Below are 57,671 nucleotides of genomic sequence, written 5' to 3' on the forward strand. Positions count from 1 at the left end.
CCGATCAGGTCATCCAGGGCTTCGTCCGTCCGCCCCGCCAGACCGCTGCCCAGCGGTACGTCCGTTCCCGCGCCCAGACGGGTCAGCAACGCCGCCATCGCCGCCTGCAGCACCATGAACACCGTTGCACCATTACGGCCCGCCAGCGCCGCGAGATTCTGGTGGAGCTCACTCTCCAGTTCAAAGGCGAGGCTGCAGCCCGCGTGCGAGGCCGTCGCCGGTCGCGGGCGGTCGGTGGGCAGATTCAGTTGCTCCGGCAGGTCCGCCAACTGCCGGGACCAATAATCGACTTGCTGGGAGAGCAGGCTCTCCGGATCGGATTCGGCGCCCAGCAGCTCTCGCTGCCACAGGGCATAGTCCGCATATTGCACGGGCAGCGCCGTCCATTCGGGGTCCTGTCCCACGGTGCGGGCCGAATACGCCGTGACGATATCGCGCGCCAACGGACCCATCGACCAGCCGTCGCAGGCGATGTGATGGATGAGAAGCAGCAAGACGTGGTCATCGCCACAAGCAAACAACGAAACCCGGACCGGTATCTCGGCGGACAGGTCGAACCCGTAACGGGCTGCCGTCTCCAGCACCTCCGGCAGTTCGTCCTCCGTGACCGAGCGGGTTTCCCACCAGAGCTCCACCTGGTCCGGTCGGAGAATTCGCTGTCGGGGCTCGCCGTCCTGCTCGGGGAATATGGTGCGCAGCGACTCATGCCGGGTGACCACATCCAGCAGGGCCGCCCGTAGTGCCGCTTGGTCCACCTGGCCCGACAGCCGCAACGCCAAGGGCATGTTGTATGTCGCGGAGGGGCCTTCCAGCTTGTGCAGGAACCACAGTCGGCGCTGGGCGAAGGACAACGGAATGCTCTCCGGGCGCGGCATCGGCACCAAAGCGGGCCGCTCTGCGTCACCGGCGTCCAGCCGCTTCGTCAATTCCGCGGCCGTGGGGGCCTCGAAGACGGTGGCGATGGCCACCTCGACGCCCAGCACGCTGCGGATCCGGCTGACGAGCCTGGTCACGAGCAGCGAATGCCCACCCAGGTCGAAGAACCCGTCATCGACACCCACCCGCGGCACACCCAGCACCTCGGCGAACAGCCCGCACAACACCTCTTCCCGAGGCGTACGAGGGGCCCGCCCACCACTGACGGCGACGTCCGGCACCGGCAGGGCCTTGCGGTCCAGCTTGCCGTTACGGGTCACCGGAAGTGCGCCGATCGCCACCAACTGCGGCGGAACGAGGTGCGCCGGCAGTCGTTCGGTGAGCTGCTCTTTCACCGACGCCAGGACGTTGCCGATGTCCCTGGCTGCGGCCGGATTGTTGACCAACGGACCCGGCAGGGTGGAGGCGCGGCAGAGACCACGCAGCACCTGGCCGTCAAGTGCGCTTGGCGAGACAACGGCGTCGAACAGTTCCGGGCGTTCGGCGTTCCAGGTGGTCACGACGGCCAGGCCGTGCCGTTCTCCCCACCGGACGATGTCCTCCGGATCGACGGCGGCCGCGGCCTCGGCGTCGCCCTGCCGGCGGCGGTCCAGCGCATCCGCCGCGGCTATTTCCGCGGCGAGCCGGGCGTTGACCAGTCCCGAGATACGTACCGGCCCGTCAGCCTCGGTCGGCAGGTCACCGAGCCCGGACACCTCCCGGCCCCACCGCAACTCGGGAATTCCGGCGAGCGATACCGGGCCGGTGTCACCGTGGCCGTGCGCATCGGCAGCGTGCAGCACCACTTCATAGCGGTGGCGGGTCAGTTCATTGTGGTAGCCGCCGCGCTTCAACCGCACATCGACCGCACCGATGCGGCCGTCGGTCTCGGCGAGCGTGGTGAAGAACTCCGGGACGACCAGCAATTCCTTCTCAAGCAACACCGCGCGTTCCACCGCGGTATGCAACCGGACGGCGTCCTTGGCGAGTCCGTACCGTCCGCCGTGCACCGCGGTATGCAGTGCACGTACCGAACGGAGATTGCGGATATCGCCCAGTACGATCCGGCCCCCCGGTGCCAGCATTTCCATCGCCCGCCCGAGAACCTTGGCAAGGTAGTCGCCGGACGGGAAATACTGCACCACGGAATTCAGCACGATGGTGTCGAAGAACTTGGCCGGCAGCCCGTCGGTGTCGTCGGCGGACCGGCGGTGCAGCCGCACCCGGTCGGCCAGGCCCGCTGCGTCCACCAGCCCCGAGAGCCGGTCGATGACGACGGGAGAAAGGTCCGTTCCCCAGTAGGCTTCGCACTGCGGGGCCAGATGGGCGAGGAGCAGTCCGGAGCCCACACCGATCTCCAGCACGCGCCTGGGTGCGAATTCCCGGATCCGTGCCACGGCGGCATCCCGCCATTCCTGCATTTCTGCCGGCGGAATCGGGTTTCCGGTGTATGAGCTGGTCCACCCGGTGAAGTCCGCTCCGAATTCATGGGTCCGGGAGCCGGCGGACACCGCGTCATGGACTTCACGCCACTCTGCGACCTGGTCCTCGGTCACCAGCTCCCCGGCGTTCGCTGCGGGCACGACATAGCCAACCAGCCGCTGATCGTCGGGGGCATCCTCCCGGACGACCACCGCGGCCTGCTCCACAGCCGGGTGGGCGAGCAGTGCGGCCTCGATCTCTCCCGGCTCGATACGGAAGCCCCGCACCTTGAGCTGGTCGTCCGCACGTCCGAGGAATACCAGTTCCCCTCCGGGGGTCCACCGGACCACATCGCCGGTGCGGTACATCCGCGATCCGGGCGGCCCGAGGGGGTCGGCCACGAACCGGTCGGCGGTGAGTGCGGGCCGGTTCAGGTAGCCGCGGGCCACCTGCGCGCCCGCCACGAACAACTCGCCCGGCACACCCGGCGGCACCGGTCGCAGCCGGTCGTCAAGTACGGCCAGCCTCGTGTTGGCCACGGGCCTGCCGATAGGAACGGTGTGCCCGGTACGGCAGGAGCGGTCCGCAACCGCCGAGGCCACCTGAACCGTGGTTTCGGTCGGCCCGTAAAGGTTGATCACCTGGCAGCCCCAGGCGGACTCGATCTCCTCGGCCAGCGCGGCGCCGAGCGCCTCACCTCCGGAGAACATACGGGTCATCGCGTGGGCCGGTGGCGGTGCCGGGAGCGCGGCCAGCAGCGAGGGGACGAATTGGGCTGTGGTGACGCGGTCGCGGACGAGGAGATCGACCAGCCGCTGCGGATCACGCAGCACATCGTCCGACGCCACGGACACCGTCGCCCCGGTGATCAGGGGCAGCCATATCTCCCACCCGGCGGCATCGAATCCGACAGCTGTGCGGAAGAGGACCACATCACGGCCGTCGACCGGGTAGGCCGCCCGCATCCACTGAAGCTGCCCGGCCAGGCCACGGTGCTCGACCACGACTGCTTTGGGCAGCCCGGTGGATCCGGAGGTGTAGATCACATAGGCGGGGTGAGCGCCGTTCAGGGTGGCGGTGCGCTCCCGGTCCGTCACCGGGTCGCCGGGCAGTTCCGCAAGCCGGGCGCGGACCTCCGGATCGCTCAGGTCCACCTGGACGGGCTGTTCGACACCGTCCGGCAGTGGTACGTCCTGATGGGTGACGAGAAGCACCGGACCGGCGTCGGCGATCAGGGACCTGAGCCGTTCGGCCGGGTCTCCGGGTTGGAGGGGCAGGTAGGCCGCACCGGACTTGAGCACTGCCAGGAGCGCGACGAGGAGCTCCGGCGTCCGCGGCAGAGCGACCGCGACCAGCCGTTCGGGGCCGGCGCCCAGGGAGATGAGCAGCCGGGCCAGCCGGTTGGCCCGCTCGTCGAGCTCGGCGTACGTCAGGATCGACCCGTCGCAGACCACCGCGACGGCCTCCGGGGTTCGGATGGCCTGTGCGGCGAGCAGGTCCGGGAGCAGTCCGGCCTGCTCGGCGACCGGGCCACGCCCGTGAGTCAGTACGGCCTCGCGCTCGGCCGCGTCGACGAGCTCGACCTGCCCGATCCGGACGCGGGGATCGGCGGTCACGACACGCAGCAGGCACTCCCAGCGCTCCATGAGCCGCCGCACGGTCTCCTCGTCGAACAGGTCGGTGGCGAACTCCACCGAACCCTCCAGCCCCCGCGGGACACCGTCGCCGTCCCGGACCTCGTTGAGCGAGACCAGTACGTCATAGCGGGCGGCACCGGTCCCGACCGCCTTCTGCCGCACTTCGAGGCCGGGCAGCTCGAACCGGCCCTCGGGCGCGTTCTGCAGGGTGAGGGCGACTTGGAACAGCGGGTGGTGGGCAGTGGACCGCTTCGGGTTGAGCACCTCGACAAGGTGCTCGAACGGCACGTCCTGGTGGGCGTACGCCGCCAGGCTCGACTCCCGGACCTGCTCCAGCAGATCCGCGAACTCGGGATCTCCCGAGGTGTCGGTGCGCAGCACCAGCGTATTGACGAAGAACCCGACGAGGTCGTCCAGGGCTGCGTCGGTCCGGCCCGCGATGCCGCTGCCGAGCGGAATGTCGGTGCCCGCGCCCAGCCGGGTCAGCAGCGCCGCCATCCCCGCCTGCAGCACCATGAACACGGTGGCGCCGCGGTCGGCCGCCAGCGCCGCGATGTCCCGGTGCAGCTCGCCGTCCAGCGCGAAGGTGAGGCAGGAACCGTGGTACGAGGCCACGGCCGGCCGTGGGCGGTCCGTCGGGAGGCTCAACTGATCCGGTAGGTCAGCCAGTTGCCTCGTCCAGTAGGTGACTTGCCGGGACAGCACGCTGTCCGGATCGGACTCCTCGCCGAGCAGTTCCCGCTGCCAGAGGCTGTAGTCCGCGTACTGCACGGGCAATTCCGACCACGCCGGAGCCCGTCCCACGCTGCGAGCCGCATACGCAGTGACGATGTCGCGTGCCAGAGGCTCCACCGACCAGCCGTCACCGGCGATGTGGTGGATCAGAATCATCAGGACGTGGCGATCACCGCAGGCGAACAGCGAAGCCCGGATCGGAATCTCCGAGGAGAGTGCGAAAGGATGGCGTGCGGCGAGCTCCAAGGCCGCCGGCAGCTCCCGCTCGGTGACGTAACGAGTTTCCAGGCTCCATTCCACCTGGTCTGCGGCGATGATCCGCTGCCAGGGCCGGCCCTGGTGTTCGGGGAACACCGTGCGCAGCGATTCATGCCGCTCGATCACGTCCAACAGCGCGGCGCGCAGTACTTGCTGATCCACCTCACCGATCAGCTCAAGCCCGAACGGCATGTTGTAGGTGGCCGAGGGTCCTTCGAGCTTGTGCAGGAACCACAGCCGGCGCTGGGCGAAAGAGAGCGGGATGCGGTCCGTGCGCGGAGTCCGGACGAGCGCCGGACGCACCTGCTCGTCACCGTCCAGCCGCTGAGCCAGCTCCGCAACCGTGGGAGCGTCGAAGACCGTGGCGATGGCCACCTCCACACCCAGCACGCTGCGGATCCGGCTGACGAGCCTGGTGACGAGGAGCGAATGCCCGCCCATGTCGAAGAATCCGTCGTCGACACCGACTCGGGGCACACCCAGTACTTCGGCGAACAGGCCGCACAACACCTCTTCCTGCGGTGTGCGCGGGGACCGACCATGGCTGAGGACGGCGTAGTCCGGGGCCGGCAGGGCCTTGCGGTCCAGCTTGCCGTTCGGAGTCAGCGGCAGTCCGTCCAGCACCACCACCGCCGACGGCACCATGAACTCCGGCAGCCGCTCAGCCGCATGGGCCCGCGCCGACGTCGCCAACGCGCCCGCCCCATGTGTTGCCGCAGGGACGTTGACCCAGGGCCCTGTCCCGTCTGCCGATTGGTACGCACCCGACACCACCGGGCCCCCGGCGGGACACAGCAGTCCTTCGAACCACACCGGTCCGTCCGGCGACCAGGTCAGTACCACCTGGTGCCCATGCTCTTCGCCCCAGCGCGCAAACTCCTCCGGGTCCATGATGTCGGCCGGACCGAAATCAGCGATGGGCCCCTGGCTCTCACGGACCAGCCGGGCATTGGGAATGCCGGTCACCCGAAGGCCAGTAACCACTCCGCCCAGCCACAGCGACAGATCCGCAAGACCCGAAACATCCCAGCCCCACACGATTTCCTGCACCTCGGCCACCGAGGTGGTGGGGGCGTCGGCGGCATGCAGCACCACCTCGTAACGGTGCCGCGTCAGCTCATTGTGATACCCGCCCCGCTTCAGACGGATATCCACCGCGCCCAACCGGTCATCACCCTGCGCGAAGTCCACGAAGAACTCCGGCGCCACCAACAGCTCCGGCTCCGCACGCAGCCCCTGCTCCACCGCCGCGTCCCACCGCGCCGCATCCGCATCCGCACCAAGCCGCAGCGCCTGCACCGCCACCTGGAACTCCCGGGCCGTCCGAGCATTACGGATATCACCCAGGACAATCCGCCCGCCCGGAGCAAGCAGCCGAAGCACCCCATCCAGCACCCGGCTGAGGTAGTCACCGGAGGGGAAGTACTGCACCACCGAATTCAGCACAATCGTGTCAAAGAATCCGGCCGGCAGGCCCTCGGTGTCGTCGGCCCGCTGACACCGCAGCCGCACCCTGTCGGCCAGGCCTGCCTCCGCGACCTGACGCTCCAGGCGGTCGATCACATTCGCGGAGAAATCCGTCGCCCAGTACTGCTCGCACTCCGGAGCCAACCGCGCAAGCAGGAGCCCCGAACCCACACCGATCTCCAGCGTGCGCCGGGGTGTGAATTCCTGGATCCGTGCCACCGCGGCGTCCCGCCACTCCTGCATCTCCCCCAGCGGAATCGGCTCACCGGAATACGAACTGTTCCAGCCGGTGAAGTCCTCGCCGAATTCCACCTCTGTGCCGCCGGAGTACACGGACTCGTAAATCTGCTGCCACTCCCTGACCCGGCCGTCTTTCTGGCCTTGGTCGTTCGTGGCTCCGGGGACGACGTAGGCAACGAGTCGTGTGTCCCCTGGGGTGTCCTCCCGGGAGACCACCACGGCTTGCGCCACTTCCGGGTGAGTGGCGAGTGCGGCCTCGATCTCGCCCGGTTCGATACGGAAACCGCGTACCTTCACCTGCTCATCGGCACGACCGGCGAATTCCAGCTCGCCGTCGTGATTCCACCGCACCACATCGCCCGTGCGATACATGCGCGCACCGGACTCGAAGGGGCAGGCCACAAAACGCTCAGCGGTCAGTCCAGCACGGCCCAGATATCCACGTGCCAGGCCCGCACCGGTGACGTACAGCTCACCAGGCACGCCCGGCGGGACCGGACGCAGTCCCTCGTCGAGGACGTACACCCGGGTCCCGGTCACCGGCCCGCCGATCGGCACCGGCCCACCGGCCGACAACGGCCCACTCATCGACACACACACCGTCGACTCGGTCGGCCCATACGCATTGATCACCCGACGGCCGCCCACCGCCCAACGCGCCACCAGCTCCCGCGGGCACGCCTCACCCGCCAGCACCAGCGTCGCCAGCCCCGGCAGCCGTTCCTCCGCACCAGCCGGCACCGACGCCAGCACAGACGCCGGCAACGTCACATGCGAAACCCGCTTCTCACCCAACACACGGGCAAGCCCCTCACCCGACAATTGATCCGGGTCCGGAATCACCAGCGTCGCACCGCTGCCGAAGACCATCACCAGTTCCCACACCGCCGCATCAAAACTCGACGACGAGAACTGCAGGACCCGACTGTCCGCGGTCACCTTCAGTCGGTCCCGCTGGGCAGTGGCCAGGCTCGCCACACCGCTGTGCGACTCCACCACGCCCTTGGGCCGACCCGTCGAACCGGACGTATAGATCACATACGCCGGGTGCGCGGGCTCCAGGCCTGGTTGTGGTTCCGTCTCGGGATATGCACTCCAGTCCTGGCCCAGCAATTCACCGTCGACCACCAGCAACGGCCGGGCATCAGCCAGCATGAACTCCAGACGCTCAGCCGGATACGCCGGATCAAGCGGCAAGTACGCACCACCCGCCTTGAGCACCGCCAGAACGGTAACCACCAGCTCCACCGACCGCGGCAGCAGCACCCCCACGACCTGCTCCGGCCCTACACCCCGCTCAACCAGACAGTGCGCCAGCCGATTCGCCCGGGAATTCAACTCCCCGTACGACACCGACTCCCCACTGCTGGACTCAACCGCCACCGCATCCGGCGCCGACCGCACCCGCTCGGCAAACAACTCCACCAACGTCACATCCGGCAGCGCGCCCCCGTCGGCGCCGTTCCAGCCCAGCAACAACCGGTCCCGCTCCCCCGCAAGCAAAACCTCCGCCTGCCCGATCCGCATATCCGGATGCGCAGCCATCTGCTCCAGCAATCGCACCCAACGCGCCATCAGCGCCTCAACCGTGGAGCGGTCGAACAGATCCGTCGAATACTCCGACCATGCCTCGATGCCCGCCGGATCCCCGGAATCGTCAAAGCGTTCCACCAGCGAAATCAGCAGATCGAAGCGGGAGGTGCCGGTCCCGGCCTCCGTCTCGGTCACCCGCAGCCCCGGCAGCTCAAATCCGCTGGTGGGCGCGTTCTGCAGAACCAAGGCGACCTGGAACATCGGGTGGTATCCGGCGGAACGCTGCGGATTCAGCACCTCCACCAAATACTCGAACGGAACGTCCTGATGCGCATACGCCGCCAGACTCGTCTCCCGGACCCGCCCCAGCAACTCCGAAAAACTCGGATCCCCTGACGTATCGGTCCGCAGCACGAACGTGTTCACGAAGAACCCGATCAGGTCGTCCAGGGCTTCATCAGTCCGCCCCGCCTGCCCGCTGCCCAACGGAATGTCGGTACCCGCACCCAGCCGCGTCAACAACGCCGCCATCGCCGCCTGCAACACCATGAACACCGTCGCACCTTCACGCCTCGCCCCGTCCGCAAGGCTTCGGTGCAGCGCGGCAGGCAGCTCGACCATCAGGCCGGCACCTCGGTACGAGGCCACCGCGGGCCGCGGACGGTCGGCCGGCAGACTCAGCTGCTCCGGCAGATCCGCCAACTGCTCGGCCCAGTACGCCACCTGCTGCGACAAGACGCTGTCCGGGTCGGACTCGTCCCCCAGCAGCTCCCGCTGCCACAGTGTGTAATCCGCATACTGCACCGGCAATTCGGCCCACGCCGGAACCCGCCCCCCGGACCGGGCCGAGTACGCCTCGACAATGTCTCTGCCGAGTGGGCCCAGTGACCAGCCGTCGCTGGCGATGTGGTGCACCAGCACGAGAAGGACACACTCGTCACTGCCGGTGCCGCTGCCCGCATCGTCCTTGCCCGCGATGTCGAAGAGCCAGATCCGGATCGGTATCTCCGAGGAGAGTGCAAACCCGTACCGTGCCGCGGTTTCCAGGGCCTCCGGCAATTCGGCTTCGGTAACCGCTCGGGTCTCCCAGTTCAGATCCGCCTCATCCGGCGCGACGATCCACTGCTCGGGTTCCGCTCCCTGTTCGGGGAATATCGTGCGCAGTGACTCATGCCGCGTCACCACGTCCATCAGAGCCGCCCGCAACGCCGCCCGGTCCACCGCACCGGTCAGCCGCAACGCCAACGGCATGTTGTAGGACGCCGACGGGCCTTCCAGCTTGTACGCGAACCACAACCGCCGCTGGGCGAAGGACAGCGGAATGGCTCTCGGGCGCGGTCTCGCCGCCAGGGCCGGGCGTTGCGTGCGGCCGGCATCCAACTGCTTCGTCAGACCCGCCACAGTGGGGTGTTCAAACAAATTGGCGATGGCGATCTCGACGCCCAGCACGCTCTTGATCCGTACCAGCAATCGGATCGCGGACAGCGAGTGACCGCCGAGGTCGAAGAAGCTGTCGTCGATACCGACCTCTGGCACGCCCAGCACGTCGGCGAACAGCCGGCACAGCACCTCTTCCTGAGGGGTGCCCGGCGCACGATCGCCGCCATCGGCCCGGGTGTGGCCCGGAGCACTCCCAAGGGCCCCTGCCGTGGCCCGCTCGTCCGGACTCCTCCGTACGAGTTCCCACTCTCCCTCGCGGTTCCACCGCGCCAGGTCCCCCGTGCGGTACATCCCCGCACCGGGCTCGAAGGGGCACGCCACGAAGCGCTCCGGGGACGATTCCGGATGGCCCGAGTGGCCACCGGCGAGGTCAGCGCCGGAGAGGTACAGCTCCCCCGTCACACCTGGTGGAACCGGACGCAGCTTCGCATCGAGCACATAGGCCCGGCCATTGAAGCGATCGTTCCGTTCTTCTCCCTCACGCACCGGCCGGGGAGCCGGCGCCTCCGTGAGCGGTCGCGGTGCCGACCGGGTCCGCTCGTCGAACCCATTCGCCACCGAGGCCGCGGACGATTCCGGCGCGGTGCTCTTCCCACCCGGCAGAACGTGGTCCCACTCACCGTCGAGCAGCACGTCCACCTCATCGATCGACCGCCCTGGATCCGCCACCACCTGCTCGAGGAGACGCAGCCACCGAGCCACCAGCGAGCGTGCCGTGACCCGGTCGAACAGGTCGGTCGCGAATTCCAGCACCGCATCGATACCGGCCGGCGCACCGGCGGCATCGTGGTGTTCGAGCAGGGACGCCAGCAGGTCGAACTGCGCCGTACCGGTGTCGACGAAATCGGCGCGGGTGGTCAGCCCCGGCAGCTCGAAGTGGGATTCCGGCGCGTTCTGCAGAACCAGCATCACCTGGAAAAGGGGGTGATGTGATGCAGAGCGCTGGGGGTTCAGCGCTTCCACCAGACTCTCGAACGGTATGTCCTGATGGGCGTAGGCCGCGAGGCTCGTCTCCCGGACGCGGGCCAGCAGTTCGGCGAAACTCGGGTCGCCGGAGGTATCCGTTCGCAGTACGAGCGTGTTCAGGAACTGCCCGACGAGATCGTCCAGGGCATCGTCCGTGCGGCCTGCTATCGGCGAGCCCAGGGGAATATCGGTACCCGCACCCATTCGGGTCAGCAGTGCCGCCATGCTCGCCTGCAGCACCATGAAGACCGTCGCACCCGCATCCCGGGCGAGAGCGATCAGCCCGCGATGCAGCTCCGCGTCCAGCGTGAAGGACACACTGGACCCCTCGTACGACTGCACGGCGGGGCGCGGGCGATCGACCGGAAGATCCAAGGAGTCGGGCAGGTCTGCCAGTTGCCCGGTCCAGTAGCCGATCTGCTGGGAGAAGACGCTGTCCGGGTCGGACTCCTCGCCCAGTAGTTCCCGCTGCCACAGGGTGAAATCGGCGTACTGCACAGGCAGTCGCGCCCACGTCGGGGGCTGTCCCGTGATCCGGGCGGAGTACGCGGTGCTGAGGTCGCGCCCGAGCGGTCCCAGCGACCAGCCATCGCTCGCGATGTGATGCAACAGCAGCAGCAGGACGGAATCATTGCCGCTGCCGTGCTCGCCGTTCGCACCGGTGATGCCGGCGTTGTCTGCGATGTCGAAGAACCACGCCCTGACCGGCGGCTCCACCGACAGGTCGAAGGCGTGGCGCGCGGCGGTCGCCAAAGCGTCCGGGAGTTCCGCCTCGGTAACCGTGCGGACTGTCCACGCCAGGTCGATCTGGTCAAGGTCAAGGATGGTCTGCTCGGAGCGCCCGTCGTTTTCCGAGAACACCGTACGCAGCGATTCGTGGCGTCCGATCACATCCAGCAGGGCCGTATGCAAGGCCTGCTGGTCCACCCGGCCCGTCAGCCGCAGCGCCAACGGGACGTTGTAGGTGGCCGACGGCCCCTCCATCTCGTACAGGAACCGCGACCGCCGCTGGGCGAACGACAGCGGCAGGCGTGGGGGGCGCGGCCGTGCCACCAGTGCCGGGCGCGGCCGGTCTCCGGAGTCCAGCCGGTGTGCCAGCGCCGCCACCGTCGGCGTGTCGAACACCGTCGCGACGGACACCTCCAGCCCCAGGGCGCTGCGGATCCGGTTCACCAGCCGGGTCACCAGCAGGGAGTGTCCGCCGAGGTCGAAGAAGTCGTCGTCGACACCGACCCTGGGTACCCCCAGGACGTCGGCGAACAGCCCGCACAGCACCTCTTCCCGCGGGCTGCGCGGCGCCCTGCCGGCCCCGTCCACCGCATGCTCGGGGGCAGGCAGGGCGTTGCGGTCCAGCTTGCCGTTCGGGGTCAGGGGGAGCGCTTCGAGGGTTACCAAGGCCGAGGGAACCATGAACCGCGGCAGGCTCCGCGCGATATGGCCGCGCAGTTCACCGGGCGTGGGAGCGGTGCGGTCCTTGGGCACCACATAGGCCACGAGCCGGGTGTCGCCCGGTACGTCCTCCCGGGCCACGACGACCGCTTGTGCCACATCAGGGTGCCCGGCCAGCACGGCCTGGACCTCACCGGGCTCGATACGATGGCCGCGCACCTTGGCCTGTTCATCCGCCCGGCCCGCGAACTCCAGATCGCCCTCGCCATTCCACCGCACCAGGTCACCGGTCCGGTACATCCGCGCACCCGGCTCGAAGGGACACGCCACAAACCGCTCCGCCGTCAGACCCGCACGCCCGAGGTAGCCACGTGCCAGACCCGCGCCGGAGACATACAACTCGCCCGCGACGCCGGGCGGAACCGGCTGCAACTGGTCATCCAGCACAAACACCCGGGTCCCGACCACCGGCCGGCCGATCGGCACCGGACCGCCCGCCGACAGGGCCCCACTCATCGACACCATCACCGTCGACTCGGTCGGCCCGTACGCATTGATCACCCGACGGCCGCCCACCGCCCAACGCGCCACCAGCTCCGGCGGACACGCCTCACCCACCAGCGCCACCGCCAGAAGATCAGGCAGCTGGTTCTCCACACCGGCCGGCAACGACGCCAGGACCGACGCCGGCAACGTCACCTGCGAAACCCGCTTCTCACGCAGCACCCGGGCGAGCCCCTCGCCCGACAATTGGTCCGGGTGCGGAAGCACCAGCGTTGCGCCGCAGCCAAAAGCCATCGCCACTTCCGAAACCGCCGCGTCGAAGCTCGGCGATGAGAACTGCAGGATGCGGCTGTCCGCGCTCAGGTGCAGCCCGTCCCGCTCGGCCTCAGCCAGACTCGCCATACCGCTGTGCGACACCACCACACCCTTGGGCCGGCCCGTCGAACCGGACGTATAGATCACATACGCCGGATGCTGCAGGTGCAGCGGGCCGGTCCGTTCGGCATCGGAGAGTGCATGCCGCGGCAGGGCGGCAAGCGCGGCGACGGTCCGCTCATCGTCGAGCGTGACCCGTACGGCATCTGCGTCGGGCAGTGCGGTGAGGCTCCGGCTGTCGGTGAGCAATATGGCGGGCCGGGTGTCGGCGAGCAGGAATCCGATCCGCTCGGCCGGATAGTCGGGGTCCACGGGTAGATAGGCACCGCCTGCCTTGAGGACCGCGAGGAGTGCCACCAGCAGCTCCGGGGAGCGAGGCAGCGCCAGCGCCACCACCGACTCCGGGCCGACGCCCCGTTGGGCCAGCCATCGCGCCAACTGGTTGGCCCGCCCCTCCAGCTCCCCATACGTCAGGTTCGTGTCCTCACCCTCCACCGCGATCTGATCCGGGATGCGGGCGGCCTGGCGCGCGAACAGCTCCGGCAGCGTGACCTTCGGCGGCTGCGCTGCGGTGGCCATCCCTGCGGCCAGAAGCCGTTCCCGCTCGCCGGGCAGGAGTATTCCCGTGTCGCTCACCGCGGTGTCGGGGTCGGCGGCGGTCTGCTCGAGCACCCGTATCAGTCGCTCGGCGATCTCCGCCACGACGGCCCGGTCGAAGACGTCGGGCCGGAAGAAGAAACGGAGCGTCAGGCAGTCTCCCGGCTGTACGGCGAGGGAGAGGGGATAGTGGACGGATTCCCGGACACTGATGTCGATGTCGAGCTCGCCCTGCATCGGATCCGATGGCGTCAGGCTGTCCATGGGGAAATTCCCGAACACCACGCTGGTGTCGAAGTGACCGCCGTCCGAATCGTGGAGGCTCTGGATTTCGGCCAGCCCGAGGTGGTCGTGATCCAGAAGTCCGAAGCGCTGCTGCTGAATGCGCTGGAGAAGAGCGCGCAGGGAATCGTCGCGGCGCAGCTGTCCCCGTACCGGCACCGTGTTGATCAGCATCCCGATCGCGGTTTCCGCGCCCGGCAACTCTCCCGGCCGCCCGCTGACCGTGGCGCCGAAGACCACATCGTCGCGGCCGGTCAATCGGGCGAGCAGCAGGGTCCAGGCTGCCTGGAAGACGGTGTTGAGGGTGACATTGCTCTGCCGGGCCTGTTGCTTCAGGCTCGTGGTGAGCTCTGGTGTCAGTTCGAGGGTGACGTCCTGGGAGGCGGAGCCGGAAGACCTCGGGACGCCTGGTGCGAGATATGTGGGTCCGTCCAGGCCTTCCAGGACGGCGCGCCAGGCGTCCCGGGCGGCGGAGCGGTCCTGGGCCGCCAGCCAGGTCAGATAGGAGCGGTACGGGAGCGTCGCCGGCAGAACGGAAATGTCACCGTCGTGCGCGTGGAGCAGGAGCAGCTCGCGCAGGAGGAGGGTCATGGACCAGCCGTCCAGTACGAGGTGGTGGTGGGTCACCACAAGCCGGTGCCGTTGCGGACCTCGCCGCATCAGGGTGAAACGCATCAAGGAAGGTGCCTCGGCATCGATGCCCTGAGCCCAGTCCTCGTCGGTCAGTTCGGCGCATCGCGCCTCGGCCGCCGTCGGCGCCAGCTCTCCCAGGTCGAACTCGTTCCACTGGAGCGGTACATCGCGCCGGATCACCTGGATGGGCTCGCCGGATTTCCGGCTCCGGAAGCTGGCGCGCAGATTCGCGTGGCGCTCGAGCAAGGCGGCCGCGGCCGCGCGTAGCCCCTTCGTGTCCAGCACCCCGTGCAGCTCGATGGTGTACTGCGCGACATAGAGGTTCTTTGACGAGCTCTCGAGCCGCGCGTGGAACAGCAGTCCCTCTTGCAGAGGAGAAAGCGGCAGGATGTCTTCAATGATCGATGGGTTCGTCATGATCTTCTAACTCCCTACCGGGCGTTCAGCTCGGCTTCGAGATCGTCGATCTCGCTCTGGCTAATGGAGGACAAGGTCACGTCGGACGGCGTGAGCCCGGTGGATTCCGGCCGTTTCGCACAGGTGGTGAGTGCCGTGAGCATGCACAGCCATGAATCGGCCAGTTCGTGCGCCTCGGATGCGGCCGGGTCACCGTCCGCCCAGCTCCAGGTGGCGCGCAGCACCGCTCCGCCTGGCCCGTCGCAGACCACTGCGTGGACCTCGATGCGGTGGGTCATGGCCAGACCGTCGGCCTCGTCCGGTCCGATGTCGTATTCGGGATCGATCGGCCATGTGCCGTGCTGCCCGTCCGGGAACCGGCCGAGGTAGGTGAACTTCAGTTCCGGACGGTGGAATGCGGCCGGTTCCGCGCCGGTTTGCGTATTCAGATGGCGGAGGAGGCCGTAGCCGAAGCCGTTGTCGGGAACGTCCCGCAGCCGGTTTCGTATCTGCCGCAGTACCCTGCCCGCGGCCGGCCCGCCCCGGCGTATGTCGTTCCAGTCCAGCCGGCTCAGCGGGAAAGGCACGGGGAAGGGGGCGGCGAACCTGCCGAGGGTGTGGGACGGGTCCGCGCCGTCGCGGATTGCTGTCCGGCCACTGCCTTCGAGTTCGATGACGACGGTTGCGCCGCCCTCTTGGCCGTGTCTTTGGCGCCGCTCCGCGACCGCGAGTACCAGCCCCGTCAGTAACAGGTCACCGGGATCGGCGCCCAATGCCGCGGGCGCCGTGGTCAGCAGCGCCTCGGTGAGATCGGCGGGCACGGTGAACCGGCGTTCCCCGCCATGGGTCCGGCCCCGCCCGTGGGCCGGTGCTCCGGCCACCGTCCCGGCCGCCGCCCGCATCCAGTCCGGCATCTCGGCGATCCGCCGGTGCGCTCGTGCCTCCGTCGCCAGCAGCTGCGACCAGCGGCGGTAGGAAATGCGGCCGGCGGCGAGCCTCGGCGGCTCGTCCCCGGCGGCCAGCGCCTCCCAGACTGTCCGCAGATCGCCGATGAGGATGCGCCATGAGGCGCCGTCGATGGCCAGTTGACTCACGACGAGCGCCAGGGAGCCGGGGCACTGTACGCCACGGTCGAACCACACCGCTTGAACGACCACTCCGTCCTCGAGGGACAGCCGCTCCCTGGCGGCATCAATCTCCTCCGCGACGAGCCGCGCCATGTCCGCATCGTCAACGCCCCGCGCATCGATCCGTGTGAGGCGCGCGTCTGCATCCGCGGCGCCCACAGGCAACACGGTCGGCTTCCACGGCTCGGCACCGGTGGTCTCCACGCGCAGCCGCAGCGCGTCGTGGCTGTCCAGCAGTGCCTGCAGCACGGCCAGGAGGGCGGTCCGGGTGAGTCCGGCCGGCGCACTCAGCACCAGGGACTGGCTGAGCCGGTCGGGGGAACCGCCTCGGCCGCATACCTCCTGCATACCCGGCGTCAGGCACAGGGGCCCGCCGACGTTGTCATCGCTCTCGCCCGGTGCCTTGTCCACCGGTGTGGAGACAGCGGCCAGCCCGGCCAGGCTGCGCTGTCCGAGCACGTCACGCGTGGTGAGCGACAGACCGGCTCGGCGCGCCCGCCCCACCAGTTCGACCGCGGCGATGCTGTCGCCGCCCAGGCTCACAAAGCCGTGATCGGTGCCCACCGTCGGTACGCCGAGCAGTTCGGCTACCAGTCCGCAGAGGATCTCCTCCTGGCGGGTGCGCGGTGCCCGGCCGACGGCGGCGGCGCTCGGATCCGGCGCAGGCAGCGCGCGCCGGTCCAGCTTGCCGTTCACGGTCAAGGGAATGGCGTCCAAGGTGATGAATGCGGACGGCACCATGTAGTCCGGCAGGGTCCTGCCCAGGTGCTCGCGCCATCCGTGGGGGTCGGCGGCGCCCCCTCCCGCCAAGGCGACGACGTAGGCGGCCAGCCGTGTGCCACCCGGTCCGGTCTCCCACGGCAGTACGACCGCCTGGTCGACGCCGGGGTGACTGGTCAGCGCGGCCTCGATCTCGCCCGGTTCGACGCGAAAGCCACGTATCTGGATCTGCGCGTCGGCGCGGCCCACGAACTCGAGCTGCCCGGTGGAGGTCCAGCTGGCCAGATCGCCGGTCCGGTACATCCGCCGGCCCGGCTCGTAAGGAGAGGCCACGAAACGCCCGGCGGTCAGGCCCGGACGGCCCAGATATCCGCGGGCCAGCCCCGGGCCCGACACATACATCTCGCCGACGCTGCCGGCGGGCAGCCGCTCGAGGCCGGGGCCCAGGACGTGGATGGTGAGGTCGCACAGGGCAGTGCCGATGGGACTGCGGTCGACCGACCCGGGTGTATGGCTGTCCAGCTCGGCGTAGGTGGCGTGTACGGCGGCCTCGGTGATGCCGTACATATTCACCATCACCGGCGCATCGTCAGGATGCCGTTCATACCATTCGGCGAGACGCCGCATATCAAGGATCTCGCCGTCGAACACCACCACACGCAAGCTGAGCTCACGCGCTGTTTCCGGGTGTTCCCGTTCCGCCTGTATCAGCTGGTAGAAGGCGGACGGCGTCTGGCTCAACACCGTGACGCGTTGCGCCACGAGCAGTTCGAGGAATTCCCAGGGCGAACGGGTGACTTCATGGCTGACGACCACCAAACGTCCGCCGTGCAGAAGTGGACCCCACATTTCCCATATCGAGAAATCGAAGGAGAAGGAGTGGAACATCGTCCAGACATCGTCCGGCCCGAACGCGAACCGATCCTCGGTTGCCGAGAACAACCGCACCGCACCGTGGTGCGCCATCACCACGCCCTTGGGCTTGCCCGTGGAACCCGAGGTGTAGATCACATACGCCGCGTGGGCCGCCGAGGCCGGCCATCGCCGGTCGGCGTCCGTGGGATCGGTGTCGGGCTGGAGGCTCAGGGCCACGGCCGTCTCCGGCGCCCCCAGGTCCAGCCGCAGCAGCTTCTCCGCCCGCACGTCGCTGCCGGTATCGCCGGTCACCAGCACTGCCGTGGGCCGGGCATCGGTGATCAGGTAGTCGATTCGCTCAGCGGGGTAGTTCGGATCGACGGGTAGGTAGGCGGCCCCGGCCTTGACCACGGCGATGATCGCCACGACCATCTCCAGCGATCGCGGCAGGACGATGGAGACGATGTCTTCCGCACCGAGGCCCTGGCCGATCAGCTGGTGTGCGAGGCGGTTCGCCGCACGGTTGAGTTCGTCGTACGTCATGCGTTCGCCGTCATGGACAACCGCCACCTTGTCCGGCGAGCGCCTCACCTGGAACTCGAACAGTTGCGGAAGGGTGTGGTGCACAGTCATGCGATCCCCATAGCGACAAATGCCCCGGATATACCGGGTGGAAGGTGAGACCGAGGCCCCAGATCGGGCAAGCTCCATCACCGCAAGCCAACTAACGGCTGTTCTCAGTCGCGGCTGTACTCAGTCACGGCTGTACTCAGTCATGGCGTTTTGCAGGCTGATCGGCCGCATATCCGTCCAGTGCGCCTCGACATAGTCGAGACACTCCTGCCGGCTCGAATCTTCCAAGGCGACCGTCCATCCCTCCGGGACCTTGATCGCAGCAGGCCACAGTGAATGTTGGCCTTCGCCGTTGACCAGTACCGAGTAGCTGCCATCAGGATTTTCGAACGGATTGGATGCCATGGAGATCTCCCCCTTGCTGGGCTCCGGAATGCCGGAACACCCGCTATTTCAAAGATTGTTGGGCCAGCGCTGATACCGAAAACTGGTTCAGGCAGGCGTTGCGGGTCCACAAGAGAACAGTCCACTCGGGCGACAGGTGCGAGCATTCTCGTACCGCACAACTGGTCATGCCGTGCAGGCGTGTAAGAGCAGGGCATGCTGCGGGGATTCGTGCTCACTGCCCTGGTGAGACTTCCGAATGGGTTGTGGACCCCGGTTGTCCATGCGGCGAGGGAAATGTCCCCCGATTGTGGGGCCGCGGGCTCACCCGTGCCTCGCGGACCTCGCCGCGTGACGCCTTACCGCTCGGCGTCGCGGGAGCCCGGTCCGCGCGAGCGGGTCGACCCCGCGCCCGTGCAGTCGGAAGCCCGCCTGTCTTGGAGAGCAGGGCGACAGCAGTAGCATTCACCTGCTTCGCCGGCAATAGCGGCCCCTGCTGATGTGCGCATCTTCACGTGCTGTTCCTCGTCATGATCGAAGTCGGCGTCCCGTCGAGGGCGGCGGAGGGTGCGATGGTGCTCTCGCCGTCCATGGAAGTGACACCTCAATGCACCCCATGCGCTCCGCTGTTCCGCATCAGCGAACGCCTCTCCACCATGCCGGAATGCGGCGACGAGGTCGTGAGCACTGAGTCCACAACTTCCTTGGCAATGAGTTCACTCGCGGTTATGGAGGGCCGGTGCCGGTGATCTTGGGCGTGATGCCACAGGCGGTGGGGTGGGTGCGACTGAAGTCGGTTGCGCAGGGAATCCCCAGCGGCTGGCGAAAACGAAGGTGCTTTGAGCGTGTCCGGGTGATGCCGGGGCCTTCGGCTGAGCGTCGCAGCTGATCAGCTTACGGCCGGTGGCGCGCACACCGGCCGAAGAGCACCGGTGGCTTTCCCGCATCGAGGAGCCGCATTTCTCCATGAGTGGGAGGCATTGCAGCTGCTGGGACCGGCAGAATGCGCTGGCTACGCGTGGCCGCGCCGTCGCCGACAGAACCGGTCTCAGGACCGTCTGCCTTCCGCACGCGTCGACAACGACATCCCGGCTGCAGCCGGTCCCTGCAAAGGCCAGCCCAGATGCTTCTCAGCGTTGAGTCCGGTAACGCCACCCGCACGTGGGCTCCTGCTCAGCCGAGCAGCAGCGCGGCGTCCCACGGGCATAACGGTTTCCGCCCGGTGCCGTAGGTGTGAAGAGCGAGCGCGATGCCGGCAGCGCCTTCCAGGAAGCCGGTGCGGTGCGGCGCCATGGGCTGTCCGGACGTCAGCGCGGGACGATCGTAGGAGAACCCGAAGGGAAAGCCGGAGTCGTAGGCGTCGACGAGACTGCGGGCCAGACGGGGCAGCAGTCCGGCCAGACATGCGTCGGCGGTCTCGTCGGCCATCCGCCATGCGGTCTGCAGCAGTCCGGCCCACCCGTGACAGAGGGACCCCTCCATGACCTGGCGGGGTGTCAGGGCCGACAGCGCGTCGGTCAGCGCCCGGATCGCCGTGTGCCGCCATTCAGGTTCGCCGAGTGCGCGGCCGGCAAGGTACAGCACCCGGGCCACGCCCGGGGTGCCGTAACACCAACCGGTCACAGTGGCCCCTGGACCGCAGCCGGACGCGGGGGCGCCGGCAACAAACTCGTCGAATCCCACGACACGCGGCCAGCGCCCGCCATCGAGCCGGTAGGGGAGGACGTGCTCGACCAATTGGCGGATGGCCTCCGACTGGCCGGGTACCCGTACCCCGGACTCATGAGCGAGGGCGAGCAAAGCCAGCGGGCCGCATATACCGTGTGCCGCACCGAGGTTGAGGTGTCCGCGGGGGTACCGCGCATCCTGTCGGCCGGAGGGGCCCGTGGGCACCCACCAGCCCGGCACGTCCGCCCCGTGGGCGCGCACCGGGCGGACCAGCCGGACCAGGTACGACAGGGCCTCGGCGAGCGGCTTGCGGTGCCGGTCCCGGCTCAGTAGCAGATAGCGGCCGACACCGGTGACACCGCTGATGGTGTCGTAGGTGCGCATGGCCACTCCGGCGCGCCCGGCATCGAGGCGGGCAGCCTCCGCCCTGAGGACGGCGCGGAGGCCGGCGATGATCCGCTCATCGAGCTGCTTCAGAAGGGTGGCGTAGTCCGGCGGGTGGCGTTGCGCCATCCGGGCCGCGAAGGCCAGGGAAGTCACTCCGTCGTGCAGGCCGATGCCATGGTGGGTAGTCAGCTCGTGCAACGCCGCGGACAGATGGGCGTGGGCAGCGGTGCGGAGGGCCGGAGTCGACTGGGACAGCTCCGCGTAGAGCAGCGCGACCCCGCTGTGCCCCTCCGCCAGGGTTGGGCCGGGTCGGGGCGGACGTAGCCTCGGAGCGTCCGGCACGCTGTCGGGAACTGCCGTGGTCACCGCGATCCGGTCCGGGCGGCTGAGCCCCGCAGCCAGTGCGGCAACGATCCGTCGGGCTCGGTCCCGCGTCGAGGCGTCGTCGGGAAAGGTGCCTTCGCCCGATTCAGCCTGGGCATCCACCACACCGCTGTCCGGGACAGCGTGGTTCTGAGGATCGGCCTCCGGGGTGGTGGTGCCGGACGGGTCACCGGCCGATGTGGCGTTCGGCCAGTGCTCTCCCGTCACGCCTGCCCCCTTGTCCGCCGACCCCAGTGCGCCTGGACGGCGCCTCGCGCGACCGCCACCGACACCAGCTCCCCCTCTCGGTCGACGCCGTTCAGCCGGTTGTGGTGCATGTGGAGCAGGCTCGACAGCATCCGCCCGGACGTGGACCACGACCGGGCGTCCGGTCCGAGCAGCGCGCGCCGGTAGTCGGCCACTGCCCGCGACCGCCTGTCCCACGCGGCCAACATCGCCTCGCCGCCCGGGCGCGCACGCATCCCGGCCCAGTCACCGTAAGGGTCGATGAGTGCGACGGCCTCGGCGCGGCGTCGTTGGAACTCCTTGTGCCGGCTGTCCTTCGGATACGCCCGAACCAGCCACTCCGGCCCGCTCAGCTCACTGTCGGTGCCGTCCGCCGGCCCCAGGGGGACCGACGCCCCCTGCCAGGCCCGGAGCAGGTGAACGTAGCCGGCTGCCGCGACGACCAGAGGCTCGACCTCCAGCACGGCACGCTCACGCAGGGCGAGCGTTTCGACGACTGCCAGGCTGTCGGCATGGAAGGCACGTTCCGCGGCCGCCAACGCGTCGGGGCCGCCATAGCGCTCGTACTCCGGCGCGTAGGTGTCCAGCGAGAGCCGTTGGATCAGCCCGTGCGCCCGCAGGTCGGCGGCCCACCGGTGGACGTCCGGCAGCACCGTACCGGCAAGGGCCCCGGGTGTTCCGTGGAAGCGCAGGCGCACATGGTCGTCTTGGTCGCGGTAGCGGACGAAGAACCAGCGATCCACCGCATCGGGCAGGGCGTGGAGCAGGCGGGGAAGGTGCCGGCCGAGCAGTTCCTGGTGGCGGTCCGGGGAACAGTGAACCAGGGCGTACAGCCACTCGCCGCCGGGCAGGTGCTCGCCGCGCGACGGACCGGGCAGCAGCAGGGGGCGGTACGTCTCCTCCCGTCCAGGGGAGGCGGCCGAAGTGGTTTCCGTCGGTGTTGGGGGCGTGGATGCCGCTTCCGCCGGTGCGGACCCAGGCGGCGCTTCTCTCGTCTCCGCCGAGACCATCCTGGGCCGCTCGGGAGCCGCGGTCCGGGACAGCATGGGGAACACCAACTCATTGCGGTGGGCACCCCCCTCCCCCAGCAGCCACCCTGACGTGTCGTCAGCGTCCAGCACCTCGTGGAGTACGGCATCCGGGCGGCGCCGCAGCTCGCGACGGAGTAGCCGTAGGTGTGCCGGCTCGCTGAGGAGCAGTTCGATCCGCTGGTCGGAGTGGGTCAGGCAGATCCGCTCGGGCACCCGCCAGCGCTCCCGCCACGCGTCCACCCGCTCCACCCACCGGTCGAACGGCGCGTCCTGGTCGCACACCGTCTCCGCCGGCCGCCAGCGCGCCAGGGCAAGCACTGCACGCCCGTACCGCACTCGGGGGGTGTACGGCAGATCGTCGCCGGAGCCCCAGTCCCAGGGCCGGCACAGCCGGGCCCCGCTGCGCGGGATATCACCGAGCAGACGCGCCACGTTCGGCGCGTGATCGGGGTGAAGCCGGTGGTAGACGGCCGGCACCACTTCCCTGCCGTCGCTGAGCCGCACGACGAACAGTCGGTCGGAGTCGGCTCGCACGGCGAGGTCCTCGAGGTCCAGGTCACCGTCGCCCTCGGCGAACGCACCGACCGGGATGCCCGGCCCCAGCAGCCGAGGCGTCCGGGTCACGTTCCCGGCCCGTCTGCGCGGCCGGAACAGCACCTGGGCGCGTAGTGCATCTGCTGTCGCGCCACCGGCCCGGCTTTCGGCCGCCATGTCCGCCAGTGCCGTCCGGTCCTCGTCCGAGAACAGGTGGGCGAACCGCCCGAAACTGGCTCCCGCCTCGTCGACGGCCGAGTCCACCACCAAGCGGAACTCTCCGGCGCGCAGCGCGTCGGGCGAGGCGGCAACCAGCCTGGTGAACAACTCCAGTCCCGCGGGTGGCCTGCCGTGGTCGCGGGCGAGGCGGACCACGAGGGGATGGTCGTCGGTAAGCACCACCTCGACCACGCCGGTCACCGTCGCCTCCTGAGCGAGGTGGAGCAGGAGCCGATCGCGTTCGGCGTTCCGGGCGGCCTGGCCAGGCGACGTTCGGCAGCTCGGCGGGTGCCGGTAGCCGGCCGGCGCCCCCAGGCCGATGTCCGGGTCGAGTAGTTCCTTGACCGGGACAGCGCGGTCCACGCCGTATCGCTCCAGGAAGTCGCGGTGGTACCGGACCATCGGGGCAGTCGACGGGGTGTCATCGGACAGTCGCCACAACAGGTGTGCGGCCCGCTCCGCCTCGGCCCCGACCGCAGGTGGAATGCACACCTCCGCGTCCAGGGCCAGGTCCACCTGCACCAGGCGGTCCTGCTTACGGAGCCTGCCCATCCGATGGATGAGCGACTCCCACCCCGGCCGCCACGCCGAGTCGCCCGCGCTGGGCTTGATCCCCTCCGACTGTTCGCCCAATTCCCTTGCTATCGCGCGCAGTTCGGATATTTCTGGGATGCGCGACGGCGCGAGGGCCGCCAGTACATGGCCAATCGGGTCCGGGTGGTCGGTGGGCGGGTGCAGGTCGGTAAGCAGAACCTCGCTCTCCACCAGCCCCATCAGCATCTGGACGACGGTTTCGCGGTACGCCTGCGGGAACCGCTCGGCCAGCCGCTCCCCCAGGTCCATGAAGGGCACGGGTCCACGGGCCGACTCCACCGCGGCACGTACAGCCGCCGTGTACCGCACGCTCACCTCGCGTACCACCCGCTCGGCCGGCCGTTCGTCCATCAGGTCGTCCGGGCCGGTGGGGACCACGAGTCGGTCTCCGCGAACGACACACAGGTTGTTGGCCTGCACACGCAGACCGCGCACCACCTCGGGGCGGCGTTCCCACTCCCTGACCAGTACGGTGAGCCAACCATGTTCCGGCCGGAGCACACGCCGGTGGGTGGTGCCCAGACTCGCCCCCGCCTCCTGCGGCCGGGGCGCGATCCGTGCCACGGCCACCCCTGCCATCAGGCCGAACGGCGTGGCGCGGGTGGCCATGCGCGACCGGTAGGCGGTCAGCGCCCGGACTGCCCGCCGCAGGTCCGTCACCTGTCGTTCCGTTCCGGCCAGGGCAGCATCCCAACTGTGCGTCAGGGCTGTGCTGGAGACCGCAATCGCCTCCCGGAACTGCGCGTCGGAGGCCAGGTCGAGCAGGTGACCGGTCAGCCTGGCGGCCTCGTCATCGCCGCCTTCCGGAATGTCGACGACGGCCTCACGAGCCCGGTACGCCGGGTGCAGGGGGGCGCGCAGCAGAGCGAATCCCACACACGAGAACAGTGACTTCCCCGACACGGCCTTCCCTCTGTACTCCGGTTCAGCCCCACCGCCGACGCGTGAGTGGGCGCCACTCCGGGACCGGGAATGGCGCCCACCGGTGCTGCTTCAGCAGCCGATCGACAGGGTTTCGCATCGGACACCGATGGTGAACGCCGCTTCCTGATCGACCGGCGCAGCGGCGTCGCCCACCTCGCGGACGTCCAGGTCAAAGACGTCCTCATGCTCCTTGAGAGCCAGTTCCACGTTCATTACTACCGCCCTTCTCCGCCCATGCGGAAAACATGCGAGCACATGGTCTTTGGTCGCTGATCCCGCACTGGGCATCGGCAACGCCCTGTCAGAATGCCGGAGGTTGGCGATGCGGTCGTGAGCGCTGAGTCCACAACTAGGTTGGCAATGCGTTCACTCGCGACTGCGGAGGGTCTGGTGCCGGTGGTCGGTGGGGGTGGTGCCGTAGGCGGTGCGGTAGGCGCGGCTGAAGTCGGTGGCGCGAAGGAAGCCCCAGCGGGCGGCGATGGCATGGACGGGGGTGGCGTGAAGCGCCGGGTCGGTGAGGTCGCGGCGGGCGGCCTCCAGACGCAGGCGGCGGATCCAGGCGGCCACCGTGGCGTCCTCGTCCTCGAAGAGGCGGTGCAGATAACTGGTGGAGATGTGATGTGCGGCGGCGATCGAGGCCGGGGTGAGCTGCGGGTCGTGCAGGTGCTCCTGGACGAACCCCTTGATGCGCAGGGTGAGGGTGCGTTGGTGGGTCTCTGGAGGGAGACAGTCACCGGCTTCTAGTAGGTGGGCGAAGAGAGCGGCGACCAGATCGGTGAGTACCGCACCCAGCCGGGGTCCGTCACTGGGCTGATAGGGAGCGGTGTCTGCGGTCAGCCGGGTGACGAACTGTGCCAGCAGGGCACCCACCCCTTCTTGGGTCGACGCCGGCGTCCCGATCGCCCGGTCGGCCATGTCGCGCGGCAGCGGCAGCAGAGCCTTGGGAACCTCCATCCCCACCACCGCCGGATCCCCGGTACTGTGAACGTCGTTCGGCAGCGAGGAGGAGCTGATGAGCAGGTCGTGCGGCTTGTACTCGGTTTCCCGATGCCTCCACACGCCTCCCCCGGTCCCGCTGACGACGAGCGACAGATGGTACGTCTCGGGGTCGGACTGCCGGATCAGCTTCGGCGTACGCCGAAAGACCAGCGGCTGAAAGGTGCCGGACCAGACGGTGACGGCACCGAGGTCCAGCACCCGCTGTGAAGCCCAGAAATCATCGGCGTATTCGCTGCGCAGCTCCATGGGGGCATGGGTCCGGCCGAACAGCTCCACCCAGTAGTCGAAGCGGTCCGCCGCGGCCACATCCTCACTCCGAAACACCATCTCGCCCAACAACTGTCTTTCCCCGTCTCTGAAACCGCTGGTTCACATGACTCCTCAAAAGGTCACACGGTTCACTGGACACCCAGGTTCCAAGTTCTGCGACGCCGGGGCACAGCATGATGTCGCCGCAGACCATGGCGGCATGTGACGCATGCCCCAGACGCCGGCGAACTCGACCGTGTCTGACGGCAGATGGGGCCCGAGGACACAGACGCGGTCAGTCACACGACCACCGGATGCTGCCTCAGAGCTCCTCACGCAATTCGGACAGCCGTGTCCTCCGGCCGGCTGCAGCGGGTGTGGGACCAGGTTCCCGCATCGCCTGTCAGCGACCCTCCACGGCCTCACCGAACATGCCCTCCACCACGGCGAGTGAACGCATTGCCAACATAGTTGTGGACTCATCGCTCACGACCTCATTGCCACACTCCGGCATCCTGAAGAGGCGTTGGCCGATGCCCGTCGGAGAGTGCGGGACCAGCGACCGAAGACAAGGGCACCCGACGCCACAACGACCATCACCGCAGAGCCGCCATCCACGACCAACGGCAATGTGCTCGCATGTTTTCCGCGTGGGCGGAGAAGGGCGGTAGTAATGAAAGTGGAACTGGCTCTCAAAGAGCACGAGGGCATCTTCGACCTGGACGTCCACCAGGTGGCCGCCGCCGCGCCGGTCGCTCAGGAAGCGGCGTGCACCCTCGGTGTCCGATGCGAAACCCGTTCGATCAGCCGCTGAACCGGCACCGTTGGGTGCCCCGTGCACCGCGCCCGTGAGGCCACCGTCGATGTTCCCCAAGGCGCCTGCGACAAGGCCGCCACATTGACCGGCCACCTGCTCGACCTGGCGGATCCTCCTGGTGGAGACACTGCCGCTGTGAGCACTTCCTCGACGCCCCTCCAGTGACCCCTCAACGAGAAGGTGCCGGTCGCCATGCGCACTCTTCTGATCGACAACCACGACTCCTTCACCTACAACCTGTTCCAGATCATCGGCGAGGTGAACGGCCGGCCGCCGGTGGTGATCCGCAACGACGACGACTGGTCCCGGGTCTCGGTCGGGGACTTCGACGGTATCGTCATCTCGCCCGGCCCCGGACGCCCGGACCGCCCCCGCGACTTCGGAATCAGCCGACGGGCCATCGAGGAGAGCGGCCTGCCCATCCTCGGTGTCTGCCTGGGCCACCAGGGCATAGCCCAGTTCTTCGGTGCGACCGTCGGCCTGGCCCCCACCCCCGTGCACGGACGGGTCTCCGACATCCGGCACACCGGTACCGGACTGTTCAAGAGGTTGCCCTCGCCGCTGTCGGTCGTGCGCTACCACTCGCTGGCCGTCTCGGACCTGCCGCCGGAGCTCGAAACCGTCGCCTGGACCGACGAGGGTGAGGTGATGGGATTGCGCCACCGTGAAAGGCCTGTCTGGGGCGTGCAATTCCACCCCGAATCCGTCGGCAGCCAGGGCGGCAGGGAACTCCTGGCCAACTTCCGGGATCTGGCTCTCGCCGCCGCGCGCCGCTCCGCGCCGGCCCATTCCCCCACATCCGGTGACGCCGCCCCCTACCCCTGCCCGTACGAGGTGCATTTCCTCCGGGTCGGCGGACTGCCCGACGCCGAACTGGTCTACCGCACTTTCTTCGCGGGCTCCGACTCGGCCTTCTGGCTGGACAGCAGTGCTGTCCTCGACGGGCTCTCGCGCTTCTCGTTCCTCGGCAACGGAGACGGCCCGCTGGGCGAGTACCTCACCTATCGCGTCGCCGACGAGTCCGTGACCGTCCGCCACTCGGACGGCCGGTGCGTCGAGATCCGCCAGTCGTTCTTCTCGTACCTGGAGGAACAGATCGGCCGGCGCCACATTTCCGTACCGGAAGGGCTGCCTTTCGAGTTCAACCTCGGCTATGCCGGCTACCTGGGGTACGAGCTGAAGGCCGAGACGATCGGCGACGCCGCATACCGCTCCGACAACCCGGACGCGGCGCTGGTGTTCGCCGACCGGCTGATCGTCCTGGACCATCAGGAACGGCAGGCGTTCGCGCTCTGCCTCGGCCTGCGCGGCCAAGACCAGGAGCCCAGGGCTTGGCTGGACGACACCGCCCGGCGGCTGACCGCGCTCGCGGACCGCGACGTCCCGGCCCCGGCCGCACCGGTGCTTGCCGGCGGTGGCCTCGGATTCGGCGGTGCCGCGACCGTCCGGCACGACAAGGACACCTACCTCAAGCGCATCGACGAGTGCCTGGCGGAGATCAGGAACGGCGAGTCGTACGAGATATGCCTGACCAACATGGTCTCCGTGCCCACCGGAACCGCCCCACTGCCTCTGTACTCCTTGCTGCGTCGCATCAGCCCCGTGCCCTACGGCGCGCTTCTCGAATTCCCTGGCATGGCTGTGCTCAGCGCCTCCCCGGAGCGGTTCCTGACCGTCGACGCGTCCGGCGGCGTGGAGTCCAAGCCCATCAAGGGCACCAGGCCGCGCGGTACCACCCTCGAGGAGGACGAAGCGCTCCGGCAGGACCTCCTCACCCGGGAGAAGGACCGCGCTGAGAACCTGATGATCGTCGACCTGCTGCGCAACGACCTCAACACGGTCTGCGAGGTCGGCTCCGTTCATGTGCCCAGGCTGTTCGACGTCGAGACCTATGCCCCGGTGCACCAGCTGGTCTCGACCGTCCGCGGCACACTCCGTCCGGGCCAGTCCGCCGTCGGCTGCGTCCGGGCGGCCTTCCCCGGCGGTTCGATGACGGGTGCGCCCAAGAGGCGCACCATGGAGATCATCGATCGGCTGGAGAACGGCCCGCGAGGGGTGTACGCGGGGGCGCTGGGCTGGTTCTCCCTCAGCGGTGCGGTGGACCTCAGCATCGTGATCCGCACCCTGGTGGTGAAGTCCGGGACGGCTGAGTTCGGAGTCGGCGGCGCCATTACCGCCCTCTCCGATCACGAGGAGGAGTTCACCGAGACCCTGGTCAAGGCGCGTGCCCTGCTGGCCGCGATCGAGGCGGCCGCGGAAGCGGACGACGCGGGCGGGAGAGTCGCGCCGGTCCCGACGGCCGCCGGAGCCGCCGCGGGCGGGCTCGCATGACGGCCCCTGGATTGCGACGCTGTGTCGTGGTCGGCGGGTCGGGCGCCGTCGGCGGCATGTTCCTTGAGCTGCTGCGCCCCACGGCCGATGAGCTGTGCTCGGTCGACACCGCTGCGCCCCGGTCGGGCGAGGCGAGCAAGGCCACCACCTGGCTCACCGCGGACATCACCTCCCTGAACCCCGGCGGCGAAGCCGCCCGGCGCATCGCCGCGGCCGACCTGGTGCTGCTGGCGGTCCCCGAGCCCGTCGCCCGCGCGGCGGCCGGACCACTCACCGCCCTGATGCGGCCCGGCGCCGTCCTCGTTGACACACTCTCGGTCAAGAGCCACCTGATCGCCGAACTCGCCGGGTGCCCCGGCCGGACCGAGCAGGTGAGCATCAACCCGATGTTCGCGCCCTCACTCGGCATCGCCGGACGGACGGTCGCCGCTGTGGTGCTGCGCGAAGGGCCCGGTGTCACCGCCTTCCTGGCCCTGATCGAGGAGTGGGGAGGGCGGCTGCTGATGCTCGGACCGGACGAGCACGACCGGATCACCGCGGTCACCCAGGCACTGACCCACGCTGCTGTCCTCGGTTTCGGGTTCGCCCTCTGTGAAGCCCCGGTCGACATCGGACAGCTGACAGCGGCGGCGCCGCCACCGCACGCGACGCTGCTGTCGCTGCTCGCCCGGATGGCCGGGGGCGCCCCCGAGGTGTACTGGGACATCCAGGCAGCCAACCCGCATGCCGCACAGGCGCGTGACGGCTTGGCGAAGGCGCTGCGGCAGCTCGCCGACCTGGTGGCCGACGGGCAGGAGCGGGACATGGCGTCCGCGTTCGCCCGGATACGGGGCTTCCTGGGCCCCGAACTTACGCAGTATCAGATGCGCTGCGAGCGGGCGTTCGCGGCGCTCCAGGCCCCGCCGACGCAGTGCGACAGCCCTGCCCCCAGCGACTCTTGACGGCTCCAGAGTCCTGATGACCTGCGACGAACGAAAGTGGTGTGCTCCATGACCGACGTAACGAATGAGCAGAACGGCGAACAGCGGCTGGCGCGGCTGCGGGCCGAACTCGACGGTATCGACCAAGAACTCCTCGAAGCACTGCGGCGACGGATCGACTGCTGCGTCCGCATCGCGCGGCACAAATCGGCGTTTGACGTCCCGATGATGCAGCCGGGCCGGATAGAGCTGGTCAAAGGCCGGGCGGCACAGTATGGGGAGACGCACGGCATCGACACCGGATTCCTGGAGAACCTGTACGACCTGATCATCGGCGAGACCTGCCGGGTCGAGGACCTGGTCATGGGGAATGGCGCGACGCGATGAAGACCTCACCGACGGGTGCGTCACCCGTCACCGCCGTCAGCCGTGCTCCTCCTTCGAGGGAAGTACGGCAGAGCCTCCGTTGCTCCGGCCGGAGCAAGGGATCCGGCCGGGCTTCCTATGCCATCACCCGCGACACGCCGGCCCGGATCGTCCTGCTCACAACAGCTACCGGCTCAGGCCACCTGGCAGCGCCGATACCACTTTCTTCGCAACTTCGCAGGGCCGAAGTTCTGCATGATCGACTGTCAAGACTGGGGAATGGCTCCGCAGGGGCTGGACACAGCGACATGGGAAATGCCCCCGCCGTTCCTTCGTGGGCTGAGCGCGTCCGGCACGAGTATCGGCCGTGATCTTGAAAGCTGGTCCGGCGGGCTGATGGCGCCGGTCCTTCGGCACGGGTTCTCGCCGAGCTTCATCCCGTCTGACGGAGCCCGCCCCGGCCATTGTCTCCCGGCGTCAGTGCCGTCCCGTGGACTCGTGCTCACCGTCGGCCATCGTGGGCGCCCCCGCAGTCGACTGGGGAGTGGAGTTGCGGCGCTCTGCGGTCTCCCTTCAGACACGGGCAGACGTCGTTGCCACCCGGGCCGGACGGATGTGTTCCGCAGTACGCCTTGGGAGCTATGCGCCGTTCCACAGGGCTAGGGCCGACAGCGTCCGCAGCCGGCCTCACCCCTCTCGCAGGGGTGTCTGGCATGCCCTGTGCCCTCTCGGACGGCCCGCCCGTGACACAGCCGTTCACACATCTTCACGTTCACACGCAGTACTCGCTACTCGATGGTGCGGCCCGGCTCAAGAGGCACCGAAGGCAGCCGGCGAGTACCAAGACATCTTCGGCTAGGAGAACTTCTTCCGCCCGCGGCCCCCGCCGCGGTGACGCGCGGGTTGTGCACCTGCTGGCCGCGATGACCGGCGACGGACGCACCGTCAGTCAGCTGCCGTGCCCAAGGCGTCCGGCCCGTCAAACCGTCCCACGCTGTGGCGGTCTCGCGAAGATCCTCACACGTCCGGTGATCCGGCCGCTCTGACGTGGGCGTAGGCGGCCGGGCGTCGGTGCCGGAAGCCGCATGGAGCCGGCCCCCGGCACGGACGCTCCGGCCGCCGTCACCGTGCGCTCAGCGGAAGTCGGCGACGTGGTCACGGGCCCACTGGGCGAAGGTCCGCGGCACGGCGCCGGTGGCTTCCCGCACGGTGGGCTGCGGGCCCAGCGCGGAGGTGTCGAACGCGGCCGTCGCGTGCGGGTCGGCGGGGTTTCCCGCGTGATCCACGAAACCGAGCAGGAAGTCCGCGGCCACCGCGGCGAACCCTCCCTGGCGCACATACCGCTCCCGGGCCTCCTCCGGAGTGACCCGCTCGCAGTGGATCTCCTCCCCGAGGGCCTCGGCGATGGCCCGCACCTGGTCGCGCAGGCTGACCGGCGGCCCGTTGACCGTGTAGGCCGCGCCGTGGTGGCCGTCCCCGAGCAGCGCGAGGACGGCCACATCGGCGATGTCCCGCTCGTGCACGGGGAACCAGACCACGTCGAGGTTCGGGTGGCGCACCACCCGTTCCTCGCGGATGGACGGCCCCCAGAGGGCCACCTTGTTCGTCGCGAGCTCGCCCGCGCGCACATGGGTCCACTCCATGCCGGACGCCTCGACGGCCTGTTCCACCGGCAGGTGGTGGAGGGTGTCGAACCCGGCGGTCACGGCGCCCGAGGACAGTGTGACGACACGCTGCACCCCGGCCCGCTCGGCGGCGCCGACCACCTCGCGGACGGCCTGGGGGATGGGAAACAGATACATCCGTTCAACGCCGTCCAACGCCTTCCGGAGCGTGCCGGGTTCGGAGAGGTCGCCGGCGACGACCTCCGCCCCGGCGGGCAGGCCGGTCGTGGCCGGATTCCGGGTCAGGGCCCGGACCTCCACACCCGCGTCGAGGAGTTCTTCGGTCACGAGACGGCCGACGTTACCGGTCGCACCGGTCACCAGAATCTTCACTGACGTTCCTTCGTTCCTTGTTCACCAGGTTCCCCGGACCGGGAACCGTCCGACAGTCGTATGCCGTAAGGATTCTCCTCACGGTACGACTCTGACATCGCGGCCCGCCTGAGCGGATCCGGCGCAGTGTGACGGTGCGCAGTGTGACGGTGCGCACGGCACAGTTCTCGCCATCAACGCCGGCGTCCGACGGCGGACGTTCGGGGCGAAAACCCGTGATCGTCCTGGCGGGGCCGGACCGCGAAGCGCCTTCCCGAGCGTGCGGGCGGCGGGCGTTGGACCCGTTCCGCACACGGTCCGGCGCCCGTGGGCGCCCGCGCCACCATCGGCAATCCGCCGGTCGTGGCCGACAGTTGACGTTTGCCCTCGAGAGCCACTTGCACGTGCACGCACCTGTCGTCTTAGCGTGATCGGGAGGAGGAACGGAACGGACCCGTCCGAGGAGCACAATCCCCATCGAAGGAGCGCAACATGACCGTCCAGCCAGGCACTTCGACCTTCCAGTCCGACGACGCACGCCGCATCACGGCGCTCTTCCAGGAGCTGGAGTCGGCCTTCACCGAGCAGAACGCCGTGCGGTTCGACCGGCGCTTCACCGAGGACGTCGTGTTCACGGCGGTGGACGGCACACGGTTCGTGGGCTGGGAGGCGCTGCACGCGTATCACCGGGAGCGTTTCGGCGGGCACGCGGACGGCATCGAGACCTGGTACGAGATCGAGTCCATCACCTTTCCCAGCCCCGACGTCGCGGTGGTCTTCTTCCGACAGCCCGTCGCCATGGCGCAGCACCGGCGGGAGAACGTGGGCACCTGGGTGCTGGTCAGAAGGGACGGGAAGTGGTACGTGTCGGCCGGCCAGAACACGGGTGTCGTCGGCGCCTCCGCCTCCTGAGGCCGGTGCGCGCTCAGCGGTAGCGGGCGCGGCCCACGACGGCCGCGAGGGTCAGTGGAACGGTCAGCAGCGCGGCGATCAGGAAGAGCCGGCCGTACTGGTGGCCGGCGGCCGCGGCGGCCGTCATGCCGCTGGCGAGCGCGCTGCCGCCGTAGAGGCTGACGCCGAACATCGCGATGCTGGTGGCCCTGGCCGCCGGGACGAGCACGGTCGCCCACGACTGCAGCGTGGTGTGCATGAACGACCAACTGGCGCCCAGCAGCAGCGCGGTGACCGCCAGCGCCGGCAGCGACCGGCTCGCCGCCGCGACGGCGTAGGCCGCGGCCGCCTGCGCCCCGCCCACCAGGATCAGCGCGGCCGGACTCCACCGCCCCACAAGCCTCTTGACCACCTGCGCGAACCCCATGGCCCCGGCACCGTACAGCGCGGAGGTAGCCCCGGCCAGGGCCGTCGGCACGCCCCGGGCCTCCAGTGCGGGGGCCAGGTACGTCAGGAAGCCCAACAGTACGGCTCCTTCGACCACGGCGACGGCCATGAGGTACCACATCCAGCACGAGCCCAGCACGACACGGAAGGGTGCCAGGAGGGAACCGGCGGGCTCCCGTTCCGGCTCGGCCAGGCGCCGCAGCGCCCAGGCGAGGTAGGCGGCGATCAGGCCCGGCAGCAGGAACACCGTGCGCCAGCCGGCGTAGTTCGCCAGCACCCCGGCCACCACGGTGCCCAGCGCCGTCCCCAGGGAGATGGCGGTCATCAGGTCGCTGAGCGGGCGTTGGCGGAACTCGGCGGGCACCACGTCGCCGACATAGCTCAGCGAGGCCGGTACGCAGGCGGCGTAGCAGGCCCCGGCGAGGGCGCGGGCCGCGATCAGGACGGTGATGCCGGGGGCGAGGGTGGACAGCAGCGAGGCGAGCGCACCCGCCATGAGCGAGAGCCGCATCACGCGCACCCGGCCCAACCGGTCGCTGGCCAGCCCCCACAGCGGCTGCGTCAGGCCGTAGCACAGGAAGTAGACGCTGGCCGTGAGCACTGCAGTGGCCATGCTGACGCCGAGCCGGACGGCGATGAGCACCAGCATGGGCGTGATGCAGAAGCGGTCGAAGTTGCTGACGAACCCGGCTGAGCGCAGCAGCCAGAGGGAACGGCCGGACAGGGCGCTGGTGTCGGGGGGTGCGGCGGTCGGTACGGTGGACACGGGCGGGTCTCTCCTTTCCGGGCCCGGGCCGTCCCCGGGCTCCGTCAAGATCACCACCTCGGCTGTCCGGAGGGTCACCTCAGGCGATTACGATCGCTCACACTCTGCGGTGCGCGGTCGGGCGGACACCACGGCGCTACGAGGACGGGGAAGGGAAAGCGGAATGACCGGGGTGGAGCGGCTGTCCGGTGAGGGAAGCCCGGCGCAGGGAAGCCGGGCGCAGGCGCTGCGCAGGGAGCTCGGCGCGTTCCTCCGCTCGCGCCGGGAACGCCTCACCCCCGCCGAACTGGACCTGCCGGTGGCGCCGCGACGGCGCACCCCGGGGCTGCGCCGCGGCGAGGTGGCCGAACTGGCCGGAATCAGCGCCTCCTGGTACGCCTGGCTGGAACAGGGGCGGGTGCGCACCTCCGCGCAGGTGCTGCGGTCGGTGGCGCGGGCCCTGCGGCTCAACGAGGCCGACACCGCGCACGTCCTGTCGTTCGTCGACGATCCGGCACCGGGCGGAGGGTCGCCGGGGTGGGTCTCGCGCAACCTGCTGTCGCTGGTCGAGTCGGTCTCGCCGAACCCGGCCGCGGTCATCGACCCGCACTGGGACCTGCTCGCCTGGAACGCCGGTTACGCGGCGCTGTTGACCGACCCCGCGCGGCTGCCTCCCAAACAGCGCAACCTTCCGTGGCTGGTGTTCCGTTGGGCACCCGCCCGTGCCCTGATCGCCAACTGGGAGTCCGAGGCGCGCTCCCTGCTGGGACAGTTCCACGCGCACGCGGCCCACCACCCCGAGGACCGGCGGTACGCCGAGATCGTCGCCGAGGTCACCAAGGACCCGGACGCGGCCAACTGGTACGGCCGGCGGGAGACGGCGGCCTACCAGCCCGCGGTGCGCCACTTCAGGCACCCCGAGGTGGGGGAACTGCGGTTGCGCTACGTGAAGTTGGCCGCCGTCGACGAGCCCGGTCATCACTTCCTGTGCTATCTGCCCGATGACCGGGACGCCGAGGCGGCCGTGCGCAGGCTCACCGAGGGCGTGGACTCCCCACGCCCGCCGGTTCCCTGACCATGGGCGGGCCCGCGCGCCGCGGGGTTTCCGACGCCAGGAGACGGACCGGCCGGGCTCCGTCCGCTAGGGCCTGTCCGACCCTGACCCATCGGACAGGCCCTAGTCGGGCCAGGCCACGTAGCGGCGCCTGCCGTACAGCAGCGGCCCCGGGCCGGTCTCCTCGGAGGCGTCGGTCCACACCACCTCGCCGATGACGATGGTGTGGTCCCCGGCCGGGTGCAACCTGTCCACGCGGCAGCGGGCCAGTGTGTGGGAGTCCTCCCGCAGCAGGGGCACCCCGCTGTCGGGGGCAGCCTCCCAAGGCACCGACGAGAAGCGTTCCGCCGTGCGGCCGGCGAACGCCTCGGCGGCCCGGCGGCCCCGGCCGTGCAGGAGGTTGACCACGAACTCGCCGCGCTCGACCAGCACCGGCAGCGTGCGGCCCGTGTTCGAGACGCAGACCAGCAGCAGTGGCGGGTCCAGGGAGAGCGAGCACAGCGCGGTGCAGGTGAAGCCGTAGGGGTTCCCCCGTTCGTCGGCAGTGGTGATCACGGCCACGGCACCGGCGTGCGATCCCATCAGCGCGCGGAACGCCTCGGGGCCGATCCCCTCTTCCTCGCGCGCGGGCGACGGGGCCGGTGGCATCGTGGACGGGGTCGAGGTCACCGAGGTCACCGGCGTCACCATGAGAAGGTCCGCGCGTCGCGCAGGTTGACCCCGACCGCGGCCTTGCCGAGGTATTCCAGACAGTCGTGCGGCTTGGCGGGCATCACCGACGAGAACGACGCCTCACGGATCAGCCGCTCCAACGGGGCCCTGCCGCTGACCGCCGCCGAGCCGCACACCCGCACCGCGTCGCGTCCCAGCTCGGGTCCCACCTCGCTGACGACGTACTTCGCGGCGTGCACCATGGCGTTGGCCTCCACACTGCCGCGCTCGCTGTCGATGAGGTCGCCGGCCTCGTGCACCAGCGCGCGGGCCGCCCGCAGCCGGGCCGACATCCGCCCCAGGTCGTGCTGGATGACGGGGTCCTCGGCGCGCCGCGGCGAGGAGGTGACGTGGTCCACGGTGAAGCGGTAGATGGCCTCGGCGATGCCCAGGTAGGCGCCGGTGTACCCGGCGGTCATCCAGTGTGGTTCGCGGACGAGCTTGAACAGCGACATGCCCTCGACGCTGAGGTAGAGGCGGGAGCGGGGGACGGTCACCGCGTCCAGCGTCATCCCGGCGGTGCTGGTGCCGTTCATCGCGGCCATGCGGTGGACCTGGCCGAAGCTGACGCCCGGGTCGTCGGCGGCGACGACGAAGTGCGAGACCTCGCTGCTCTCGCCGCCCTCGGCGCGGGCCGCCACGACGTAGTAGTCGGCGGCCCCGGCGAGCGAGACGAAGGACTTCTCGCCGTTCAGGACGTAGTGCTCGCGGTCCTCGCTGAGCCGGTAGGTGGTGCTCATGCCGCGCAGCTTGGCGCCGTTGCCGGCCTCCGAGACGGCGGAGGCGAACATCCTGCGGTGGCTGACGACCTCGTCGAAGACCCAGGAGCGGAAGGCCTCCGCGGCCGGGGGCAGCGGCGTCCCCGCGGTGTCGGCGAGGGCGCCGATGACCACGTTGTGCATGTTGAAGCCCAGGGCCGCGGCACCGTTGCGGATGCCCAGCTGCTCCAGGACGCGTGTGTAGGTGCCGAAGCTGAGGCCGGCGCCGCCGGCCTCGCGGGGGATGAGCAGGCCGAGCAGGCCGGCCTCGCGCACGATGCGGTACGCCTCGTGGCCGTTCGAGCGGCCGGCGTCCACCTCGGCGGCCAGCGGCGCGAGGGTCTCGCCGGTCTCCACGGCGAGCTTGAGGAGATCGTCCACGTGTGTTGGCAGCGTCATCAGTGTCCTTCGGGGTCAGTTCTCGACCGGGAGGCCGAACTGGCGGGCCACGCCCACGCGCAGCAGGTCGTTGGTGCCCGCGTAGGTCAGCGCGGCCATCGGGCTGTGCAGGTCGGCCGGGAGGTCGGAGTCGGCGATGAAGGCCCTCACGCCGGAGAGCGCGGTGGCGTGCTCGGTGAACCGGACGTAGTCCTCGGATACCGAGATCTTGGTGAGGGCCGCCTCGGCCGCCAGCTGCCGGGCGGGTGTGCCGGCGTCCAGGCGGGCGGCCAGCGCGTACACCTGCACCCGGGAGCGGTGCAGCGCGAGCGCCATCTCGCTGACGCGGGAGGCGACCTGGTGACTGGCTCCCATACGGCGGCCAAAGTGCTCGCGCTCGCCGGCCCACGCCACGATGCGGCGCAGGGTGCGGCGCATCGGGCCGAGGGCGTAGCCGAGCAGCACGGCGCGCTCCCAGGCGGTGGTGGAGGCCATCAGGGCCAGCCCCGATCCCTCCTCGCCGATCAGCGAGCCGGCCGGCAGCCGTGCGGCCTTGAAGACCAGCTCGCCCATGGGAACTTGGGGCAGGGCGGTCTTGGCGAACGGCTCACTGCGGGTGACTCCCGGCAGGTCGAGCGGGAACAGGAAGGCGGAGAGGGCGAAGGGGTGGCGGCCCTCGGCGGTGCGGGCGAAGACGATCGCGTGGTCGGCGACCGGCGCGGCGGTGATGAAGGTCTTGGCGCCGTCCAGCACATGGCCGTCGCCCTCCCGCCGGGCGCGGGTCTCCATCGACAGTGGGTCGCTTCCGCCGCCGCGCTCGGTCAGTGCGTGGCACAGCAGCGCCCGCCCGTCCTGGATGTGCGCGATCGCCTCCCAGGCGGGCCCGGGCAGTGCGGCACGGAGCGGGAACTCCATGCCGAACACCTGGGACGCCAGGGCGTAGCACACGCCCGGGTCGATGCCGGCCAGCCCGATGCCCTCGATCATGGCCAGGGAGCGGGTCACCGGTCCGGGGCGCGCACCGCCGTCCTCGGCCAGCCGCAGCACGCCGAGGTCGGCCATCGCCTCCCACTGCGTGCGGAAGTCCTTCTCCCGTAGCTGCTCGGCGAGCGGCTCGGCCTGCTCCCGACAGGCGTCGACGAGCGCCTCGGTCTCCTGGTCGCCGCTGCGCAGCAGGCGGTCGACGGGTGAGGTCACTTCGCGGCTCCGGCGGGGAGGTTCTCGATGAGCGTCCACAGCGCCTTGGGGGTACGGAAGTTGGCGGCCACGACCTCGCCGTCGGGCAGGGCGAGGCCGTGTTCCTTGTCCAGCGCGCTGACGATCTCCATGATGGCCAGCGAGTCGAGCAGGCCCATCTCCAGCAGCGGGGTGTCGGCGGTCAGCTGCTGCGGGTCCTCGCCGCGCCCCCAGGTGATCTTGCTGCTGATCAGGGTGCAGAGGTCTTCGACGCTGTTCACGCGGATATCTCCTCGGTGTCAGTGGTCCGGTCAGTGGTCCGACCGGCGCGCTGGTCGATGGTCTGGTCGGTGTGCGGCAGGTCCGGCGCCCGGGTGCTCAGCGCGAGACGGTCAACCTTGCCGCGGGCGGTGAGCGGCAGCGCGGCCACGGGGATCACCCGGTCCGGGAGCATCCGCTGGGGCAGCGCCGCGCGCAGCTCGGTCAGCAGTGTCCTGGCCGTGAGGGCCGCTCCTCTGCTCTGGACGTACGCCCAGATCTCGCCGCGGTGGGCGCCCTCCTTGGCAACGACCGCGGCGGTCGCGACCTGGGGCAGGTCCAGGACGGCGCTTTCCACGTCGAGCAGGTCGATGCGGTGACCGCGCCGCTTGACCTGGGAGTCGCGCCGCCCCCGCAGCAGCACGCGGTTCTGGTCGTCGATGCGGCCCAGATCCCCGGTGGCGTAGGCACGGCGCACCGTGCCGTCGCGGAAGGGAACGGTGCGGGTGGGGTCACGCAGTTCGCCCTGCTGCAGATAGCCCTGGAAGACGGTGGGTCCGGCGACGTGGATCTCGCCCTCGCCGTCGGTCGGCCGGCCGTCCTCGTCCAGCACCTCGACGACGTCGCCCGCGATGGGGCGGCCGACGCTCAGCTCCTGGCCGGCCCGCCAGTCGGGGGGCACCCGCAGATACGTGCACACGTTGGTCTCAGTGGGCCCGTAGAGGTTGTAGAAGGGTATCCGCTCCCCCATCAAACCCAGGTACTTCTCCAGGAGTTGGGGGACGAACGGCTCGCCGGCGAAGGCGGCCACGCGCAGGGAGGGCGGCAGGCCCTCCTCGGCTATTCCGCCCCGCTGGAGCATCCCGTGATAGAGGGAGGGCACGGCGTAGAAGACGGTGATCCGGTGCTCCCGCAGCCAGCCGACCACATCGCGCGGGAAGGCGCGCAGCAGGTCCGGCATCAGGACCGCACAGGCACCGGCCGAGGCGGTGCTGAACAGGTCGAAGGTGGTGAGGTCGAAGGTGAGGGATGCCTGCGAGCCCACCCGGTCGGTCTCACGGAGCCCCAGCTCCGCCGCGGCCCACAATGCGAAGTGGGCGACGTTGGCGTGCGAGAGCAGGACTCCCTTGGGCCAGCCGGTGCTGCCGGAGGTGAACAGGATGTAGCCGCCCCGGTCCGTGGGCGCGGGCAGCGGAGCCGGGCGGTCCGCCCCGACCCTCAGGCGGAGCCAGTTGAGCCCGTGGTCGAGGGTGCCCTCTGTGGTCTCGGCCCCTTCGGCAGCCTCGGCGGCGGCGCTTCGGCCGGCAGGCAGGCTGCGGTCCGGGGTCAGGAGCACCGAGAGCCCGGCGGCGCGGGCCATCCGTGCCGTGCGGGCCGGGGGGTCCGCGGGATCGAGGGGGGCCACCACCGCCCCGGCCCGCAGCGCGGCGTAGATGGCCAGTACGGCAGCGGCTGACTTGGGGGCGTACACGCCGACCCGATCGCCCGGGACCACCCCCGCCGCGGTGAGCTGCCCGGCCAGCGTCTCGACGCCGCGCTCCACTTCGGCGTAGGTCCAGCTCTCGCCCGCGGCGGCCAGGGCCGGCCGTTCGGGGTGCAGCGCGGCGGCCCGGGCCAGGAGGCCGTCCAGTCTGACGTCGTCCGCGGAGCCCGGGAACCGTCCGCCGTCCGGGGCGGTGAGGGGGCCTGCGGGGTGCGGGCGCAGGGGTTCCGCCGGGCTCATACGTGTGCCTCCGGGGCGCGGTGGCCGGGCACGAACTCGGTGAGGAAGGAACTGATGGCCGCCACGACGCGCTCCGGGTCGTCGGCCATGTGCTGGTAGTGGCCGCCGCCTTCGATCACCTCGCGCCGCACCGGTCCGGACAGCGCCCGCTCGGCGGCATCGAGCTGCCCGAGCGTGCCGTACTCGTCCTGGTCGCCCTGGATCAGCAGAACGGGCGCGGTGACGTCGAGGTCGCCCTCGATGCTCCAGGTGCGGAACGCGGGTGACAGCCAGACATCGCTCCACCCCTCCACGACCGTCTTCGGGTCGGCATGCATCATCGCCACCCGCTTGGCGAACGCCCCGCCGGAGTCGAAGGATTCACGGGCTGCCCGGACACCCCGCAGGGTGGACTCCTCGCAGTACAGGTGCGGGCCGAGCGCGACCACCGCCTCGACCGGCCGGACGGAGGCGTACAGCAGGGACATCGAGCCGCCGTCGCTGTGCCCGACGAGCACGGGCCGTTCCACTCCGAGCAGGTCCAGCAGCTCGGGCAGCTTCTCCTGCCCCTCCTCGTGCATGTAGCGGGGGGCGCGCGGCAGCTTCGCCGGCCCGGAGAAACCGTTGCCGTGACGGGAGAAGAGCAGCGCGCGACGCCCGGTCCGCGCGGCGAGGAGCCGGGGAAACCGGTTCCAGGTGGCGATGGCTCCGGTGCCGCCGTGCACAAAGACCAGCGGAGCCGCCTCGGGATCACCGTCGAGGAAGGTGTACTCGATGGGGCCGTTCCGTGTCTCGACTTCGGGCACGTCAATACCTTTCTTAAACTCAACGATCAGTAAAAAATTGGTAGTTCACGCCAGGCCACAACCCCCAGGGCCGGGCCGGAATTCCGGCGGCGGATGTGGTGAGAACGAAGCCCGGCTCCTGCCGATCAGCCCCGGGCGGGCATACGGGCCGCCCTGTGCGGAATCAGCCCGTCAAGAACACGTGAAGCGAGCATGGCGAGCTCGGCACTTTCAACCCCCGTTACACGCAAGCGAATTACGACGGCCTCCGGCCGGCGCCGCGAGCCGCGGGCACACCCGGCGGGCGGCACTCCTCAAGCCTATGCAGGGTGATCTGGATCAAGGAAATAGCTTTCCCGTCTCGCCTATGCTCTGGCCGTATGAATGTCGATCTTCGTCATCTCCGCAACTTCCTTGCCGTGGCGGAGGAAAACAGTTTCACCGCCGCCAGCAAACGGCTTCACCTCGCTCAGCCGACACTCACCCGCAGCATCCGCGCCTTGGAGGAGTCCCTCGGGGTGCGCCTCTTCGACCGCACCACCCGCCGTATCGCACTCACCCCCAAGGGCAGCCGCCTGCGCGAGTCGCTCATGCCGATCATTCGGCAACTCGACTCGACCCTCGCCGACATCCGCGGGGGCCAGGCCCTGCGCATCGGATTCGCCTGGGGGCTGCCCGAGCTCCTCTCGACGCTCGCCGTCCGCTTCGGCAGGGAGAACGCCTCGGAGGTGGAGCTGGTGCGCCGGGACACCGCGATGGCCGGGCTGGACACCGGAGACGTCGATGTCGCGCTGCTGCGCGGCGAGATACAGGCCAGGGGCGTGCGCTGCGTACAGCTGTATGAGGAGGAACGCATCGCCGCGGTGCCCACGGCCTCGCCGCTGGCCCGGCGGCCGGAGGTGCGGTGGGCGGAGTTGGCGCGGTGGCCGCTGGTGGTGAACGTCGTGAGCGGCACGACCTTCCCCTGGATGTGGCCCGACGGCACGCGTCCGGAAGTCGGCGCCGAGTGCCGGAACTTCGACGAGTGGCTGGAGAAGGTCGCGGCCGGGGCCGGGTTCGGAACCGCCCCCGCCTCGGCCGCGCGTCGCTACACCCACCCGGGTGTCCGCCTCGTCCCGCTGCGGGATGCCCCACTGGTCCGCACCCACCTGGCCTTCCCCGTGCACGGCACCCACCCACTGGCCTCCCACCTCGCGGACGCGGCCTGGCACGCCTTCCGCAAGGTGAACACCCCGGCGGGGAAGCCCGGGTGACCAGGGGGTGACCGGCTCCCTGACGCGGTCCTGGCGCCCGGGTCAGGAGGCGACGGGCACGGATCGGAACCGCACGGCCGAGACGACGTAGACGACCGGGTGCCCGGGCTCGTCGTCGCTCACCACGATCCGCTGGGCGGGCTGCGGCGCCGGGCGGTCCACCGTGACGCCCCGCCAGGGCCAGTCGGCGCTGAAGTCCCAGCCGACCTTGGCGGCCTGCTCCGGCGCGATGGTGAGCGCGCCCTTCTTCAGGGCGGCGGTGCTGGTCCCGAGGGCGGCGAGGAACTGCGTCAGGCCCCAGTTGTTGGTGCGGGACTGCACGAACAGCGAGCTGGTCTGCCAGGAGTTGGTCTCGTAGTAGTAGACCGGAGTGGAGCCGATCGGCACCGGGACGTCGTAGATCCGCTGTCGGGACTGTGAACCCCCGAGGCAACCGCCACGATCCCGCAAACGCAGGAACCCCCGTCGGCACCTGCCCGACGGGGGTTCCTCACCTGTCGCGTTCTCTCACGCGTATCTCACCAACACCGTCGACACGCATGGACCACAAGTCCCCCACCTGCGTAAACGGCCCCGACCTGGACCACGTGGACGCCAGAAGACGCTTCTGACAACCTGTGCCATGTGGTGCCCAGAAGCCCGAGCCCCTCCTGCTCGCGCACTCTATTGCGGCAGGTCACGGTCATCTCTGCTCTCCTCCCACGCAACTGACCACGAGGGGAGACCGTACGCCTCAAGGCACTCTGCCCGCGGCGGTCACTCAGCGTTCCTGCGGCGCGCCCCGAAATCCGCCTGCTGCTCGCCGGCCTCGCCCACGGCGTCATCGACGGAGTGATCTTCTACGACCTCGACCGGCTCGTCCGCCAGCCACGAGATCTCGAAGACCTCATCGACAGCGTCGCGAATACGTCAAGCACCCGGTCGCGGGCGCCAATGACGGCCGCATGAACCTCATCAACGAGAGCGACCGCCACATGGCCCGCATGATGTGCGTGAGGGCGCTCAAGTCCTCCGAGGACACGGCCCGCCACGTGACCCGGCATCACCTCTCCGCAGCCCAGAATGGACTCGCGCAGGCCGCATCGCCACGGCTGAGTCCGCAAGAGCGAACGCAAGGGCGAACGCAAGGGACAAGTCCCGGATGAAGCCGACGTCGTCGTCCGGAACTTCCACGACTTCATGTCGGGGGAATCGGCCCACAGCATCGCCAGGACCTTCGACGCCAAACGGCAAAGCTCGCCGCGGACCTCTCCCTCCCCAAGATCCGCCGGCGCCTTGGTACAGGACTGCCCGACGGCGGGTCCAACGGTGGCCGGCCACCGAAGTTCGACCCAGAGGACTACAACGCCCGGCACGCGGTCGAGTGCGTCATCAATCGCCTCAAGAGACGTCGAGCCGTGGCCACCAGCTACGACAAACTCGTGGTCCGCTACGAGGCCACCTCCTCGTTGCCGCCATCAACGAGTGGTGGTGACGTACTGGTCCGACAACAACTCGAACACCCGCACTCGCCGACCGCAGGTGGGATTGACGGTCTCACGGACCAGATGCATCCCCAGTTTGGCCATGATCCGTTCGGAGGCGTCGTTGCCCACTTGAGCGATGCTGACGATCCGCTCCAGCCCTCGCTCTGCGAACCCGAACCGCACAGCGGCCGCAGCGGCCTCGGTGGCCAAGCCCTGCCCCCAGTGGGAACGCCCCAGCCGCCAGCCGACCTCAACCGCCGGCAGGACCTCCGGCAAGAAGCCGGGCACCGAAAGGCCGGTGAACCCGGCCAGCTCGCCAGTGGACCGGATCTCCACGGCGAACAGGCCGAAGCCCTGTGACTCCCACTCGCTCTCCCATGCCTGGACCCCGCCGCGAGTCTGCTGTTCGTCACGGACGCTGCCGTCACGGATCCACCGCATGACCTCGGGGTCGGCATTGACGGCAGCCATGGGCGCAACGTCTTCCTCGCGCCAGCGACGCAGGATCAAACGGGGAGTCTCCAGCGTGACCATCCCGTCATTCTGGATCACAAATGGGCTCTCCGCCATCCTCACCAGGCGCATTCGATACACGCCCCAGCGGTCAGCGGCCCGGGTGGATGGGAGCGGCCCAACCTGACGGTTTGTCCGGCGCATCCCCGCGCAGCCCGCATACGGCTCGGTGCGGCATTCTTGCGGTGTCGTCGGCGTGGAACGAGGGTGCGAGGCCGAAAGAGAAGTTGTCCGCAATACGTGCGGCGGCATTGTCGGCGAGGCGCCAGAGCGTGCCGACGACATGGCGGTAGCCCGCCAATGGGAAGGCCGTGCGATGTGCACCGCCTCGTCGGTGCTCGCCTCGTTCGAGCTCACCGTTTGGCACGCCGAAAAGTAGGCCAGTCCGGCGCCCGGAAGATTTCATGCCGAAACTTCGATGGAGGTGAGCGAAGCCGATACGCGGTCGTGCAGGAGCAGTCGATTGAGTGTGTGCTGGACAGGTGGACCAGCGTTCCGTTCGCGAGTGCCGCCACGCGCCCGACCCGCACATCAGTAGTCCGAGGAAAGAACAAGCCCTCGGCCGATGGGCAGACGTCCTCCATGGACCAGGGCATTCCCGTCGGCGCAGCCCTTTGACCGCGGCATTCACGAAATCGCTGACAGAACCTTGAAATTCCCCACCCTTCGCTATGGGTGGCGGACAGAGCTCCTCGCCCGACTTCCCCACGCCTGCACGCTGACTCGCGGACGAGCGCCGCAGGGAAGGGTGTTCCCGACGGGTCGTGTCGGAGCCGGAAGGACGGAACGAACGACTGCCGCTGGGGTGCGCGGAAAGATCGCCGGTTGGGTGTGGGCGCTGGCCACGGTCCACCTCGTGCGGGTGGCGTTTCCGCCGTATACGGCAATGCCGGCCTCCACGACCACAACCAGGTCTTGAAGGCCGACGTCACACAGGACCCTGAACTACCCCACGACTGCCGGGGATGGTTCCGGGGCCCGGTGGATGAGCACCGTGCTACAGCTGCATCCCAAGCTGTGTCTCAGCCGTGGATCGGGCCCAGGGGGATGTCGGAGACCGTGAGGCTGACGGACTTCACGGAGCCGCCGGTCAGGATCGGGATGCCATTGGGGCCCGGGGCGAACGTGGCGGTCAGACCGTCCACGGAGCCACTGACGGAGAGACCACCCGCGACGCTGTCGAGGTCGTCGTCGGCGATCTCACGGGTCTCAATGCGGGACGTGTTGCTCATGATGTTGAGCGTCCTTCCTCTGTAGTGGTGGGTCGCAATGCATGGCGCACTGCAGCGGGAACCCTCGGACCGTGTGGACGCTAACCATGGCCGATCAAATTACGATGAAATCCTGGTGGGCAGGGTGCGTGATCGACGTGGCGCAGGCTGCGGTGATGAATCCTCGCGGGGCGTGTGGGGGGACCGGGCAGGCTGGGCAGGATCGGTCAGGTGCCGTCCGGTCTGGTGCAGGCCGGGGGCTCGGCTCGGGTGCGAACAGAGCGGCAGATTGCCGTCCGTCGCGGCATCCAGGCCCGCAGCAAGCCGCACACCTCCTCGTTCCGGCGCCCGTTCCGCGGCAGCGTGGGTGTCGCGCCGGCGGTCAGTACGAGTCGGGCCGCCGCGATCAGCATGCTCGACCGCATGCCGGTCAGGAACGTGTCCGCCCCGCCAGCAGCGCCCGAAGACCGCCACCGCAATCGCTCCGCCTGCCTGGCGGCCGGTGTCGAGCATGGCGGACGCGGTGCCTGCCCGGTCTGCGGGTACCGCGTCGGGGCTTGGCGTCGATGTCGCGCGATGTGCGCAACTCGACTGAGGACTCCCAACAAAAGTGGTGGACTTGACCTCGTCAGCGGTCGGTGTCGTGCACGAGGCCGCCGGATAGCGCGGCACGGTCAGCCGCGCCAGCGCACGCGATAAACCCGGCGACGGCGACGGTCATTCCGGGATACTGGTCGCCATGGATGAGGTCAAGGTCGTCGTCGCCCATTCCGAGCGCGCGACCCTGCGCGTCGGCGATGTGTTCCTGAAGGTGGACGCCGATCAGGCGCGCATCGACGTCGAGGTCGAGGCGATGGCCCTGGCGCCGGTCCCGACTCCGGAGGTCCTGTGGCGCAAGCCGCCCGTGCTCGCGATCGCCGCGGTCCCGGGGACGGCGCTCGGCCGCCTCGGCGAACCGTCGACCGCGTCGCCGGCGGCGTGGGCCGCGGCGGGTGCCGCCATCCGGAAGTTGCACGACGCGCCGTTGCCGCCCTGGCCCGGCCGCGGCGGCCGGGGCCTCGACGAGTTGGCAGCGGATCTCGACGGCGAGTGCGAGCGGCTCGTGACGAACGGCGTCCTGCCCGCCGACCTGGTCACCCGCAACCGCCAGGTCGCCGAGGCCGCGCTCCGGCCGCGGACTCCGGTTTTCACGCACGGCGACCTGCAGATCACTCACGTGTTCGTCGACGGCGACGAGATCACGGGCATCATCGACTGGTCCGAGGCGGGCCAGGGTGACGCCCTGTTCGACCTCGCCACTTTGACGCTCGGACACGAGGAGCACCTCGGCGACGTCGTCGCCGGCTATGGCACCGACATCGACCTCGACGTGATCCGCGCGTGGTGGTCATTGCGAAGCCTGCTGGCGGTCCGCTGGCTGGGCGAGCACGGCTTCGACCCGTTCGCGCCGGGTTGTGAGGTCGACGTGCTGAGGTCCCGGATGTGAGGCTGCGTGGGCCGGACTGCTGCGAGTGCGTTCTGACGCATCAGGCAGACCATCTCCTGGGGCGCATTGCCTGAGAGCGTCTTGTCGAAGCCGGTAGGTCGGCCGCCCTTGCTGGGAGCGCTTCGACCAGAGGGACGCGAGGTGCGGCCCCTGCCGTCACAAGCTCGGTCGCCGTACCGTGCCGTGGTTCGAGCCCTTCCCAGGGCCACCTCCCGATCAGCCGGAACCGTCGAGCTCTTTACGAGGGCGAGGCCCCCGGGCATAGCTGGGGTCACGGACGGCTGATGGGGTGGTGCGCCCGCGAGCGCTTCTCATAGGGCGCCGGGTGCGGAACTCGGCCCTCGCCCTGGTGTTCGCGCTCGTCGGCTCGGTGATCGAGCTCGTTGTGGGGCCCGATCGTGTGCTGGCTGGATGCTGTGTGGCACTGCTACTGGTGAGCCTGACTGCCGCAGTCAGACATGGGCGCCGTGTGCGCCACTGGGACCGTCTGAAGACGTTGGAGATCCGCTTCTGGATCCCAGACATCGGCGGCAGATGCAGCTCCCACCACCAGTGATCACAGCGCGCATCCGCGGGACTGACATGGGGCCCACGGCCAAACGGCCATGGAGCCGTCATGCCTGCCAGCTCCTTCGCCGACATCCCCCGCCGCCACTCACGTCGCCCGCCACCAGTTCGACGATCCGCCGGCAGTCCACTGCGAGCGTCTCCGTGGGCATCAGGACGCCCCGCCGATTCAACACGTTCACACTGTCCGGTGTGCATGTCTCTTCCAGCCCCTGCCGTGTGTCTGCCTAACTGGTGTCACGGCCTTTCCGGTTCACGCGGTGCGTGTTCTGCGTTGCCGAGACAGAGAGAGGTGTGGCAGGGCGGTATCCAGGAGGGGCCGGGGACGGGGCCGCCGTTCCGGGAGCCGCGCTGCCCGCGGTCAGGCAGGCCCGGGCGGCTCAGTCCTTGTAGTCGGGGGCGATGCGCTCGACGAGCCGGAGCAGTGCCGACCAGGCGAGGTCGTACGCCTTGTCGTCCTGGAGGTCGGAGCTGTCGTCCTCGCCGGAGAGCTGGCGGGCGGTGAGCTCGACGACGTCAGGGGCAGGCGTGATGAGCTTCGCGCCGCCCGACACGGCCGCGGTCTGGATCTCGCATGCCTTGTCCAGGTAGTACATGCGCAGGAAAGCCTGAGCGGGGGTCTCACCGACGGTCAACAGGCCGTGGTTGCGCAGGATCATCGCCGGGTGGCCACCCAGGTCGGCGACGAGTCGTTGCTGTTCGGCGAGGTTGAGGGCGACGCCTTCGTAGTCGTGGTAACCGAGCCTGCCGTAGAACTCCATGGAGATCTGGTTGAGCGGGAGCAGGCCGTGCTCCTGAGCCGCGACGGCGCAGCCGGCCTTGGTGTGGGTGTGCAGGACGCAGTGGGCGTCGGGCCGGGCGGCGTGGATGGCGCTGTGGATGACGAAGCCGGCGGGGTTGACGGGGTGGGGTGTCTCCTCGACCGCGCGGCCGTCCAGGTCGATCTTGACGAGGTTGGATGCGGTGATCTCCTCGAAGAGGAGGCCGTAGGGGTTGATCAGGAAGTGGTTCTCCGGACCGGGGAGCCGGGCGGAGATGTGGGTGAAGATCAGGTCGGTCATCCGGAAGTGCGCCACCAGACGGTAGACGGCGGCGAGTTCGCGGCGCAGCCGCAGTTCGTCGTCGGCCGAGGCTGCCTGGTCGGCATGGCATGTCGAGGCGTTCACTGGGCGATTCCTTCGGTGGCGGGGGTGACGACGGGGGTGAGCGGGCGCCCGGTGCGGTGCCAGGCGATGACGTTCTCGGCCGGGCGTTCCACGTAGGCGCGCCGTGAGGCGTCGGAGAGGAACGCGCTGTGCGGGGAGAGCAGCAGGCCGGGGTGGGTGCGTACGGGGTCGTCCGGGGCGGGGGGTTCGACGGGGAGGACGTCCAGGGCCGCTCCGGCGAGGTGACCGCTGTCCAGTGCCTCCAGGACTGCTGTGGGGTCGACGAGTTCGCCGCGTGCGACGTTGACCAGGAAGCTTCCGGCAGGCATGCGCTCCAGTTGTGCACTGCTGATGAGTCCGCGGGTGGCGTCGTTGAGCGGGGCGTGCAGGGAGAGCACATCGCTGCATGTCAGCAGGGCGTCCAGGTCCATCCGCCGGACAGCGGCGGGCCAGCGCTCGGGAGGGCACAGTGGGTCGTACGCGGCGATGCGGCCGAAGATCGGTGCGGCCAGCTCGGCGAGGCGGGAGGCGATGCGGCCCATGCCCACCAGGCCGAGCGTCAGCTCGCTGGTCCGGCGGGGCAGCCGGGGCAGGTCGGTGGTCCAGCCGCCGCGGCGCACCACGGCATCGGCCCCTGGGAGGTCCCGGACCAGCGACAGGGCCGAGGCGAGCGCGTGGACGGCGACCTCCTCGGTCGCGGCGTCGGGCAGATTGCACACCCACAGGCCGCGGGCGCGTGCCGCATCGGTGTCGATCATGTCGTGACCGGCCGAGAGGGTGGCCAGGATCCGGACGTGAGGGAGCCGGTCGAGGAGGTCGGCGTCCACCCGGGCGTAGCCGACCAGGAGGGCGACGGCCTCCGAGGCCGCTCGGACGATGGCATCCGGATGAGCGCTGTCGGCGATCCGTACGTCGAAGCCCGCCTGGCTCAGCAGGGCCACCCCGGGTGCCGGATCGAGGTCGTCGAGGTCGGTGAAGACGGCCAGGGGCCGGGGCATACGGGACTCCTTCGGAGGGTGGGCTTCGACGTGCGGACGGTGACGGAGGCTGTCGGGTGCGGCGTCAGGCGGCGGCGAGCTCCGCGGTGGGGGTCTGCTCCCCCGCCAGGCGGTGGCGCCACGCCTCGACGACCGCTTCCTCGGTCGGCTTGGTCGTGAGGCTGACCGTTACGTAGGCGACGAGGCTGGCGAGCAGGCCGAAGTAGATCGGCTCATTGGCGAGGAGCCCGTGCGTCACCATCAGGGTGATCACTGTGATGCCGCCTGCGATCATCGAGGCCAGGGCACCCTGAAGGTTCCCTCGCTTCCAGACCAGGCCGCCGAGGATGGGGACCAGCAGGCCGCCGACCAGCAGGTTGTACGCAACGGTGAGGGCTGCCAGCACGTCGCCCAGCAGGCAGGCGATGACCATGGACGCCACACCGAGGATGGCGATGGCGAGCCGGTTTTCGCGGACCTCGTCGCGGTCCTCCAGGTCGGAGGCGACCTCGGTGGCGTGGTGGCCGCGACGGCGCAGCCGGGCCCAGACGTCGTTGTTGGCCACGGTCGCGGAGGCGATCAGGGCGCCGCTGGCGGTGGACATCATGGCGGACAGGGCGGCGGCCAGGACCAGGCCCTTGACCCCGACGGGCAGGGCCCGCTCGACGATGGTGGCGAACGCCTGGTCGGGGCTGCCCAGGTGCGGATAGAGCACCTTGGTGGCCATGCCGATGACGGCTCCGGCCAGGGCGTAGACGAGACAGTAGACGCCGGCGACGGTGCCGCCCCAGGCGGCGACCTTGTCGTTTCGGGCGGTGAAGACCCGCTGCCAGATGTCCTGCCCGATCAGCATGCCGAAGGTGTAGATCAGCACGTAGGTGAAGATCGTCTGCCCGCCGATGGAGGTCGGTGAGAGGAATCCGTGCGGCAGCCGGTCGGCCATGGCGGAGAAGCCGCCCGCCTTGACCACCGCGATGGGCAGGAGAAGGACGAGCACGCCCACGCTCTTGATCACGAACTGCACCATGTCGGTGAGCGTGATGGACCACATGCCACCGAGCACCGAGTAGCCCACGACGATCGTGCCGCCGAAGACGATCGCGGCCCAGCGCGGTACGTCGAACAGCACGTCGAAGACGCTGGCATAGGCGATCGTGGAGGTGACGACCAGCATGAGGGTGTAGATCCACATCACGACGCCGGAGATCACGCTGGCGGTGCCGCCGTAGCGCAGGGAGAGCATCTCGGCGACGGTGTAGACGCGCAGCCGGGCGATCCGGGCGGAGAAGAAGATGCTCAGGGCCAGCAGCCCGAGTCCGATGGCGAAGACCATGGCGGCGCCGGAGACACCGTAGGTGTAGCCAAGGCGGACGCCGCCGATCGTGGAGGCGCCGCCGAGGACGACGGCGGCCATGGTGCCGGTGTACATCAGCGGGCCCAGCCGCCGCCCGGCGACCAGGAAGTCGCTCTTGGAGGCGGCGCGCTTCTTGCCCCACCAGCCGACGCCGACGATGCCCAACAAATATCCGATCATGACGAGGTAGTCGACGGCCATCAGGTCCTCCGATTCGCTGCGGCCCGGGTGCGGTGCGCCGAGCCGCCGAGTGGCTGCTGTTGAGGGGAGACAGCGGCTGCGCGCCGGTCACGGTAGGGGCGGCACGCGGCAGTGCTGAGGAAAGGGGAGAGGTGGAGAGTGCTGCGCTGCCAGGGCTGGGGTGATGTCCTGTGAGTGCTGCGCTGCCAAGGCCGGGGGTGCCCTGCTGTTCATGTGACCGTATCGGCCCTTCACACTGGTGCTGAAGTGCTGGATTTATCCAAGATGGAGGCATCCGTTGGATGAATCCGGCACTCCTGCGGAGGCTTCCGGGTTGGGAGGATCTCTCCTCATGAGCGAGACCATTCAGCCGTCCGTCCGCCTCAGCGCGCTGCTCGCCGACCCCGGACTCGGCCTGAGCCAGGTCGCCGGGCCGGCCGACGACCGCCTCATCGGCACGGTCGGCACCACCGAGATCGAGGACCCCACGCCCTATCTCGTCGGCGGTGAACTCCTCCTCACCGCGGGGGTCCGTCTCCCGCAGGACGCGGAGGGCATCAACACCTATGTGGCACGCGTTGTCGCCGCCGGAGTGGCCGCACTCGGCTTCGGCGTCGCGCCCGTGCACCAGGAGATTCCGCCCGAGCTCGTCGCCGCCTGTGACCGCCACGGACTGCCACTGCTGCGGCTGCCGCCGGACACACCCTTCGTCGCCGTCGGCCAAGCCACCTACACCGCGATCGCCGAGGCCCTCAACCGCGATCTGAGAGAGATCTCCAAGGCGCAGTCGGCTCTCACTTCCGCCGCCGCCCGCCCTGACGCGCTTCAGGCCGTACTCAACCAGCTCAGCACCCATACGGGGGCCTGGGCGGCCCTCTTCGACGCCCAGGGCAACGAACTGTTCAGCGCGGGCCCCCGGCCCCCGGAACCCACCCCGCGACTGCTGCGCGACCTCGCCATACGCACCACCGCCCGCTCCACCCGAGACCACGCGAAGGGCAGACCCCCACCCCCGGCGGCAGCAGCTGACCACATCGAAGGCGTCCACCTGACCGTCCACACCCTGCCCCGCGCGGACAGCACCGCCACCCCACTGGTCCTCGGCCAGGCCGCCGTCTCTCCCCCGACCGTGGTGCACCGTCAGATCACCGGCGTGGCAACGGTCCTGCTGTCCCTGCTGACCAGCCCCCGCCACGCCCTCAGCACGGAAACCCGAAGCGTCGGCGCACTCGTACGGCTCATGCTCGGCGCCGCCCCTGCCGAGGTGGCGGCCGCGCTCGCGCCCGCCGACGCATCGAAGGGCGACCATTGGATCGTCGTCCACGGCCGCCACATGGCCACGTCGGCGCGGCCCCACCCTGCATCCCGGCCCGGCGGAGACCCGGCCCAACTCGCAGCTCTGGCCACCGCGCTCGGCACCCCGTATGTGCACATTGACGGCGCTCACTTGCTGGCGCTGACCCCCAGCACGCCCGAAGCCTCGCCAAGCGCCCCCGAACTGGCCGCTGTTCTCGGATGGACCCTCGGCTTCAGCGCGCCCGTACCCGCTTCCGACCTGCCCCGCGCCGACTCTCAGGCCGAACGGGCCCTGCAACGCGCGATCGCCGCCGAGGCACCAGCCGTCATCCACAGCAGCGAGGCGCTCACCGTTCACGCCCTCATCTCCCCCGACGACGCCCGAGAGCTCGCCCGTTCCCGCTTCGCTCCGCTGGCCCGAGCCGGCACACCGGGTGCCTCGGCCCTCCTCGAGACCCTGCGAACCTGGCTGACACTTCACGGCAGCTGGGACCGCACCGCCGCGGTCCTGCAGATCCATCGCAACACCGTGCGCCACCGGCTCGCGCGGGTCGCCGAACTCCTCGACGTCGACCTCCAGGACCCGGGTGTCCGCATGGAACTCTGGTTCGCCCTGCACTGGCTGCCCGACGAGCAGACAGAAGAGGGCCAGACGTATCCGTGAGGTCACCGGCGTGGCAGGTAGCGGGTGCCCCAGCGCTCGGCGAACCGAGCGACGGGGAACAGACCCCGGCCGCCCTCGTCGGTGGTGGCCGCCCGCCGCATGTGCGGGGAGGTGCTCCTACCGTCCGAGACCTCGCAGATCAGGTTGCGGTCCGGGTCGTGCAGCATGCGAACCCGGACCGGCTGGGTGCCGTAGCGGATGGCGTTGGTGATCAGCTCGCTCCGGGGCCACGGCGCCTCGGGATCGCGGTCCGGCCCGTTGGCCAGGGCTGCCCGCAACTGCTCCAGGCCCCTGCCCATGTCACGGTCGCGATCCGCGACAAGCCCGTCGGTGCAGAGCACCAGCCGGGAGCCCTCGGGCACCAGGATCTCGGCGGTCGCGACGGGCAGGCCGGAGCCCGCGCCCGAGAGCGGTGAAGGCGGAGGCGCCGGAACCGATGACGACGGTGCGCTTGCCCGCATGGCGAGCGCGTACGGCGGGATCCTTGAGGTCGGGGGCGCGGCAGGAGATGCGGTCGGTGGCGGTGCGCTCGCCCAGGGCGGGGAGGCCGTCTCCGCCCAGCGGGCCGGGAACGGTCCAGGTGCCGGAGGCATCGATGACAGCGCAGGCGGTGATGCGCTCCTCGACGCCGTCGGCGTGCTGCACAGAGACGGTGAAGGGCTGGTCCTCGCGGCCGACGTCAACGACGCGGTCGCCGCGCGGTTCCAGCACAACGCTGAGCTCGTCACCGCCCCCGGATCGCCGCTGCGCACTTCCCACCCCACTGGCCAGCTCCTCCGCATCAACCTCTCCACGCAGCCAGAACGGCTCGCCGCTGGGCTCGGATTGGTCACTCACCACATCCACGCCCGCAACCCGTGCCCGGGAGCGCATCACAACCCTGTCAATCAAGCCGCCGCAATACCTCAAAGGAGTGATTTGAGTCGTTCGAGTACCCACGAGTGCACACAGGCCAATGACTGCACGACCTGAGTCGACGATTGGAACTTACGTTCACTATTTGCCACCGAAGTGCCCGTTACGGGGGCGGGATCGGCGCCGTTCTTAGAGCACCTGTACTCATCAGCGACTCTCCTGGAGTAACCGTGCATCCCGTAGCCGTCCCCGTGACCGCCTCTACCGATATCGAACATCGGCAGCTGGGCACCCACCTGCCCACGGGCCCCTTGGGGCGCTTTGTTGACGCTGCCCTCCGCAGTGCCCGCTGCTCATCACGCCCGGATACGGGGTGGGCAGTATGAGCGAGCCCACCGATGCATCAGCCGACAACGTGCCGGGGCCGCGCACCACCCAGCTGCCGCCCCCGTCTGCTCCCGCGCCGCTGCCTGGCGGACCGCAGGACGGACCGGACGTTCCGCCTGAAGCCGAGCAGCCGGGGCCGCAGATGCGGTACGTCGACCTGACGGGCAGCCGTGAAGCGGCCGGCCGCTCGATCCGGATGCGCGACATGGCCCGGCGTCTACCGCAGTTGGTGCGCCGTTCGCTGGCTCTCGCCTGGCGCGTCGACCGCCGAGCGACCGTCGGCCTCCTGCTGTGCCAGGCCGTCGCCGGCGTGATGCAGGCCCTCGGCCTGGTCGCCATCAGCGGCACCCTGACCGCGCTGCTGACGAGCGGTGACGTCTACCACCGGCTCCTTCAGGCGTGGCTTTCCGTGGTCCTGCTGGCCGGCGCAGCAGGCGTGCGCGCGCTCCTGGGGATCACCGTCAGCTGGCTGTCTTCCCGGCTGGGCCCGCTGATGTCGCGGGAGGCCGAGCAGATGCTGCTCACCGGCTGCGCCGAGGTGGAACTGTGCGCCTACGACGAGCCCGACTTCAACCGCGATCGCGAGGCCGCCGACCGCGGAGCACAGGTCACCGGGGACCTGATCGACGAGGGACAGGACCTGATCGCCTCGTCGGCCTCCTTCCTCGCCGGGGCGATCGTGCTGGCCGGGGTGCACTGGGTACTTCTCCCGCTCCTGGTAGCGGCCAGCCTGCCGCAGGCACTGGCCCAGGTCAGCGCCGCCAGGGTGCGCTACCTGGCGAACCTTCGCAGCAACGGCGACAACCGGATGCTGTCGGTGCTGCGCTGGCACATCTACACCAAGGACGCCGCCGATCAGATCCGCGCCGGCACCATGGCCGCGTTCCTGTCCGGCCGGTACCGGCAGACGGTCGCCCGGATCAACCGCGAGGACCGGGCCGCGGCCGACAAGGGGGCCTGCATGTCCCTGGCCGGTGCGCTGTGCGGCGGTCTGGGATCGGCGGTCGTGTGGGCGGCAGTCGTGTGGCTGCTTGCCACGAGCCGCATCAGCGTCGGGCATGCCGGGACAGCCGTCTTCGCTCTGCAGACGGTGGGGCAGTCGGTCCGCGGACTGGTGGCCGTCGGGGCGCGAGCCGTGCGCACGGGGCTTTACATGGACGACTGGAGCGGGTTCCTTGACAAGGCCGGCGGCTTCCGCATGCGCCGGGGCACCCACCGTCCCGAGCCTCCGAAGCAGATCGAGATCAAGTCGGTCACCCACCGCTACGCCGGCAAGGACCGGGACGCGCTCTCCGACGTCTCGCTCACCTTGCGCCGGGGCGAGGTCACCGCCCTGGTCGGCTTCAACGGCTCGGGGAAGTCAACGCTGTCGAAGCTGGTCAGCGGCCTGTATGTGCCCACGGACGGGCAGGTGCTGTGGGACGGCACCCCGACCGGCGACGCCGACCCGCAGGCGCTGTGGCAGCAGGTGGCCCTGGTACCGCAGGACTACGCACACTGGCCCCTGACGGTGCGCGAGAACATCACCCTCGGGCAGCCCTCGCCGCGCGGCGACTCGGCGGTACTTGAGGCGTGCGAGGCCGCCGGCGCCGACGAGGTCGTCGACAGGCTCGGCGCCGGTCTGGGCACCCTCCTCGCCAGGGAGTGGCTCAACGGGGAGGAGCTGAGCGGCGGTCAGTGGCAGCGCATCGCTCTCGCCAGGGCATTCTTCCGGAAGGCGGGGCTGCTGGTCCTCGACGAGCCGACCGCGAACTTGGACCCCCGCGCCGAGTACCGGATCTTCCAGCGGCTGCGGGGGCTGGCGCGGGACCGGGCGGTGCTGCTGGTGACCCACCGCCTCACCAACGTCGCCGTGGCCGACCGGATCGTGGTCCTCGACGAGGGCAGGATCGTGCAGGAGGGCAGCTACCAACAGCTCGCCCAGCAACCGGGCCTGTTCCAGCAGTTGCTCTCCTACCAGGTCACCTCCGATCCAGATGCCGAGAAGCATGGGACACGCACATGAGCCGTCCCGGTGTCCCTTCAGGAAGCCCAGACGTGGTGGCCCTGCCTACGGCCACGTACCCCTTCGGCCGACCCGCACCCGCCCCCTGTTCCATGAACTCCCGAGGTGATGACGTGCCGCCCACCCGCTCCCACATCCGTGCGACCGTCGAGACCTACCTCGCCCGACACCCGCAGGAGCGGGAGGCCCTGGCCGAGCTGCTGGTTGTCCTTGACGGCACCGGCGATCCGTCCAGCCGTGCAACGCTGCCTGGTCATGTCACCTGCAGCGCGGTCGTCATTGACCGTGATCGGCGGGTGCTGCACATCGGCCACAAGGCGTCGGGGCTGCTGCTCGATCAGCGCGAGGGCATCGCGGTGCACTGGTAGTACTTGGCCCGACGGCGGATGTCGGCGTCGGTGGCATGGGGACTGTGGTGCGGTGCGCCAGAACGGTCGCGCGGGCCCTCGATGCCCTCCTCCTGGTGGCCCCGCTGCCACTTGTAGAAGCAGTTGCGGCTGATGCCGTAGTACCGGCAGGTCAGCGAGACATTCCCAGTGACTTCCTCGGCGTGGCGCAGGACCGCCGGACGTCGCGGTGCCTGGCGATCCTGCTGCTGTTGCGGTGAAGGGGACATGGCGAGGTCCGTCGTAGTCGGAGATCCATGTGTCACCAATGTCCGGCAGTTTTATACCTAGCCCGTACCCGTGCCGAACCGCCGCCGGTACGCCGACGGCGCCAGCCCCGTCTCGCGGCGCATCAGCGCGCGGAGATTGGCGGCGGTGCCGAGGCCGCTGCGCCGTGCCACCACCTCGAAGCGTGCCTCACCCCGTTCGATCAGCCGGCATGCCAGGGCGAGCCGTTCCCCCGTGAGCCACGCCAGCGGTGTCGTGCCCAATTGCGCGCGGAAGCGGCGATGCAGTGTCGCCGGACTGACACAGGCGCGTGCCGCGAGGTCGGACACGGCGAGCGAGGAGTCCAGGCGTTCCTGTGCCCATGCCAGGACCGGGGCCAGGGACTCGTCCGGCAGCTTGGGCACCGGGCGCTCGATGAACTGCCGCTGTCCGCCGTCCCGGTGTGCCGCGAAGACCAGCCGCCGGCTGACGGAGTTGGCGACCTCCGCGCCGTGGTCGCGTCGGACGATGTGCAGCCCGAGGTCGAGGGCGGCCGCGCTCCCCGCGGCGGTGAGGATGTCGCCGTCGTCCACGAACAGCACGTCTTCTTCGAGCCGTACGGCAGGGAATCGGGCCCGGAAGACGTGCGCCCACTGCCAGTGCGCGGTGGCCCGACGCCCGTCGAGGACTCCGGCCTCGGCGAGGGTGAAGGCGCCGCTGCAGAAGCCGACCAGGCGCGCAC

The 57,671-nt window shown here is 69.6% G+C and carries 37 protein-coding genes and 1 pseudogene (1 of these 38 running past the window's edge); 12 read left to right on the forward strand and 26 right to left on the reverse strand.

From position 1 onward, the window contains the following. The 7 genes from ADL29_RS27590 to ADL29_RS27620 form a co-directional block, all read right to left on the reverse strand. Positions 1-14,810, reverse strand: a 14,810-nt coding sequence (locus ADL29_RS27590; protein ID WP_053926294.1) for a non-ribosomal peptide synthetase, incomplete at its 3' end; no start/stop codon positions are given. A 14-nt stretch (positions 14,811-14,824) separates the two neighbouring features. Next, the gene (locus tag ADL29_RS27595) at positions 14,825-18,124 is read right to left on the reverse strand and encodes a non-ribosomal peptide synthetase (RefSeq protein ID WP_053926295.1); all 3,300 of its coding nucleotides are present in this window, start codon (positions 18,122-18,124) and stop codon (positions 14,825-14,827) included. A gap of 120 nt (positions 18,125-18,244) precedes the next feature. After that, complete coding sequence (locus ADL29_RS27600; protein WP_053926296.1) at positions 18,245-18,469, reverse strand: MbtH family protein; 225 nt, start codon at positions 18,467-18,469, stop codon at positions 18,245-18,247. A gap of 1,152 nt (positions 18,470-19,621) precedes the next feature. Beyond that, entirely contained in the window at positions 19,622-21,094 is a 1,473-nt protein-coding gene (locus ADL29_RS27610) for a lanthionine synthetase C family protein (protein WP_053926298.1), read from the reverse strand. Beyond that, positions 21,091-24,366 carry a lantibiotic dehydratase gene (locus tag ADL29_RS27615; protein ID WP_053926299.1) on the reverse strand — a complete coding sequence of 1,092 codons (3,276 nt, stop codon included), beginning with the start codon at positions 24,364-24,366 and terminating at the stop codon, positions 21,091-21,093. The genes ADL29_RS27610 and ADL29_RS27615 overlap by 4 nt, the downstream gene beginning before the upstream one ends. A 117-nt stretch (positions 24,367-24,483) precedes the next feature. Beyond that, positions 24,484-24,627: a hypothetical protein gene (locus ADL29_RS43705; RefSeq protein ID WP_157878587.1), complete on the reverse strand. Its 144-nt coding sequence runs from the start codon at positions 24,625-24,627 to the stop codon at positions 24,484-24,486. 153 nt (positions 24,628-24,780) lie between these two features. Continuing rightward, complete coding sequence (locus tag ADL29_RS27620; protein WP_053926300.1) at positions 24,781-25,752, reverse strand: helix-turn-helix domain-containing protein; 972 nt, start codon at positions 25,750-25,752, stop codon at positions 24,781-24,783. A gap of 583 nt (positions 25,753-26,335) precedes the next feature. Between ADL29_RS27620 and ADL29_RS43710 the strand changes: the two genes are divergently transcribed. From ADL29_RS43710 to ADL29_RS27635, 4 genes are all read left to right on the forward strand, one after another. Next, positions 26,336-26,476, forward strand: a complete 141-nt coding sequence (locus ADL29_RS43710) for a hypothetical protein (RefSeq protein ID WP_157878588.1) — start codon at positions 26,336-26,338, stop codon at positions 26,474-26,476. A 195-nt stretch (positions 26,477-26,671) separates the two neighbouring features. Continuing rightward, the gene (pabB, locus tag ADL29_RS27625; RefSeq protein ID WP_053926301.1) at positions 26,672-28,810 is read left to right on the forward strand and encodes an aminodeoxychorismate synthase component I; all 2,139 of its coding nucleotides are present in this window, start codon (positions 26,672-26,674) and stop codon (positions 28,808-28,810) included. Continuing rightward, on the forward strand, positions 28,807-29,751 hold the full coding sequence (locus ADL29_RS27630) for a prephenate dehydrogenase dimerization domain-containing protein (protein WP_053926302.1): 945 nt from the start codon (positions 28,807-28,809) through the stop codon (positions 29,749-29,751). Before pabB ends, ADL29_RS27630 begins: the two co-directional genes overlap by 4 nt. Before the next feature lie 48 nt (positions 29,752-29,799). After that, positions 29,800-30,117, forward strand: coding sequence for a chorismate mutase family protein (locus ADL29_RS27635; protein ID WP_053926303.1), 318 nt, complete (start codon positions 29,800-29,802; stop codon positions 30,115-30,117). 1,112 nt (positions 30,118-31,229) lie between these two features. Here ADL29_RS27635 and ADL29_RS27640 read toward each other — a convergent pair. Beyond that, positions 31,230-32,093 (reverse strand): SDR family oxidoreductase, encoded by an 864-nt coding sequence (locus ADL29_RS27640; protein WP_053926304.1) that lies wholly within the window; start codon positions 32,091-32,093, stop codon positions 31,230-31,232. A gap of 471 nt (positions 32,094-32,564) precedes the next feature. Between ADL29_RS27640 and ADL29_RS27645 the strand changes: the two genes are divergently transcribed. Continuing rightward, positions 32,565-32,984: an SgcJ/EcaC family oxidoreductase gene (locus ADL29_RS27645; protein ID WP_053926305.1), complete on the forward strand. Its 420-nt coding sequence runs from the start codon at positions 32,565-32,567 to the stop codon at positions 32,982-32,984. Between the two features lie 13 nt (positions 32,985-32,997). Here ADL29_RS27645 and ADL29_RS27650 read toward each other — a convergent pair whose 3' ends face one another. Continuing rightward, positions 32,998-34,176 (reverse strand): MFS transporter, encoded by a 1,179-nt coding sequence (locus tag ADL29_RS27650; RefSeq protein ID WP_053926306.1) that lies wholly within the window; start codon positions 34,174-34,176, stop codon positions 32,998-33,000. 163 nt (positions 34,177-34,339) lie between these two features. Here ADL29_RS27650 and ADL29_RS27655 point away from each other — a divergent pair, with 163 nt between their 5' ends. Further along, positions 34,340-35,230 (forward strand): helix-turn-helix domain-containing protein, encoded by an 891-nt coding sequence (locus ADL29_RS27655; protein ID WP_053926307.1) that lies wholly within the window; start codon positions 34,340-34,342, stop codon positions 35,228-35,230. A gap of 102 nt (positions 35,231-35,332) precedes the next feature. Here the strand turns inward: ADL29_RS27655 and ADL29_RS27660 are convergent, their stop codons facing one another. From ADL29_RS27660 to ADL29_RS27685, 6 genes are read right to left on the reverse strand one after another with little or no spacing between them, the layout of a single operon-like run. Further along, positions 35,333-35,899, reverse strand: coding sequence for a flavin reductase family protein (locus ADL29_RS27660; protein WP_078971339.1), 567 nt, complete (start codon positions 35,897-35,899; stop codon positions 35,333-35,335). Then, a complete protein-coding gene (locus ADL29_RS27665; protein ID WP_046929865.1) occupies positions 35,893-37,077 on the reverse strand; it encodes an acyl-CoA dehydrogenase family protein in 1,185 nt (394 codons plus the stop codon). Before ADL29_RS27665 ends, ADL29_RS27660 begins: the two co-directional genes overlap by 7 nt. Positions 37,078-37,092: 15 nt before the next feature. Continuing rightward, entirely contained in the window at positions 37,093-38,253 is a 1,161-nt protein-coding gene (locus ADL29_RS27670) for an acyl-CoA dehydrogenase family protein (protein ID WP_244319298.1), read from the reverse strand. Further along, positions 38,250-38,513 (reverse strand): acyl carrier protein, encoded by a 264-nt coding sequence (locus tag ADL29_RS27675; protein WP_053926308.1) that lies wholly within the window; start codon positions 38,511-38,513, stop codon positions 38,250-38,252. The genes ADL29_RS27670 and ADL29_RS27675 overlap by 4 nt, the downstream gene beginning before the upstream one ends. Continuing rightward, on the reverse strand, positions 38,510-40,213 hold the full coding sequence (locus tag ADL29_RS27680) for an AMP-binding protein (RefSeq protein WP_053926309.1): 1,704 nt from the start codon (positions 40,211-40,213) through the stop codon (positions 38,510-38,512). The genes ADL29_RS27675 and ADL29_RS27680 overlap by 4 nt, the downstream gene beginning before the upstream one ends. Continuing rightward, complete coding sequence (locus ADL29_RS27685) at positions 40,210-40,998, reverse strand: alpha/beta fold hydrolase (protein ID WP_053926310.1); 789 nt, start codon at positions 40,996-40,998, stop codon at positions 40,210-40,212. Before ADL29_RS27685 ends, ADL29_RS27680 begins: the two co-directional genes overlap by 4 nt. A gap of 359 nt (positions 40,999-41,357) precedes the next feature. Between ADL29_RS27685 and ADL29_RS27690 the strand changes: the two genes are divergently transcribed. Next, complete coding sequence (locus ADL29_RS27690) at positions 41,358-42,230, forward strand: LysR family transcriptional regulator (RefSeq protein WP_053926311.1); 873 nt, start codon at positions 41,358-41,360, stop codon at positions 42,228-42,230. Positions 42,231-42,272: 42 nt separating this feature from the next. Here ADL29_RS27690 and ADL29_RS27695 read toward each other — a convergent pair whose 3' ends face one another. After that, the gene (locus tag ADL29_RS27695; protein WP_245689658.1) at positions 42,273-42,617 is read right to left on the reverse strand and encodes a hypothetical protein; all 345 of its coding nucleotides are present in this window, start codon (positions 42,615-42,617) and stop codon (positions 42,273-42,275) included. 399 nt (positions 42,618-43,016) lie between these two features. Between ADL29_RS27695 and ADL29_RS46695 the strand changes: the two genes are divergently transcribed. Next, the gene (locus tag ADL29_RS46695) at positions 43,017-43,178 is read left to right on the forward strand and encodes a recombinase family protein (protein ID WP_078971341.1); all 162 of its coding nucleotides are present in this window, start codon (positions 43,017-43,019) and stop codon (positions 43,176-43,178) included. A 509-nt stretch (positions 43,179-43,687) separates the two neighbouring features. Here ADL29_RS46695 and ADL29_RS27700 read toward each other — a convergent pair. The 3 genes from ADL29_RS27700 to ADL29_RS27705 form a co-directional block, all read right to left on the reverse strand. After that, the gene (locus tag ADL29_RS27700) at positions 43,688-44,230 is read right to left on the reverse strand and encodes a GNAT family N-acetyltransferase (RefSeq protein WP_078971345.1); all 543 of its coding nucleotides are present in this window, start codon (positions 44,228-44,230) and stop codon (positions 43,688-43,690) included. Between the two features lie 70 nt (positions 44,231-44,300). Next, positions 44,301-44,741: a CHAT domain-containing protein gene (locus ADL29_RS46700; RefSeq protein ID WP_425424287.1), complete on the reverse strand. Its 441-nt coding sequence runs from the start codon at positions 44,739-44,741 to the stop codon at positions 44,301-44,303. Between the two features lie 490 nt (positions 44,742-45,231). Next, on the reverse strand, positions 45,232-45,441 hold the full coding sequence (locus ADL29_RS27705) for a hypothetical protein (RefSeq protein WP_046930081.1): 210 nt from the start codon (positions 45,439-45,441) through the stop codon (positions 45,232-45,234). Positions 45,442-46,159: 718 nt separating this feature from the next. Here ADL29_RS27705 and ADL29_RS27710 point away from each other — a divergent pair. Next, positions 46,160-46,906, forward strand: a complete 747-nt coding sequence (locus ADL29_RS27710) for a phosphotransferase family protein (RefSeq protein ID WP_053926312.1) — start codon at positions 46,160-46,162, stop codon at positions 46,904-46,906. A 947-nt stretch (positions 46,907-47,853) separates the two neighbouring features. On the opposite strand, the gene ADL29_RS27720 is transcribed toward ADL29_RS27710, so the two are convergent. The 3 genes from ADL29_RS27720 to ADL29_RS27730 all read right to left on the reverse strand — a co-directional run bounded on the left by ADL29_RS27720 (position 47,854) and on the right by ADL29_RS27730 (position 51,150). Beyond that, on the reverse strand, positions 47,854-48,639 hold the full coding sequence (locus ADL29_RS27720; RefSeq protein ID WP_053926314.1) for a class II aldolase/adducin family protein: 786 nt from the start codon (positions 48,637-48,639) through the stop codon (positions 47,854-47,856). Then, a complete protein-coding gene (locus ADL29_RS27725; RefSeq protein ID WP_053926315.1) occupies positions 48,636-49,616 on the reverse strand; it encodes a C-terminal binding protein in 981 nt (326 codons plus the stop codon). The genes ADL29_RS27720 and ADL29_RS27725 overlap by 4 nt, the downstream gene beginning before the upstream one ends. Positions 49,617-49,680: 64 nt before the next feature. After that, positions 49,681-51,150, reverse strand: coding sequence for a sodium:solute symporter family protein (locus tag ADL29_RS27730; RefSeq protein WP_053926316.1), 1,470 nt, complete (start codon positions 51,148-51,150; stop codon positions 49,681-49,683). 331 nt (positions 51,151-51,481) lie between these two features. On the opposite strand from ADL29_RS27730, the gene ADL29_RS27735 reads away from it, so the two are divergent. Beyond that, a complete protein-coding gene (locus ADL29_RS27735) occupies positions 51,482-53,089 on the forward strand; it encodes a PucR family transcriptional regulator (protein WP_053926317.1) in 1,608 nt (535 codons plus the stop codon). Positions 53,090-53,091: 2 nt separating this feature from the next. Here the strand turns inward: ADL29_RS27735 and ADL29_RS45530 are convergent, their stop codons facing one another. Both ADL29_RS45530 and ADL29_RS45535 read right to left on the reverse strand, forming a co-directional pair. Beyond that, positions 53,092-53,550, reverse strand: a complete 459-nt coding sequence (locus ADL29_RS45530; protein WP_425424288.1) for an ATP-binding protein — start codon at positions 53,548-53,550, stop codon at positions 53,092-53,094. Beyond that, positions 53,495-53,782: pseudogene (locus tag ADL29_RS45535) on the reverse strand (flavoprotein); the annotation flags it as partial. The gene ADL29_RS45530 and the pseudogene ADL29_RS45535, both read right to left, overlap by 56 nt. 691 nt (positions 53,783-54,473) lie before the next feature. Here ADL29_RS45535 and ADL29_RS27750 point away from each other — a divergent pair. Next, entirely contained in the window at positions 54,474-56,336 is a 1,863-nt protein-coding gene (locus tag ADL29_RS27750; protein ID WP_053926320.1) for an ABC transporter ATP-binding protein, read from the forward strand. A gap of 113 nt (positions 56,337-56,449) precedes the next feature. Next, entirely contained in the window at positions 56,450-56,704 is a 255-nt protein-coding gene (locus ADL29_RS27755) for an NUDIX hydrolase (protein ID WP_053926321.1), read from the forward strand. Here ADL29_RS27755 and ADL29_RS27760 read toward each other — a convergent pair. Together ADL29_RS27760 and ADL29_RS27765 are read right to left on the reverse strand one after the other, a co-directional pair. Continuing rightward, the gene (locus ADL29_RS27760; RefSeq protein WP_053926322.1) at positions 56,674-56,952 is read right to left on the reverse strand and encodes a helix-turn-helix domain-containing protein; all 279 of its coding nucleotides are present in this window, start codon (positions 56,950-56,952) and stop codon (positions 56,674-56,676) included. The two genes, ADL29_RS27755 and ADL29_RS27760, sit on opposite strands and share 31 nt — an antisense overlap. A 57-nt stretch (positions 56,953-57,009) precedes the next feature. Further along, positions 57,010-57,671 carry the 3' portion of a GlxA family transcriptional regulator gene (locus tag ADL29_RS27765; protein WP_053926323.1) on the reverse strand. 331 nt of this gene lie beyond the right edge of the window, so 662 of the gene's 993 nt are visible here — the last part of the coding sequence; the start codon falls outside the window, past its right edge; its stop codon occupies positions 57,010-57,012.

This window comes from Streptomyces chattanoogensis (genome assembly GCF_001294335.1).
Taxonomy (GTDB): domain Bacteria; phylum Actinomycetota; class Actinomycetes; order Streptomycetales; family Streptomycetaceae; genus Streptomyces; species Streptomyces chattanoogensis.

Coding starts and splice junctions, on each gene's coding strand:
- ADL29_RS27710 (WP_053926312.1), top strand. CDS start 46,160: ATGGATGAGGTCAAGGTCGTCGTCGCCCATTCCGAGCGCGCGACCCTG.
- ADL29_RS27750 (WP_053926320.1), top strand. CDS start 54,474: ATGCGGTACGTCGACCTGACGGGCAGCCGTGAAGCGGCCGGCCGCTCG.
- ADL29_RS27660 (WP_078971339.1), bottom strand. CDS start 35,899: ATGGTGACGCCGGTGACCTCGGTGACCTCGACCCCGTCCACGATGCCA.
- ADL29_RS43705 (WP_157878587.1), bottom strand. CDS start 24,627: ATGAACGTGGAACTGGCTCTCAAGGAGCATGAGGACGTCTTTGACCTG.
- ADL29_RS46700 (WP_425424287.1), bottom strand. CDS start 44,741: ATGTGCGGGTCGGGCGCGTGGCGGCACTCGCGAACGGAACGCTGGTCC.
- ADL29_RS27725 (WP_053926315.1), bottom strand. CDS start 49,616: ATGCCCCGGCCCCTGGCCGTCTTCACCGACCTCGACGACCTCGATCCG.
- ADL29_RS27690 (WP_053926311.1), top strand. CDS start 41,358: ATGAATGTCGATCTTCGTCATCTCCGCAACTTCCTTGCCGTGGCGGAG.
- ADL29_RS27630 (WP_053926302.1), top strand. CDS start 28,807: ATGACGGCCCCTGGATTGCGACGCTGTGTCGTGGTCGGCGGGTCGGGC.
- ADL29_RS45530 (WP_425424288.1), bottom strand. CDS start 53,550: ATGCGGGCAAGCGCACCGTCGTCATCGGTTCCGGCGCCTCCGCCTTCA.
- pabB (WP_053926301.1), top strand. CDS start 26,672: ATGCGCACTCTTCTGATCGACAACCACGACTCCTTCACCTACAACCTG.
- ADL29_RS27645 (WP_053926305.1), top strand. CDS start 32,565: ATGACCGTCCAGCCAGGCACTTCGACCTTCCAGTCCGACGACGCACGC.
- ADL29_RS27700 (WP_078971345.1), bottom strand. CDS start 44,230: ATGGTCACGCTGGAGACTCCCCGTTTGATCCTGCGTCGCTGGCGCGAG.
- ADL29_RS27760 (WP_053926322.1), bottom strand. CDS start 56,952: ATGTCCCCTTCACCGCAACAGCAGCAGGATCGCCAGGCACCGCGACGT.
- ADL29_RS27730 (WP_053926316.1), bottom strand. CDS start 51,150: ATGGCCGTCGACTACCTCGTCATGATCGGATATTTGTTGGGCATCGTC.
- ADL29_RS27705 (WP_046930081.1), bottom strand. CDS start 45,441: ATGAGCAACACGTCCCGCATTGAGACCCGTGAGATCGCCGACGACGAC.
- ADL29_RS27680 (WP_053926309.1), bottom strand. CDS start 40,213: ATGAGCCCGGCGGAACCCCTGCGCCCGCACCCCGCAGGCCCCCTCACC.
- ADL29_RS27635 (WP_053926303.1), top strand. CDS start 29,800: ATGACCGACGTAACGAATGAGCAGAACGGCGAACAGCGGCTGGCGCGG.
- ADL29_RS27595 (WP_053926295.1), bottom strand. CDS start 18,124: ATGACTGTGCACCACACCCTTCCGCAACTGTTCGAGTTCCAGGTGAGG.
- ADL29_RS27665 (WP_046929865.1), bottom strand. CDS start 37,077: ATGACGCTGCCAACACACGTGGACGATCTCCTCAAGCTCGCCGTGGAG.
- ADL29_RS27735 (WP_053926317.1), top strand. CDS start 51,482: ATGAGCGAGACCATTCAGCCGTCCGTCCGCCTCAGCGCGCTGCTCGCC.
- ADL29_RS27655 (WP_053926307.1), top strand. CDS start 34,340: ATGACCGGGGTGGAGCGGCTGTCCGGTGAGGGAAGCCCGGCGCAGGGA.
- ADL29_RS43710 (WP_157878588.1), top strand. CDS start 26,336: ATGAAAGTGGAACTGGCTCTCAAAGAGCACGAGGGCATCTTCGACCTG.
- ADL29_RS27600 (WP_053926296.1), bottom strand. CDS start 18,469: ATGGCATCCAATCCGTTCGAAAATCCTGATGGCAGCTACTCGGTACTG.